Source organism: Phaeodactylibacter xiamenensis (genome assembly GCF_000759025.1).
In the GTDB taxonomy this organism is placed as follows: Bacteria; Bacteroidota; Bacteroidia; order Chitinophagales; family Saprospiraceae; genus Phaeodactylibacter; species Phaeodactylibacter xiamenensis.
Genome location: NZ_JPOS01000090.1, coordinates 346029 through 403699, shown reverse-complemented (window position 1 = coordinate 403699; position 57671 = coordinate 346029). Strand labels below are relative to the sequence as shown.

The window sequence follows — 57671 nt, the reverse complement described above, 5'->3', positions numbered from 1 at the left end:
GGCGTTCCCTTAAAAGATCCTTCAACCGGATAAGCAGGAATGGAAAAAAAGCGGTCAGAAGTTTAAGTAAAGGTGAGATAGGTGATGCCTTAAATAGTTTAGGTCAGGCAGGGATCGATTTATCACTCGCCAATTTGAAGGCATCCAATGTTGCGGGTCAAACCGTCTTTGGGAAAGAAACATGGAACCAGATTGTCGTTACTGCGGCTTCGATCGGGGTAAGCATAGTAACGGCACCGGCTGGTCCCGTTGTATCCGGTGCAGCCTCTGGGTTTACCAGTTCCTCTCTCTCTGTTATGTTGGCTGGAGGAAGTACCAACGATGCATTTCATGCTGGATTGAGGGGTGCAGCTATCGGAGCTGTTACCGCTGCACTGACACATAGTATTGGGGAAGCTTGGGACCATAAAACTACCTGGGGTAATGTTGCACAAAAATCTATTGCCCACGGGGTGGTGCAAGGTGCTGCCACGGAGGCACAAGGGGGTAAATTTGAACACGGTTTTCTGTCTGGTAGCTTTTCTTCTGCGTCGCAGATAGGGATAACCTATATAGACGACCCAATCGTCAGAGTAGCATCGTCCGCAGTGGTCGGAGGTACTTCTGCCGAACTGGGGGGGGGTAAGTTTTCCAACGGAGCCATTTCTGGGGCATTTGTCAGTTTGTATAATGAAGAAGGAAATCTATGGGAAAAATGGACGGGCGGAGAAGATGTTGTTAACGTTAGTTTCTCTTATACAACAGAAAATTTTCAATCCAATTACGGAATTTCAGGAAGCATTAGTGTCTCGGACAATGGAAGTTTTGAGGCTTCGGTTGGCAATCCCTACTTCAAACTCTGTACAAGTGGAAAAATCTCTGGATCTCTTCCGGTTGGCCCTGGAAAAGTTGGAGCACATATGAATATTAAGGCTGGAACGGTCGGTGTGCATGGAGACGTTGGTCCTGCCTCCGTCAGTATTGATGTGAAACCACGCGTGATCATTAAAGGTATGGAAGGTTTTTATAATGATCTCGAACGAAATATTGAGTATAAGATCATGAACGGTTACTCATTTTAAAAATAAGTCATGAAAAAATTGATTTTATTCCTTTTGACAGGCATTCCCTGTTTATTATTTTGTCAGTCTTACAATTTTTCATATAGCACAAAGGGGCATGTGAAATCCAAACAGTTCATTGGCTCCCTCCCTTCCGCAGGTGTAGAAGGCCCAAATAACATTTGCCTGGGCGATACGGTCAATCTTATAGCCAATGGAGGAGTGAATTATGAGTGGAACGATGGTTCTCAAGATGCAGTGATCCAGGTGGTTCCATTACCGGGCGAACAATATGTCGTCACCGTCACTGGCAGTAATGGCTGTACCCGAGCCATCCCGCACCAATACACTTTGCATCCGCTGCCGGTTACCAGCAATATTTCCGGGAATGAGGAGCCAGCCATTGGGGCCAGTGGACTGAACTATTCAGTCGCGAATTCCCCCGGCTACTTTTACCACTGGATCATTGAAGGTGGGCTGTTTCAGTCGGGCTATGGTACTTCGGAGGTGGAAGTGGTGTGGACTTCAGAGGAGGAAGGCTGGATTGGGGTATTTGCCACCGATGAAAACGGCTGTACGGGGGATACTACTTTTTTGGCGGTCGATATTCAATCCTCTTTTCAACAATCCACCCCGCTCGAAACGGAATGGAACCTGATTTCCACCTACCTGGCATTGGACGACTATTCCGCAGCGGCGGTGTTTGACCATCTCAATCCCTTGCTGAACCAGGTAAAAGATCAGTCTACTACTTTTTACCCTGATTTTCCCCAATTCAGTACCCTTACCAGCCTGGAAGACGGAAAGGGGTATTGGGTAAATATGGCAGCCAGTCAGCCCGTCATTTTCAATGGCATTCCGTTAGACCCGACCACTACGGTCATCCAGCTGGAAGAAGGCTGGAACCTGATTGGCTATACGGCCAGTGAACCTCAGGGGGTGGAAGAGGCATTTGCATCGATCATTTCCATCCTTGAAAAAGTAAAGGACATCAACGAAAGCTATGACCCCAACATTGATCCCGCGTTCAATACACTCGAAACCATCCAGCCCGGCAAAGGGTACTGGGTCAGGGTTTCGCAGGCAGTTGATTTTACTTATCCCGATCCCGGTGGCATGCTAGCGGGCGGCCAGGTTGAAAAAAGCAAAGAAACGCCCCCACAAACCAGCCCGGCCATGCAGCAGCTTTCTCACCAATCGAAATGGACCGTCAAATCCTATCCAAACAGCACCATCGCTTACGGCAACGTAACATTGAACGGCATGCCGGTAACAGATGGAGGGATCATTGGTGCTTTCGTAAATGGAGAATGCAGGGCGCTCGGTGAAGTCCGGTTGACGGATGAAATGAGCCACACCTCGCTGGTCATCAATGGCCTGCCCCCCGAAGAGGTAACATTTCGGCTTCTTAAAAATGGAAAAACGTGGACTAGTCAATATCAGGCCATGACCCGTCCAGGCAATCCTTTTAAAGAGCTGCTCCCACTGGATTTTGGTTCGCCCAGCAATATTTCGGAAAAAACCCATGAGCTGGCCGTGGAAGTGTTTCCAAACCCATTTTCCAATGAATTGTCCGTTGCCATGGAGCTTTCGCTCGCTTCCACAGTTGAACTGACTTTTTCCAATGCGGCGGGCAAAGTACTCTTTCAAAAGCTAATGCCAATTCAACCAAGTGGACTTTTCAGGTACACCTGTAATCCTGAAAATATTCCCCTGCCCATCGGTTTAATCAACATAAACATCAAAACAGATTATGGCGAGACCACTCAGCGAGTGGTTCGGCACTAACTATTTAAAACATCAATACCAATGAAAAGAATTTACCTAATAGCAAGCCTTTTGCTTGGTTGTTCCTTGTCACTGACCGCACAATACCTGCCTTTTCAGGGTAAACTGTACTTCGACGGAAACCCGGTCAATGAAGCAAAAAACTTCACTTTTATTATCAACAACGGAGGTGTGAGCTGGAATAAAACTTACCAGGGAGTGCAGGTCAACAATGGCCTTTATGCGGTCGAACTGGGCCCACTTCCGGATAATATTTTTAAAGACCAACCCAGCCATCAACTGGACATCTTAGTGGATGGAAACCCCTTGCCCTCAGTCACTATTTATGCCCCCATCGAAAATGACCCTTCGGTGGCGGAAGAGGTCAAGGACGGGGTTGAATGGGATGAGGTGACCAACAAGCCGACCGTCGACCAGAGCAATACCAATGAGCTGCAATTGCTTTCGCTCAGTGACGATACGCTCTTTCTTTCGAACGGCAACTTTGTTTTGCTGAATCCGGAGACCGAAGACCTTATCGTCGGCAATTCACTGCAAGTCGGGGGTGGTGATACAACAGAATACGCGGTGGAACATTTGGGCAGCACTTCCGATTTTAGTATTGGTTTGACCAGTGTTTGGCAAGGCTTTACGCCCAACGAAGGCGGGCAGTTAAAAAATGTTTCCTTAAAATTCGCCAATAACAACTCAACCAGTATTGAGTTTAAAATCACCAAAGGTACGCCCAATGGCCAGGCCATATTGAACCAAAACTCCCCCGCCAGTCAGTTTTCAGGAATATTGGATTTTCAGGTTTTTGACTTTTCGAACTTGCCCACTCCGGTGATTCTCAATAAAAACGAGGATTACTTTTTTCGTGTAGCCGGAGTCACCAACACCGTCACCTTTGCCTACAGCACCGCCAATCCTTACTTCTGGGGGACGTCCGAGATCGGACCGGATGCTGACCTCAGTTTTTCTGTGAAACTGGAAGTCATCACTGCCTCCAGCCTGGAAGTCGATGCGGACGGTCTCCAGGTGGATGGCCGCATCAAGGATAAGACGGGCCTGGTGATGCCGGTCGGCTCCATCATCCCGTTTGCCGGGCAAACAGTGCCGGAAGGCTGGCTGTTGTGCAACGGAGCTGTTGTCCGTTCGGATATTTATCCCGACCTGTTTGCAGTTCTGGGAACCCATTGGGGCTCTGGGAACGGCCAGGGGACTTTCAATCTTCCTGATTTGCGCGGGCATTTTCTCAGGGGCCGTGATGCTGGCAAAGGAAAAGATCCCGATGCAGCTTCCCGCACCAACTTAAGCGGTGACGTGGTTGGCGACAAAGTCGGTAGTTATCAAAACTATGAGTTTCGAAGACATACACATGGTGCTACGGCGACTACCAGTTTCCCCCGGGTAGCTGGTGGGGCCGGGGATAACTCGGGTATTCCCTTTGACAACAGCTATGCCTGTGGATGTGAAACGAATTCCACGAATATTACTACTTCGGTCAGTCTTTCGGAAGAAGGGGGAGAAGAATCCCGACCGATCAATGCCTATGTAGATTACATCATTAAATATTAACCATGTGAAAAATATAATCTTATTAATCATAGCAATGATTGCCCCACTGATTTTGACCGGGCAATTCTCCCAACCTGCCTCAACTACCTCTACCGGAGGGGGACATGGTACAAATGGCAATTTTGAGCATTTTGGAATTGCCGGGCAAACTGCAGCTTCAGCCAGCCCCGTTGCCACCAACGGCTACAGTGGTCATTACGGATTATTGACTATGGACAGTGATGTAAACACTGCCCCAATAGCCAATGCCGGCGATGATACAAGTGTGAATGAAAACAGCTCTGTGCAGTTGGATGGAACCGGTTCATTTGATAGTGATGATGACCAATTGAGCTATATTTGGGTGTCACTGGATGGTCTAAACCTTATGAATGAAAATACTGCGACTCCTTCATTTATGGCCCCCGATGTGATGGCCCAAAAAGCATACAGGTTTGAACTTACTGTAAATGACGGTACTCAAAGTTCCATGCCAGATACCGTTACCATCACGATACGCGACCCGGACTGGATTCCGGTTGTTTATACCAACAGTGCTTCGGCCATCTGCCTGGTTACCGTTGATGGGAACAATGCATCCATCGGTGATTTGGTTGGCGCTTATGTAAACGGTGAAAACCGCGGCACTGGCGGCATCACTATTATCAGTGGACAGACCTACTCCATTTTTAACATCCAGACATCCACTATAGAGACAGTTACTTTTAAAGTTTATGACGAAAGTGAAGACAAAGTATGTGATGTGGCATATATGGTACAATCTATTCCAGGGGGTGACATGGGAACACCAATAGATCCATTGCCTATTGCCGCGACTTGTGGTAATTCCAGTCCATTTTTAAGTGTAAATAATACTTCGATTAGTGTCCCTTTCGAACAAGGAGACACTTCATTTAGCCTTAGCTCGAATACTGATTGGTCCATCACAGAAAACATCAGCTGGTTGAGCATTACCTCCCCCCTCTCCGGAAACGGAAATGAAATAGTCAATATCGATTATGAAGAAAACCCGGATGTCAGTGACAGATCGGGCATGATTGTTTTATCAGGTACTGGTGTTAGTGATGTCGTTGTTGCAATAACCCAATCGGGTTCAGGGCAAGGCATGCCACCGTGGGGCAGTCCCAATGCAAATAATTTGTCAGGTGTACTGGTAGGACAGGCACGGATTGACGGTATCCCTGCTGCGGGCAATGATTGGATAGCGGCATTTGATGAGAATGGAAATTTAGCCGGCTCTGGTCAATTAGTACTCAATGCTGGCATTACTTTTATCAATCTGACTATTTATGGGGACGACCCAACCACACCTGGCCTTGACGAAGGTATGAGCGGAAATGAAAAGTTCGAATTGAGATTGTACGACACCAGTGAAGACTTGGTGCTCACTTATCCGAATTCCGGCAGCCCAGTCCTTTTCGCAGGGTGGTCTAACACAAATGGAACTCCTATGCCTGGGTATAATAACCCCAACGATGTTTATGATTTTTTAAATATCACAACGGATAAAATTCCCTTGCGTCCAGGATGGAACTTGATTTCTACCGATGTAGCGCCGGTCGATAGCTCCGTATCCTCTATTTTTAGTGCATTGATTCCCAACAACCTCGAATACGCCACAGGTTTTGACAATGGGGCATCTTTTTACGATCCCAATGGACTCCCTTTTTTGAATACCCTCAATTCTTTTGAAAGAGGTTTTGGCTATTGGATCAAAGTAGGCCAAGATGATACGTTATGCATCGAGGGGGAACGCCTTTCCGAAACTTTTAGAAAAGGTCTGGATGCCAGCTGGAATTTGTTGGCTTATCCTCCTCAGATAGAACAGAGTCCGGACAACTATTTCAGTGACATCATTGCCGCTAACAACTTGTTATATGTTACTGGATTTGATGGAAGTTCAACTTTTTTTGACCCAGCAGGGCTCCCTTTTCTAAATACTCTCACTATGTTGGAAAATGGATTAGGATACTGGGTGAAGGTTAGTACGCCTGTCCCTGGACAGGGAATTACAGGAGTAGTGGTTGAGAGGGCAAGCAATTCTTTTTCCAATAAATACAATTTCGTCGGAGGAAAAACAAATCTGCCTAGAGGGGAAATGATTTCAATTCTCAAAGAATCAGGAAATCCTTTAGGGCAGATAGAAGTATTGAATGGCGGTATACTGAGGACAATTCCCATTTACTTGCCGGAAGAAGATGCCGCACAGGGTACGAAAATATTGTTCCAACACACTAGGGGTACTCTAGACCTTGGCCTCCAGATATACGGAGACTACGAACCGCTGAATGTGAATTTGGAATTTAAAGAACCGAATGAAACCAGTTCCTCTATCCACCGTTGCTACCCTAATCCATTTGATCAAAGTTTAACGATTGATTACTCCATTTCCGAAAGAGGCAGGGTTAAATTGGAGATATGTAATGTTGCTGGAAAGCTAGTGTGGCAAAAAGAGGAAGGCAGACTTGATCCAGGTTTTTATCAGGAAATGCTACAGACAGAGAATTTTCTGTCTGGGTCATATCTCGTGAAGCTGTATATAGATCAACAGCTTATACAAGCTACCAAAGTAACCGCACATAAATAATTTTAATCACCAAAGTTTTGAGCCTATGATATGGCCTTAGCTTAAAACCTAACTAATCCCAATATGAAAGTTATATCTACTCTTTTACTCTCTTTTTTAGCCATTGCTATGGCTATTGGACAGCCATCTGCTTTTGAATTTACTGCGACCAGTACCTCCGGTGTTTTCACAGGGCAAGTACAGATCAATGGGGTTTATGCAGCCTCCGAAGACTGGATTGCAGCATTCGACTCACAAGGTAACTGTGCAGGTGCAAATGCCGTTGTTGTAAATGCTGGCATCTCATATATTGGTCTCGCTATTTACGGTGACGATCCAAATACCTCTGAAGATGAAGGTATTGGTGCGAATGAACCATTCACTATCCGAGTTTGGGATGCTTCTGAGGACCGTATTATTTTCTATCCGAATGACACCTCTCCCACTGAATTCACAGAATGGATCAATAATAATGGAGCACCGATGCCAGCTTATAATGATCCAGCGATGGTTTATAATTTCGAGTTTTTTTTGCCTGTAACCTTCAATTCTACTGTAAATAATCTGTTGTGTTTCGGTGATAGCGATGGGTCTATTTCTGTTGATATTGCTGGTGGGTCTGGAGACTTTAGTGTCGAATGGAGCAATGGTGTTACAGGTACTTCTGTTTCCGACCTCACTGTTGGTATCTACTCAGCTATTATAACTGACAATATTTTAGGGATCGTCATTTCCACTGGTGATATCGAAATTACCTCACCTTCCTCAATCAGCCTTTCGACTTCTTCCACACCAGAGGTAGATAACAATTCTAATGGTAGTGCCACAGTCGTTGCCAGCGGCGGTACTCCCAGCTATTTGTATTTATGGGACGATCCTCTTGCACAGACATCTGCTACAGCAACTGATTTGGCAGCTGGCCCATATTCGGTTATCGTAACAGATGGAAATATGTGTTCAGAATCAATAAGCGTTACCGTAGAAACAGAAATTACAGACAATGTCAACAATATAATTCCAGAGGAAGATATTTATATATATCCAAATCCAATGTCTAAAGGTGGGAATATCACAATTGAATTGAATGGAGCAGCTATAGTGATGAAGTGGACGGTCAATTTAGTCAATTCATTTGGCCAAAAAATATCCTCATTAACTATTCAACCTGGAACGACTGCGTTAATTTTTGAGATAGATGATTTGAGTTCGGGGTTGTATTTTATAGACTTTTTATCTCCAGAAGTTCGTGTGGCAAGAAAAATAGTGGTAGAGTAACCACGTTACGGTTGACTGCTTCCTATATAAAGCAGTCAACCGTAACATGAGTGTCAATTCTTGCCTTGCATATATCTTACCACATCCAATTCTCCACATTGGGATTCAAGTTTATTGCGTAATCCGGTCCTATTCCTATTGGTTCTTCGACAATTTAGGTGGAGTTATGGGAAAAGCCCCAAAATCTATGGGTATATTTAGCATATGTTAGCCGATTTTACAGCGATTCTCGGTTTAAAATAAAAGTGCATATTGCTCCCTTACTAATGCTCTTTGTAGTGGTTCCAGGTATCCACCACCCAAAGCGTTTCAATGACTACCTGCACAAAGTTTTGGCTGTAGGTTTTAATTGGCGCATACATCATTGCGCCCCGGAGCCAGGCCAAAGCGTATTTGACCATCGTTTCCCGGGTGGAAATGGTACCGTTCATTTGGTTCAGGTGGGTACGCCACCGTTGTAAAAGGAGTTGTTCTTCTATGGACATAATTGAGAAAGTTACTAAGGAGCTTCCGGCTTGAGAGCGTAAGTTCTCCTTAAAGGTTTAGGGCTCAATGTGCCCTTAGTAAATTCATGGTTTTTCTTTCAAAAAACGGGATGTGGATCCTCACTCCTTAAAGAAATTATGATCCGCCGCCTGAGTAGCAGAGACCAACTGACTGGCGCGTAAATACACCTGCAATGTGGTGAACTTTTTCCAACCCCCAACATCAGCAATGATCTTTAAGGAAAGCCCGGAAAGATAGGCGTTGGTGGCTCCGCTGCGGCGGGCGGTGTGGAAGGTGACGAACTGGCTTTTGGGGGCAGATTTGCCGTCTTGCTCCACAATTTGATTGATGCCAGCCATGCTTACAATGCGCTTTATTTCGCGGTTGGCTTGCTGATTGCTGGTGAAGTCAAGTTTCCAATCATATTTTTCGAGGAGCTTAAAGGCGTTTTCGCCAATGGGCACCGTCGCCTTGATTTTGGTCTTTACGCTGATGTATACCAGGAAGCGTTTGCCCTTAGTGGCCACCATCATTTCCCGGTTGACGCTTGCGATATCGGAATAGCGCATCATAAATTTGTATGCCAGCCAGAAACGGTCGCGTTCTTTTTCAACCGCAGGGTTGTGGCTTAAGTCCAAATGGTACAGCGCGTCCATTTCTGCCTGGGTGAGATAAATTTTATTGGTAGTGGGCTCTTTGGGCATCTTAATCTCTTTCCAGGCATCGGCATCGTGTATGCCTTGGGTATGCCCAAGCCTTAGTACCTTCTTGATCTTTTTAAGGATCTGCAGTTGTCCGGCATCCTTGCAACCCAGATCGTAAAGGTAATTCCGGAATTCATGGATAAAAGCGGGGGTGAAATCGTACGGAGTGAGCATTTCTTTCCCGAGTTCAACGCGATAGTTACTAAGGTGGCGGTGGGCGGATTTGTATATCCTCAAAGTTCCTTCGGAAAGGGATTGCTCTCGTTTGATATACTGAGCCATGTAGGCCAAAAAGTCATTGTCGATGGTTGACTTGTTTAACTGCCTGACCGAACTGCCTTTAAGGAGGCCCGATTCAATCTCATGCTTTATAGCGTTGAGCTTCCGATTGTAGGCTTTACTAAGCGGGTGGGTTTTCTTCACCTCCCCTCTTCTGGCATTCCAATCCTTTTCCAGAATATTCAAATCTGTCGGTACGTACGATTTTTGCCCGTTGTGGTAGACATAGATCCGGATCGCCTTAGTACCATCCTGTCGTTTCCGGTAGGCTAAAACTGCTTTTATAGTCATGATGATTTTTTGTTTTTTGAGTTAAGAGCCCCCTTTCCTTTAAGACTGGGGGCTCCTTAGTAATTTTACTAAGGACATTCGTGCCAAAATGCCCTGGTATTTTACTAAGGGCAGCTGTACTAAAAACTGCCCTTTGTGATTTTCAAAAGACAACCATACCCAGAATCACCCTTAGTAATTTTACTAAGGACGTTTACACACAAATGTCCCCTTCTGCCACCTTTAAGGCGACAGCCCTGAGTTCATCTTTCCAGTAGTAGGGCGTTTTTCCAGCCCGGACTTTCTTTAAGATGCCACGGTCTACTAAGCGCGCTAAACGGCGGCGGTGAAATTTCCCCTTAGTACGGGGAATGCCCAGCAGATCGGCAGCATCTTCGGGGTTCGCCCAGGGGGAGCGTTCACGGCGAAGGGTCTCCACGGCTTCCTTAAAGGCTTCCGTGCTTTCCTGGATCGCCTTAGTAAATTGTTGTAGTTCTGTAGCATTCATAGTGTTTAGTGTTTAATGTTGTCGATTAATTGCTGATAGTAGCTGACCCAGTCTTTGTTGTTGGACAGGGCATTGAGCGTTCGTTTGGGTACGGGTTTGCCTGCTTTTTCAGCAGCCCGCTTTTTGGCTTCATGCTTTCCGACCCGCTTTTTGTACATTTTCAACCGCTGAAGGAGGTCAGCAAGCGATAAATCGGCATGATCGGACGGTGTTCTGTTTACTGCACACGAATCGTCTGGTGCTGGTGCTTTTTCGTTGGTGTTTGAAGCGGGCGAATCCACCGCCTCACGTTGATTTTCAACGTCTGGAGCGGTACGGAAGTGTACGCCGTTCACGTTGGGCGGTTGTTTGGGCACACCGCCGGTAGGGTCTGGGCTGGACGTTTGAAATCCGATGGGCCGGCGTTTGGGTGTCAGGTAAATGACCCGTTCGTCCGGATCCGCTGCCTGTTCCACTTTCAGGTTGATGGTAATGTTGGCCAACTGCGTAGGGTCGTACAGCTCCGTTGGGCGCGTAGGCAATGGCGCGGGCGGTGTCTGATCGGCAAAAGCTTTGATCCGGTTGCGCACCGTAAAGTGGAGCCGTTCGCGTACCGCATGCCAACCCTCCGCTATCATATTCGGAGCGATATCGTACTGGCTTAGTTCAACGGTTTCCCGTATGCCGCTGCCCTTACGGTGAATCCGGTCTAAAATCACAGAAGCCAGGAATACCAACAGCGCAACGATGGTGAACCACGCCAATCCACTGCCATAGTTGCGTACGGTTTCTGTACGGTGTACAGTGGCTTCATTGTTTAATTGTTTGAGGCTGTCTACACTGGCTTCGTATGCTGTTTGGGAATGGCTCAATGCCATCAGCAGGCGTTCCTTTGCCGTTTGGATGGCGTTGGCTTCCTGCGTACGCAATGCAGCTACCTGAGCCAGGTGATCGGCTTCCAGGTCTGCCAGTTCTTGACGTACGCGATCTTTGGCGGTTGCGTAGCTATTGCCCGTACGGATTTCCCGATTGTACCAGTTGGAAAGCGTCCGGCGGAGGGCTTTGTACTGTCCTTCGTACGCCTGTTTTTGAGCGGCGATTTGACTAGCAAACTGCTTAGTAAGGGCTGTACTGTCCGCTTTCCACTCCGCATACAGCCGGTCTTTTCTTCTTAGTAAAGTACTGTCGAACGGGGTGCTTTCCCGGGTCTCCGCTGCTGGTGTAAACTCCTCCACAATGATGAAGGAGTTGTTGAAGCTCAGCCATCCTGAGGTCGCAATCAAAAAGACAGTCAGGGTCATCGTCGCGATAGTCATAGCAAGGTGCAGCCCATGGTACCTTTTGTTGAGCACCGCATCAACGCTGTACGGTGCCAGTTCGCGTAGCCCCACCTCAATCAGCGCAGTGCCCAATACCGCAATAACCCCTGCTGCGGTGGTTGCCAGATAGGGGAAGATGGGCAGCAGAGCTGCATACGCAGCCGCGTAGATCCCGCCGATTTCGGTCAGCCCGCTGATGACCTGGGCGATCCAGCCGCTTCTGCGGATGGTGGCGGCCAGACGGGCGTAGGTCGCGAAAAAGACCGTATCGCTTGGGGTGCTCTTTATCTGTTTCACTTGCGTAGGTTTTTGTGCCTGTCCAGCCGCGTAAGCCGGACAGGCAGGTGGTTAATGTTATTCCTCCCAGGGCACTGTTTCCTCCGCTCCGGCAGGGGCTTTTTCGGCACTTTTGGCTTTAGCAGGCTCAGCGGTTTCAGCCTGCGGCTCAGGGTTTTCCTGAACGTTCCCAGCCGTAGCCGCACCGCCCAGCAGCTGAAGCTGTTTGACGTTGAGCTGAAAATCCGGGAGCACTTCTCCAGTCGTCTTGCTGACGTAGGTCTTGACATTGGGTGTGCCTTCGACGTAGATGAGCTGGCCTTTACGCAGGTAGTTAGGCAGTTTGGTGTCTCCTTCCCGCCACAGGGTGCAATTGACCCAGGTCGTGGTTTCGTGTTTGGTGCCGTTGCTGTCCGTGTAGGACTCGTTGTATGCAACGGTGAAACTGATAGCGCGTTTGCCATTCCAGTGGCGTACAATCGCGTCCTGGCCTAAATGGCCGATTAATTGTGTTTTAAGCATGATTGATTATATTTAGAATGATAAAATCGATAAGGCCCTACGCCCCATTTCCCGGTCATCTGATCCATCTTCTTCGTCCTGAAAGCCGACAGGGCAGCATTCTTCTGCATGTACTTGATTGCAGCAAGAGCAGTGGGTGCAATAGAGCGGTGTAAATACTTTTTCCGCCGGGGCGTGGTGATACTGATCCGGAAATGATCGTCAGGATTGACAAAAACGCGCGACATGCTGATTGTGAAGTATTCGTACTCAGTGCGTTCAGCAGGCGCACCGGTTTCCGGATTCTGAATGTCTTGTCCAACTTCTTCAAGGGTCTGCTTGATTTCGGCTTCATCCTCTTCCGGCTTGCTCTTGATATTGAGCATTTTAGCATCTGGATGAGCGTTCTTAGTACCGCTGTGGAAGGCACCGAATTTCCGGTAAAGAGGCTGTCCCTTGATCGATGGCAAGATTTCAACCACTAAATCCATATCCAGAGAACCGTCTTTTTTGAGGGCCAGGGGCTCAAAGTGGTACTTCAGGCATTCCAATATCCCGTTCAGGAAGAATTCCCCATCACTGGGATGAACCCGTTTTTTCCAAAGGCCACTATGCTCGCAGTACCGGTAGCCTTTTTTGGGTGTTTTACTGGAGATGTAAAGGGTTTCAAGCCCTATAAAGGTAGCTCCACTTGGGTCAAGTTGAGCTACATCCTTCTCGGTCAGCAGTGCATTTCCTTTCCGGATCGCGAGCTGTTCTTCTTCGTTTAGAATCTGCCGCGTTCCTGCCCCGGCAGTAATCCGATTCCAGGCGAGAAGGATATTCCGGTGAAGGACATTGCGGTTTTGTGTGCCCTTTTCTACCAACAGTAAAGCATGGATATGAATATGTAAGCCCGAATCATTACGGGTCACCTCCACCGAAAACTCCCCAGCGTACACCTGCTTTTTCCAGAAAGACCGCTTGCGCATCAGGTTGAAATCCTTCATCAACTGGGAAGCGTAAAACCGGGGGTACCGGCTACTCTCATGATGATGGGGAACCGTCAGGGTGAGGTGCATGTGGTCATACCGCTTTATCATTTCTGGGTTCTTTTCATAGAATGCTCGGAACTTCCTTCTTCGGTTCTTCGATCGCTGCGCATTGCAGGGCGGGCAGAGCTTGTGCCCGCACATGAAGGAGGTGATGTATTCCTTAGAACCGTTGCTTTTGTGCTCTCTGAATAATGACTTATTGCAACAAGAGGAAAGGCAATGCCGATAGTCTAGCAAGTGCTTTACTTGATCTGGGGTGAGCGAATCTCCGTGGTATTCCAGATACTCGTGGATATCATCCCGGTACCGGTCTGCTTCTTTTTTCGCTCTGACTATCTTGAAACACCTGCGCCGGTTTCCCTTCACCCGATCGTACTCGGCTTTTGAACTTGGCTTCCGCTGTTTTTTGGCTCCAATATCCAGATAGCCAATTATTCCCACTTCGGGTTCCTTTGGATAGCTTCCGACCGTTCCTAACGTATCTAGGAAGGGTTCTACCTGTATATTATACGTGCACATTTTCCTGGCTTTTGTCGCTCCCAATCTTCAGATCAGCAGCTTGGGTTAGAAAATCGAGTTTTGCGCACTGTGACCGGTAGAAACGGCTGTTAGGATGAGATAGCAGCTTTTCTGCCTCGGGCAAGAGCAAGTGGAGGTATTCCTGAGCTTTCTCCAGCTTATTGTTCCTGCGTATTTTACGCAGCAGGTCATAAGACTGCTCCAGAGCGTTTGCCAACTCGGGCTTGAGGTAATTGCCTCTTGACTTTTTCGCCAATGCCAAATAGCGGTGGGCAATGTCCTTTGAACGAAGGATGAGCTGTCGCCGCAGCTCTTTCTCAGCTGCGTAGCGATCTGCTCCTACAGCGATAATGGTCGGATCCAATGCCGCATGTGGCAGCAGGATTTCGGTCTCTCCCAAAAGGGATGTTTGATAATGTAGTTTCATAGCAAATAGGTTTATCGTCCATAGGGGACTTTTGCCAGCCTGCCAGCAAGACATAGTTGGGCCAGGGGAGCAGCGGCTAACGCCGCCACTCCCAACTTGCTGTATAGGCCCACTGGCCCAAAGTCCCCACAAAGGACAAGTGGTTCTTATTTACGCTTGTTAATGCGCTTGATGAGCTGGTCCATTTGATCGATACCCTTTTCTATGCTATTCTCAGGCTTGAAATACTTCTCACCCATAGAAAGAGACTTCCTCAGACGACGGATATGATCATTGTAATCTGAATCATCTCGTATAGCCTTAATTGTTTTGAGAACGGAACTAGCGAAGTCATCAAATTGAGTACGTGAACTTGCACCTAACTCATTGACGTCAACACTAAGCACTTTGAGTATACGTGCTCTGGTTTCACGATCTAATTTTTGAAAAGGGATCTCCTCAAACATATTGTTCAGGAGCGGAAGGATGGACTTTGCCATAATTCAATTATTTTGTTTGAATAATGGCGCTGCGTTACTAAGGAAGGAGTACTTGTTTTTGTACGAACAAATCCGTACATTTGTCTTGGATAAATTATAATAAGCGTTGTTGCCTTCCTGGTTGCAGCGCTTTTTTTATGCGGTTTCCTTACAGCTTTCGATGTAAGCTTCTACGTCTTTTAGCTTAAACATGACCCTACCTCTGATTTTAAAAAACGGAATGTCCATATCCTGCCTTATCCGATAAAGCGTCCTAGGGGAGCACTTTAGAATATTGCAGACCTCGGAGGGCTTAAGCAATACACTTGATGGTTTAATTTTCATTTTTAACCCAGTTTAAAAGTCAAAAAAAATGCCTTTCCTGGTCAAATATAGCCAATAAACTGGGTTAAAAAAATAAATTAACCAATCATTTTTCGATGTTTATCCTTCATAGACTTCAAAAATTGCTCTAACTTATTGTAATACAAATCTTTGTGGAAAGTTGGGGGATTTAAAGAGAGAAACCTACTAAAACGATTTTTTAATTCCACCTTTAGAAGAACCTCAGGATCAAATAAAGAATCTTGATTCATGAATCTTTTAAAACTGGCTAGACCAGAATCCATTTGAAGGTATCGATAACTTGGTCCATATTCATGGTTTGCAAAAGCAGCAACCAAAAAATAATACTCGATTTCAAACTTGATGTTTTCTGGCAAGCGAAGAAAGTGAGAATATATTGGATCTTCTATTCGATAAAAATTCTGCAAAAAAGTATGATCAGGCCTTATATAGAAACCAAAACTACCATCGTCCCAATTATCCAAATAATCCTTTATTTCACTTACCAATTGTTTAGACTGGCTCTCCAGTGCAGCTTCATTAAATAGCTTTAAGCGCTTTCCTAACCCACGAAGAGAATATCTATTTGGTTTTAGCCTTGTTTCATATTCAACAACCTTCTGAAGGAATTCCATAAACTCTCTTATCTCCCAAGTAATTGCTGATACTCCCTCATTGATATCAGCAAGCAATTCATCTAAGTTTTCCAGTTCGTAAATGAAAGAATCAAAATCGTCCTCACTATAATAGAAAGTGTATTTATCATATCCCCAATCTTCATAGTCTATCGGAATATGGGTGTTCTTTGACTCATAAATTACACGGATGTAAAGAGGATATCCCTTAGAACCATCATCGAAAATAATAGGCTTCAGCCTTTTGTTTAAAAACGGAACACAAGTAATGGTCTTTTCTGAAGTAGCCATTTTCTCAAATTTATTTCCAGATCCGGCATTTTAGAAAATGGAGAGAAAGCAAATACCTTTTTCTCCTGGTTTATACACTAAAACACCTAATCCAGTATAGTCTGTTATCAAGCTAAAAAGCCCTGTATTCAGCTGAATACAGGGCTTTGCTAGTGTCTTAGAGGGTACTTTAGATGTACCCTATCGTGCCCAGAACAGGATTCGAACCTGCACATCCATAAGGACACTACCCCCTCAAGGTAGCGCGTCTACCAATTTCGCCATCTGGGCATGGATTAGTAGTGCTTATTTTAAAAGCGATGCAAATATACACTTCTGGTCTTTACAAAAGCAAAGTTTTACGGCATTTTTTTGATCGCTTTTTTAAAAACCAATCCTTTGACCGTTTAGCCGTTAAACACAGGAATTGCACTGTATCGTTCCACAAAGGCTTTCATCTCGTCAACCATGCCAGGTGACCCAATTGCAATTGTAGCCCTTTGGTGAAGGTGATTGACCTCGAGTTCAAGGATGCGCTCCAGCTGACAGGTGATGGCTTTGCCACCGGCCTGCTCCACAATATAAGCCAGCGGGTTGCACTCGTATACCAGCCTGAGCTTTCCCTGTGGGTATTTACGGGTGTTAGGGTAGAGGAAAATGCCGCCCTGGAAGAGTATACGGTGAATGTCAGAGACCATAGACCCGATATAGCGCAACCGCAGGTTCAGGTCAGAACAGTGGTCTATATACCGGCGCATTTCCACATCAAACTTAAGGTAGTAGCCCTGATTGACGGAGTAGTAGTTTCCGCGGTCCGGTATCTGAATATCGGTATGGCTCAGACAAAACTCTCCGATTGTGGGGTCCAGGGTAAAACCGTTGACTCCCCGCCCCGTGGTGTAAACCAAGAGGGTAGAGGTACCATAAAGCACATAGCCGGCAGCCACAAGGTCTATACCCCTCTGCAGGAAATCTTCTACTTCAACGGTAGACTCAGCATCGCTAAGGCGGCGGTAGATCCCGAAAATAGTCCCTACAGAGACGTTGACGTCGATGTTGGAAGACCCGTCCAGCGGATCAAAGACCACGACATACTTGGATGCTTTGGAAGCCACAGAGTTAATGGGAATAATATCTTCCAGTTCCTCCGAAGCCACCCCACAGCACTCTCCGCTGTTTTTCAGGCAGTCGATCAGTTTCTCATTGGCATAAAGGTCGAGTTTCTGTACGGTGTCGCCGGAGGCATTCTCTTCCCGGGCCTCGCCAAGGATGTTGACCAGCCCGGCTTTGTTGACTTCGCGGTTGACAATTTTGGCAGCTACGCCAATATCGCGCAGCAGGCCGGTCAGTTCTCCGGAAGCATAGGGGAAATCTTTTTGCCGTCGGATGATAAATTCATCTAAAGTGACGATTCGGCTCATAATTTGGATATTTGTGGTTAGGAAGGGTAAATATAAAAACTGAGCCGGAGTAAAGGGGTGACAAATGGCATTAAAAGCTCCCTGACCGATACCGTTGTACCAGGAAAGGGAGCCGCAAACACTATTTAGAAATGCAATTTTAATTTTTGCAATCCGGGTCAATTGCACAAGCTATCTCCCGCAAGAAATTAGCGATTGCCTTTTTCACATGATACCAAAGTCTCTTTCCCCATTTTCGTAAAAGACCGGGCGATTTCTGCGAGATTACCATGTCTGCGGCATAGCTTAACAGTTCACTTGCCTGTTTCATCTCTGTGGCTACGGTGCGGTCATCTACCTCGTCAGCGTTAGGTGTGTCATAGACTAAATTTGCTGATTGGTCAATCAGCTTTGACAGGATTTGCTTTTCTTCAGCAGTCATAATGATTTGGTTTTTGAGGCTTACTCTGTTTAAGGCTTTTCGGCATCCGCCTATTCGTTTTTTGGGTTGTACAGATTTGAAATACACCAGTCTATTGCAGCTTAGGGTATAACCTTACCGTCTTGGAGAATTTTTTTTCAAAAAAAACAGGAAAGTTGACTTTGACAGGGGAACAGTAACAAGTTGAAAGGCCCAGAGCGCATTATTTTTTATTCATTGCCGTACACTTTTAGCTCGGCAAAAAGTTCATTGAAAGTTTGGAAAGAGAGACAGAAAAAATAAGGGTTTTCTGAGATTTTAAAAATCTTTGCAGAAAACCCTTTCAAAATGTCGTTCTGCAAAGATCTAAAAAATGGTTGATAAAGCATCAATCTGAGGTTCCACAAGGCAACGCCTTGCGTCGATTAACCGTCTTATCTGGTTTATTAGGTGCCTTAATCAAAGGTGGCCGGGCATCTCTATCAGAGTTGGGCCGCCATATGGAAGACCCCACTGACCTGGAAAGTCGGGTCAAGAAGGCCAAGCGTTGGTTGCAAAATAAGTGGACCGATGTCACGGTACACTTTATACCCTACCTTCTTCCGATTCTCCACTCTCTGAGCAAGGCTGGAGAGTTAGTTCTGGCCATCGATGGCTCCTGTGTGGGCAAAGACTGCATGGCGCTGATGGTCAGTGTAATCTGGCGCAGGCGAGCCATTCCCATTTGTTGGGTAGTTCGTAAAGCTCCCAAAGGCCATTTCCCGGAACACATGCACGTGGCCATTATCGGTCAAGTGGCGATGCTTATGGACAGTATCCTGGAACAGGATTGCCGGATTTTCCTGCTGGGAGATGCCGAATTCGACGGCTGCGAGTTGCAACAGTCTTGTTTGGCTCACGGTTGGGAGTACGTGCTAAAAACGGCGAAGGATACTTTGGTAGCCGATCATCCGGACATGGAGAATGCTTCGGCTTTTGGCCATTTGGCCGCAAGTATCGGTCAAAAAAGCTTGTTCCTGCCCCAAATGTATGTGACTAAGCAAGGGTTTGGGCCAGTCAATGTCTTGTTCTGGCATGACCGGACCCGATATGACCGACCTTTGTATCTGTTGACCAGCTTGGAATATGGCCCGCAAGCCGAAACATATTACCGAAAGAGGTATCACATTGAAACCTTTTTCGGCGATATCAAATCTCGCGGATTCCACATTCATAAAACCAGGATTGAAGAGCCTCAAACCTTGTTCAATCTCTTGATCGTGGCTAGCCTGGCTTTCATCATCTGTATCTTGTTCGAGTTTGATGCCCGAACCTCAGCCCAGTTGGGTAAATTCTGCCGTAAAGACCGAATCGATAGCTTGTCCGTGTTTCAGATTGGACTGAGGGCTGTCCGATTTTATGCTAGGCATGCTTTAAATCTTTCTTTCCAATTTTCAAAGAACTTCCCGTAAAATAAAAGTGTACGGCAATGAAATTTTTTAAGCGGGTGCAAAAAAAGCCAAAGAATCTCTTATAATTGTACAGCGATGGAACAACACCCAGATCATAAGCACATACTGGCTTTGCGCCAGGGCGATTTCTCCACCCTGGATTATATATAGAGGGAGCATGCTCCGACTATTACTCAATGGGTAGTACGCAATAGCGGCTCAGTGTCTGATGCTCAGGATGTTTTCCAGGAGGGGATTATCGCACTGCACCAGAAAGCGCAAGACTCAACTTTTTTGCTCACCTGCCCCCTTGGGGCATTGCTCTTCCAAATTTGCCGGAATAAGTGGTTTTCCCAGCTCCGCAAAAAAAATCGGGAAACGGAGGTAAGAAATGCAGAAGCCGAACGATATGAATCTGAAGGCATCGTTCAGAACACCCTGGAACAAATTGAAGAAGAAGAAATCAGGCAGCGCAAGCTCGACCAGGCATTTGGCCAGTTGAGTGAGCTCTGCCAGCAGCTACTACAACTTTTGGCTTCCGGAATGGCCTCCGCCGAAGTCGCCGAACAACTTGGTATGAATAATGCCAATACGGTGTACCGTCGGAAGAACGCTTGTGCAGAGCGGTGGCGCAATTTGTTTAATGCTCAAACCGCCTGACGTATGGAAGCATCAGACTATTTACTCATCGACCGGTACCTGCAGGGAGAGCTGCCCGAACAAGAGCAGCCTGCTTTCGAGCAACGCCTGCAGGATGACCGTGCATTTGCGGAAGCGCTCAGGGAGCGGCAGCAGATGCAAAACTACTTGAAGCATCAAGTGCAAAAGCCTGCGCTGGAAAAACGCATGGCTGATCTGTGGGCACGGTACTTTCAAGACGAAGCAAACACGGATTCCGCTGACCCGAAAGAGGGAATAGTGGTGCCGCTTTGGCGACGAAAGCCGATATGGCTCGTAGCGGCTGCCGCAGCCATCGCCTTGATATTATTGGTTTGGAACCCGTTCCAGACTTCTGAAAACTTGTACGAACAGTACGCCCTGCACCCCACGCTTGCCCTGCAAGAACGAAGCGTGGACGGCAGCAGCCTGGAGACGGCAGAACAAGCCTTCAACCAAGGGCAGTACGAAGCTGCCTACACCCAGCTATCTGCTTTGGAAGAGCAACTACCGGAAAATCCACAGTTGAAGCTGTCTTTAGGCATCGCTGCATTGGAAACCGATCGGGTTCAGGAAGGCAGGGCTCAATTTGAGGCACTAGCTGAAGGCGATACTGCCCTGCAGGAATACGGCCGCTGGTATTTGGCGCTAAGCTATGTCAAAACGGGCGACAACGAAGCAGCCCGGCCCCTACTGCAAGCACTGGCCGAACAGCCCTCTGCTTTCCAGCAACAGGCACAAGATTTACTCCAGCAACTTTAATCCCTAGCTGAAAAAGCAATAATCCCAACACACCCTGTCAGCACCAGCCATTTGCCTGCTCAAAGCCAGGCCTGGGCTTATTTTCTAAACCTCAAAACAACGCATTATGGAGACTCTACGCTTTTGCATACTCACAACCTGTTTATCCCTGCTCGCTACGTTTTCCTTCGCCCAATCCCCTATTGTCGCTTTTCCTTTTGACAGCGAAGATGATTTCATGGAATGGGATACCCCAGATGGCAACTGGCAATGGGTAGACGATGGTAAGGCTGAAGTGTTTAATACAACGCTATGGGACGGCAGAGACTCCATCCTTTCCCGGTCCCAGGGGGGAGCAGCGGCGATTGCCGGCACACCAGGAGTGCTGGTTAGCCCTCCTATCGACCTCAGCGGGGAGAGCCAGGTGTTTCTCCGCTTTAATCAGTACTACCGCGCGCTGGAGGGGTCGACTGTTGTAAGAGTACGGAACCTTTCAGGTGGCGGTCAGGAATTCTTTACCATCAACCAGAATGTACTGCCACAGGTAGAAACGGGCCCCAGGGCAGTAGAAGTTATCGACATCACCAGTATAGCGGCAGACGCTACCGTTGAGATCTCTTTCTTTTTTGAAACCAGCCAGTATTTCTGGATCATCGACGATGTGGAGCTCTACAATACGTTCCCCTACCCTGAGACTCGGCCAGCCCAATATCGAGACACCTTTCCCGCTTTGGGCTACGCCTACACACCAGATGACGCCGGTTGGCCCTACATCCCTAATGAAATTGTGGTACAGATCGTACCTGGAACCGATCCCGATAGTGTGGTAGCCCTGCGGGACACGCTCGGGGCAAAACTTATAGACTCTTGCGTCTGCAACGCCCTCCAACTTTGGGAATTGGGCGACAGTGTCATCACCAATCAAAATGGAATGCTGTTCCCTGTAGGGCCGACTCTTGATATCTTAGAACGCGTTAAAGGCACCAGCTCTTCAGTCATCATCCAGGAAGCAGACCCCAACTATTACACCGTAGCACAGTTGCAGCCTGAGATGATTACGGACAACCCCTCGCTTACGCAAAATGATCTAGCAGGCATTCCTGACGCCATTAACGATGCAGTGCGTATTGCCGTGTTGGATACTGGCGTAGATTATAAACACGAAAGGCTCAGTGACTACATCTACAAAAAGCCGGATGCCCTCAACAACGCCACAGACGATGATAACAATTGCGCTGAGGACGACCCTATCGGCTGGGATTTCGTTTCTGAAGTGGACATCAGCAACAACCCGATGGACGACCACAGTCATGGCAAACATGTGGCGGGTATCATCGCTCAGACACTCGATCAGGCTTGTACTGAAGGTTGCCGCTTTCATATTATCCCGTACAAAACACACGATGCTCAAGGGGTCTCCAGCTTATACCAAGTGGCCTGCGCAACTTACCAGGCAATAGAAGACAGTGTGGCCGTCATTAATGACAGCTAGGGTTTTTACGGTAGCGGCGAAGGTAGCGATGGCAGCAACGATATTCTGAAAAATGCCATCGACTCAGCAGAACTTAACAACATATTGGTCGTTTCCGCAGCGGGGAATGACTCCCTGATGCTTGATACCCTATTGCAATACCCGGCCTGCTATAATGCGCCTAACGAAATCACTGTAGGGTCTATACTTCAAGATGGAGACCAAGTACTAGGCCGGGCCGTATTCTCTAATTTTAGCGATACCTGGGTGGATATTTTAGCGCCGGGTGTGAATATCGACAGCTATTTACCTCAGGATAGCTCCGGCCTAAAATCCGGCACTTCCATGAGCGCGCCGGCGGTGAGCGCAGCGGCGGCAATCGTCTATTGTAAGCTAGGAAGGCAAACACCCTACGCGGATGTCAAATCACTCCTGCTCAATACGGCAGACAAGACACCATCGTTGGACACCGTCGCTGTTGACGGCAACTTACTTAATATACTGACCTTGTGTACGACCCCTACGCAGGCTGCCCCGCTAACTGAGTTCATACATTTCTACCCCAATCCGGCGCGTGACGCCGTACAGCTGGAATTACCACCAATTCCAGATGCAGCCGAGTTAGAAGTCTTCCACCTCAGCGGCCAGCGTATGGGGCAATGGCAAGTCTCCTCTTCCGCTTACCCCCAGACGATGGATATTGATGTACAGTATTTGCCAGCAGGCACCTATATGCTACGCCTCCGGTACAAGGGACAGCTTTGGGTAGGCCGGCTGATTAAACTATAACAGTCAAATACCCTATATTACGGATAACAAACCCTCTTGCCCCAGTTCGCATTTCGTGAGCTGGGGCATCAACTCTTCAAGTCTATGCCTGCACACCGCCTTCCATACCTTCTGCTTTACCTTATTTTCAGCTTTTCTGCTTTCGCAAAATGCCCGAAAAAACCTATTCTACCCATAGTGAAGGCTGGAGACCGGGCGGAACTGCAATTATTGGCTGAAGCGCTGAAAGACTGCCCAGAGTTGGTGGATTCGCTTGGCTTGGTCTACCATACGCTTGGTGTATTATCCCATCAAAATGGAGACATACCCCAGGCTGCTCAAGAGATGCAACAAGCCGTGGATTATCGTAATAAAGCATTTGCCGGCAAAGCACACGAAGACCTCGGCCGTTCCTACTTCAATCTTGGGTTTTTCCACGAAAGATTGAAAGCCTACGGAAAAGCGTCGACTTGCTACCAAGCGGCGGCGGCCATTCAGCAGGAACTCAACAACAGGGTATTGCACCGAGCTGCTGCGCTCCGGGTGGCAAAGATGGATAGCTATGCCGGCGATTTCGACAAAGCAGAACGCCTGCTGAGATGGGTAATCGAAGACACATAGGAAGGGGAAGCACTCAACCTGGCGAAAGCAAGATCAGATTTAGGGCTTTTGTACACAGAACGAAAGGCTTCTCAAAAGGCCATCCAACAGCTTCAACTTGCCCTGCCCTACTTCAGTCAACAGGATATGCTTCAAGACGAAGCCGCTGCTTTGCTGAATTTAGCGAAAGCCCACTATCACTTTAGGCCATTTTACAGAGACGAAGCAATTTGGTTCACAAGCGCTGGCCAGTTACCAAGCCCTTGAAGATATCGGCTACCAAGCCAGAGTAAAAAACCTTTTGGGGCTTGCCGCAATGAAAAGCCAGCAGCATGACTCCGCAGCGCAGCTATTAAAAGAGGCGTTGGAACTCGCCCGCAAAGCAGAGGCAAAAGAGGATGCTGCTGCCATCATGGATAACATTGGGGAGCTTGCCTTGCAGCAGGGCAAACCGGATCAAGCCGCCGATTGGTTCCTGAAGGCTATGCAGACTTTGAAAGCTGATTTCTACCCTGACAGCCCCTTGCAAAAAGCCGAAAGGCAATATTTGGAGAAGACACCATACAAGGTAGATTTATCTATTTACCTCAATGACCTGCTCCGGGCATTGCTTGCCCAACATGAGCAATCTGGTGAGGAACAGTACCTACAGGCCGCTGCACCCTGGCTAAAGGCTGGCGATTATCTCATCGACCAGTTGAGAAGTGCCCATAGTGATGCCGGCACAAAACTGTTTTGGCGGGAAGAAGCCCTGCCTTTTTATGAGCGGGCCGTCCGTATTTGCACGGCGCAGCAAGCCACAGCCGATGCCTTTTACTTTTTGGAAAAAAGCCAGTCCGTTTTATTGCTGGAAGCTCTGGCGGAGGCAGATGCCCTTTCCACTATACCAGACTCGCTGCAGCAGCAGGAGCGAGCCCTGCGGAGGCAGTTGAACCGTCTGCAACTGGAGCTGGATCAAGCCGGTTCTGAAAGCGTGGCCGTAGTGCTCGATCAGGCACTTGGCGTAGAACAAGAACTGGAACGCCTTACAGACTACCTGAGCCAGTCATTCCCCGTGTACCAAAGACAAACAGCTGGTGCAGCTGTGATCGGTTGGGAGCCCTTCCAACGCAACTACCTCAAAGGGCAGAGCCGGGCACTGATCCACTATCTATTCGGTGAAGAACGAGCCTATCTGCTTTATGCCAATGGCCAGGAATCGCAACTCCTTGATTTGGGTAGTAGTGATACGCTAGCCAGGCAAGTGGAAAGTTTCCTGCATTGGTTTAGCGCTCCCACTCTCATTGAGCAGGCACCAGCAGCTTATAAGGAACAGGCGTATGCCTTGTTTCAAAAGCTATTACCCATCTCCGGTCCGCTTAAGGCAAAGGCACTGCTTGTTATCCCCGGCGGGCCACTTGCTTATGTGCCTTTTGAAGCCTTGCTCTCTGCCTCTTACCCTGGTACCGACCTCAGCACAGCCCCTTACCTGGTGAACAGCCATGTAGTGAGCTACAGCTTTTCTGCAACTTTGTACGATCAGCTCGAAAATAACACAGGCAGTCCAGTCATGCAGGCTTATGCCATGGCTCCCTTCGCTCAGCAGGCAAAGGGTAGTCATGGCACCCTGGAATACAGTCCTGTCGAGCTGGAAGCTATAGCTGCCCATTTCCAGGTGCACTCCTTCCGTGATGGTGCTGCTACCCGGCAAGCTTTCATAGCAGCCATGGGGCAGGCAGGTATTTTGCATCTGTCTACCCATGCCTACGGTGCCTACGATGGCAAACAGCCGTATATCGCACTGGCAGACTCTTCCATCTTCCTGACCGACCTGTACCATTGGGATATTCCTGCAGAACTCGTTGTACTGAGTGCCTGCCAAAGCAATATAGGGCGCCTGGCGCTGGGAGAAGGCGTGCTTGGCCTGGGTAGGGGCTTCTTTTACGCTGGCGCAAATAGTATTGTGGCTAGCCTATGGAACCTCAATGATCAAAGTGCCAGCCAAATCATTTCGGCCTTCTACGCAAGCCTTGCGGAAGGGCAACCCAAAGCTGCAGCCCTACAGTCTGCCAAGGCAAAATACCTGCAAGATACCAAAGTGGCTGCTTTCCGAAAATCTCCTTACTACTGGGCGGGCCTCACGTATTATGGTGACAGTAAGCCATTGAAAGCCGAAGGGGCAGGCTCCCCCCTGTGGTGGGCCTTTGGATTGATTGGGTTCCTGGTCATAGCAGCTTACTTTTTTGGGCGGCGCAGAGCCTGAAGATGCCTGGCCAACTCAACCAATCCGACAATCAATGGTTTACAAAGGGTACCAGAAAGAAGCCAGACCACACGTGAAGCAATTAGCCTATCTAAATAAGTTTTTCCTCCGTTACAAAAAGCACCTTCTTTTAGGGATCCTTTTTGTGTCCCTGTCCAACTATTTCCGGGTGCTGCAGCCGCAGATGATCCGCCAGGCACTGGACCTGGTAGTGGAAAATATTGGTTTGTTCGGGCTGTTAAATGGCTTCGAGCTACAGCCCAAACTGTACAGTATGCTGGGCAAGTCGCTGCTTTATTTCGGCGTGCTGGTGCTGTTGTTCGCCTTGCTGATGGGGGTTTTTATGTACTTCATGCGCCAGACGATCATCGTCATGTCCCGGCTCATTGAGTATGATATGCGCAAAGAGATTTTTCAGAAGTACGAAGACCTCAGCATGGCTTTTTACAAGCGCAACAAGACCGGCGATATGATGTCGCGTATCACCGAAGACGTTTCGAAAGTGAGGATGTACCTTGGGCCCGCGGTTTTGTATGGCATCAACCTGGTTTCGCTTTTTGTGCTTGTGATTTACTCTATGCTGAGCGTAAATGTCGAGCTGACACTTTATGCCCTTGCCCCCTTGCCCATATTATCTGTATCAATATACTATGTTAGCAATCTGATCAACAAAAAAAGTGAGATCATTCAGCGGCAGCTGGCTCACCTGAATACGAATGCGCAGGAGATTTACTCTGGTATACGGGTTGTCAAGTCCTATGTACAGGAGAAACCAATGCTATCTTTTTTTCGAAAGGAGAGCGATATATACCGGGAAAAAGCACTGGACCTGGCTAAGGTTGATGCTTTCTTTTATCCGTTGATGGTCCTGCTAATTGGTGCAAGTACGGTAATCACAGTTTATATCGGGGGGCTGCAGGTTGTGCGGGGTTCGATTAGCACGGGCAATATTGCTGAGTTTGTTATTTACGTCAATATGCTGACCTGGCCGGTAACTGCTATAGGCTGGATTGCTTCTATCGTTCAGCAGGCAGCAGCATCCCAGAAGCGGATCAATGAGTTTTTGAGCCTTGAACCGGAGATAACGAACCATACGGAGACCACAACGGAGGAGATCCGCGGAGCAATCGCCTTTGAAAAGGTCTCTTTTGTTTATCCCGATACCGGGACACAAGCCCTTAAAGATGTTAGCTTCGAGCTGAAGGCAGGGCAAAAGATGGCCATTATAGGTAAAACGGGGTCGGGTAAGTCTACCATTGCAGATCTGCTGGTCCGTATGTACGACGTTGAGCAGGGTCGGGTCACGGTGGATGGTAAGGACGTCCGGGACCACAACCTCTTTCAACTGCGCCGCGCAGTGGGGTATGTACCTCAGGATGTCTTTCTGTTCTCTGACACCATCGCGCATAATATAGCATTTGGTAAGCGGGACGCCAGCCGGGAAACAGTGGAGGAATATGCTCGCTATGCGGCTGTATATGACGACATCATGGAGCTGTCTAACGGCTTTGATACCTTCGTAGGCGAAAGAGGGGTGACCCTTTCCGGGGGGCAAAAACAAAGGGTGTCTATTGCCAGGGCTTTTCTTAAACAGCCTGATATTGTCTTGTTGGATGATTGTCTGTCTGCGGTGGACACGAAAACCGAGCAGCAAATCCTCGGCTACCTCTCCGGCGCTCTGTCCAATAAAACCGCAATCATTATTACCCACCGGATTTACTCGCTACTGGAGTTCGATAAAATTCTGGTCCTTGAGGATGGCCGTATTGCAGAATCCGGTACGCATGAAGAACTCATGAAACTGGGTGGCTACTACGCGGAAATAGTCGAAAAGCAGCGCTTGGAGGAAGTTGATGAAGGCGCGCCTGCCCGATGATTAAAATCACTCGTTTCGTTGATTATTTACAGTGCTTTTTGAGTCTGATACCTTTAGGATTGGGATGTAAAGAGTGTTATGATTCCTGGCTTAAATATTGCTTCAGGATAGCCTCATTCAACTCACCTCGCTGAATACCAGTTTGATACCAATATTGGTTCACCAAATATACGAGCCATGAAAGCTTACCAGGTTATTTTTACAGCGGGCTTTTCCATTCTCCTTTTCCTAATCATGGGCTGCCAGAAAGAAGAAACGGTACTGGCGGAGTCAATTGATCGCAACCCCACGCTGATCAGCCGTTATGTGCCTGGTCCGGGTACTTCAGACTGCCTGCTTATTGATTGTGAAACAGCTATTGAAAACGCACGGGAGGCACTTATGGAAAAAGCGGAAAGTGAATGTGGGGTGTTCATGTCTGCCATCCGGTGCTGTGAAGCTAATCAGGAAGTCTATCTGATGTACCGGTACAGTTCGGACTGTGAGCGTGGCGTGCCATCAGAAGCTCCGCTGAGCAGCGGTGATGGCGCATATGCTTTACTGGCACCCAGTCCTGTAGGGATTGAGCTTTTAGAAAGCCATTGTATCAACGGGGGCACCTCCCTGCGCATCATGCTGAAGGGTGGGGCGCTGCCGCTTCCACTGGGCCCGTTTGAAGTTCATTGGTGGGTAGATTATGAATATCAGGGGAACGATACCCAAATTGATTGCGTATCCGGGGAAGAAGCTCAGTTGCTGATCATCGATCACTGGAACGAGGGCGCAAAACAGTGGTACAGGTTTGATTTGCACGAAACCGACCCTGTATTTACGCATTAATGGGTGCTTTGAAATCTCCTGCAATTATTTACTTTTGTAAGGCACGTTTTCATTTACGTAACTAAACCTTCACAAGTAGTGGATAACGGGAGTAACCAAAGAAGAATTGATAGCGAGTACTCGCTTAAAATGCGTGCTGGCAAACGAAGAACCTACTTCTTTGATGTGCGGCGAACGAAAGGTGACGATTTTTACATTACCCTCACCGAAAGCACCAAAAAGTTTAATGGCGACGGGTACGAGCGGCATAAGATTTTTCTGTACAAGGAGGATTTTAACCGATTCCTGAGTCACCTTGAGGAAACAATAGACCACGTTAAGGAAAACCTGATGCCGGAGTATGACTATGACGAGTTCACCCGTCGGCATGAGGAGTACGAAGATGAACAAGCCGATAATGGTAGCTTTTCCGATAACGGCAGTGATCAGTTGGAGACAGACGAGGATATCAGCTGGTAAAAAGAAGAACAGGCTTTGCTTGTCAGGGCTTGGTTGATACAATGCCTGCGTTTATGCCATTCCACATCCGGTTGGCAAGGGCAAAAAGCCTGTTCTTCTTTATTTACCCCGTACTTTTGCGGGTTCATAAATCCTTGGTTTGGAATAGGGCCAGGCTCCAAACATAGTCTGATATAACCGGTTTAATACCTTATTCCTTAACCGGGTGGCATTGCGGTGCTGTCTGATTGCCAATGACAGTCAGTCTTTTAGAGGGTGTTGCCGACAGGGTAGAGGCATACCTTGTCATGTTTTGCCTCGTGCTTTTCCCCATCGGTAATGCAACTGTGCCGGAGCTTAAAGCCTGACGCTAATGCCAATTGTGGCAATAGAAACCCCAAATCCGACTTCCCCAAACAGGCCTGCTCTTTGGCCCAGGCAATACCGGGACCCAAGGAAAGCGGTGTAAAGAAAGTTGCTGCCGGTACGGCCAATGCCTCTTTCTGCTTTTATTTTTTTTTCTTCTCCCTGCATCATCTCGATAGCAGAGTTGGTGTAGCCTACATTCAGGCCGCCGTAAATATTTAAGCAATCATTGATAAGCCTGCTGTGAGCAGCAGCACGAAGCGTCACCGTTGAGAATTTGTTGCGCCACTGAGCGGTAGTGCCGTCCCGGAACTGGTATATTCCTGACTCCGTGATTGAATAAGAACCGGCAAGCCCAAGACTGAAGTTTTCGGTGAACTTATAATCAGCAGTAAGGCTCATTGGCAGCATTTTGGCTTTGCCGTGGTCCTTTACAAATGTTGGAAGGACACCAATACCAAGGTTGAGGTCAACATGTGGCTTAAAACGCTGGGCTTGTACAAACTGAATGGCCAGGCAGAGTACAGTAAGGCTGAGGAATAGCTTTTTCATGGTTCCAAAGTTTAGGTGTTCTAAAACTATTATCACCGTCCAGCTGCAAAAAAGCTTAACGGTACAAAGTATTGTGATTACTACATAGAGTGGAGCGATGCTGTCCGTAAGCTCGGGATGAGCATAGCACTCCTGCTGCAACGCACTTTATGTGTTGCACTAATTTTTAGAAACAGCCAGGCTAATGACATCTGACATAAGATTGCCATGCAGCTCATTGCCGTTTCAAAGTTCCAACCTTGTACCCCAATTATTCAGAATAGCATTATTGCTATTGTATCCAGAATTTGAGCGCTCTTTAATCCCTGTTTGCTTATTAATTGCGCCTTCAAGTTATTACCATTGACGTAAAAAATCCAGGACTCGTTGGGTGCTTAATCAAAAATTAACATCTTTTTTCAAAATTTTTAACCAAGCTTCTCATTTTGTTTGGATAATGTTAAAACGGATTTTAGTTTATTTTGGTGTATGGATGGAATGTTTTAATAGTTTAAAATCACCAAAATGCCGCCGCTTTTACATTCGTCAAAACTTTATTTGCTCTCAAGATAAGTGATTGCCTGCAAAAGGTCAATCCTTGAATTTCCTATAAGTCAGCTTTCAGACTGAAATTTCGGGAAGCGTCTAAATCATGCTCGTATGTTCTTACATATACTCTAAACATCAAACAGCCGTTGCGTTGCATGGCTACAACGTTTTTTTTCTAGATCGTCAGAAAAGTAAAGCCAACAGAAAAAAATAATAAGGCTTATCCACCCCTAATAAGATCCAAAGTAACGCCGCAGCGCCCATTCAGAAGCCAACAATAGCAAAAGGATCGCAAACAACCATTTAAAATTAATGATAGGCTGCGTTTGAGCTGTTTCATAAATCACAGGTTTAACCGTGTCCCGGCTACGGATAGCAGCGGCAATTTCTGAAATGGACTCCGGGGAGTAAACGGCCCCACCGTACTGCTCGCTCAGCAGGCGCATGGTGTTGTGATCGGCCGTTGTTTCATATTGCTCAAGCTGTATAGGCTGAATGCTGAACTGGCCATCATAGGTGAGCCGTTCGCCGCCAAAGAACACGCTGCCGGTGAACTGATAGTTGCCAACTGGCAGGATGCCCGCGTTGAGCCGGTAGGCATTTCCGGCTTTATTGAAGGTGAAATTGTATTCTTTCCCTGCGGCATCTTTTACGGTCAGACTGGCGTCAGGGTCGTTAACGAGTTCAAAGCTCTGGTTATACAGTTCGGCATCGAAGTAAACGGGCTCATTTTCATCGAAGATGTTTTTGCTGAGGCTGATCCGGAACCGGCGTTTGTCTTCTTTCAGGCTGAGGTATTGTACTATTTTTCCGATGAGCTCATTGAACCGCTCGTGGTCCTGGTTCTGAAGATAGTCAAACAACCGCCAGCGCCAGACGCCCTCCCCGCCCAGCACACCTACCTTAGTGCCACTCCCTTCACCCAGCACCAGCAAGGGGTAATCTGTTTCCACTTTGCCAATACGCTGATAGAGTAGGGCAGAGGCGCTGCTCTCGATATTGTAATCACCAAACACAGCGGTGAGTGGGGTGTACCCCGGGAGTTGTTCCTTGAGGTCCTCGCTAAGTTGGAAAAGGTTGAAGCCCGGCTTGAAATAGGCTTGCACCTGATTGGTCGAGCTGCCACGGCGCTGAATGCTGAGTACCCGCTGTGCCTGATTGAATTGCGGTAAGTCCGTTTGATTGCCCACTACAAATAAATGCGGTATTTGCTGACTGGCAATGGCGTTTAGCACGGAGGTGGCTGCCTTGCTCCGGCTGGGCAGGTTATGCAGGATAATAAAATCAAACTCGCTGGGAGATTCCTCCAGGTTATCTACAGTAGCGGTGGTGACCTGGTAGTTCTGATTGTTGGAAAGGGCCTGCCGGAAGGCGGTTAGGTCAGGATGAGGCGCATTGCCCAAAACAAGGATTTTCTGACGGGCATCCAGCACATCAATAAAAATATCCTTGCTGTTGTTGACCAGAGTAGCTTCCTCCGGGATTTCACCAAGGGTAATCCGGAAGCGCTGTACCCCCGCCTGATCTGCATCAAGAATGAACTCGCGGGTTTCAAACCAGTTATTCTGGTCAATCGTGACGGCTTCCTGCTGCAGGAGCGATGCTTTGCCGTTCACGATCTTATAAACATTCACCCGGCTGTTGCTCCCAGCGGCATTATCGCCTGCCAGGTCTACCTGTATGCTGAACTTGTCGCCCAGGTAAACAATGCGATTGTGAAAAACCCGCTTGACCAGCAAGTCACGCTGAGCAGTAGTGTCCCCCAGCGGAATGGAGAACAACGGTGCATCCAGGGCGGCATTTGCGTACAGCGGATTGCTGCCTTCGTTGTAAATGCCATCGGAGGCTAATACTACCGCACCAAGGTTCTGCCCGCTGTAAAGATCGTAAAGGGAAGAAAGGGCCTCCGCAATATTACTTTGCTTGTCCGTAAAAGCGGAGTCAATGCCCTCCCGGACTTCACTACCGAACCCGTACGTTTTGACTTCGTATTCGCCTTCCAGTTCAGCCTGTAATGCATTCAGAGACGACAAATAGGCGGCTTTTTGTGCGCCCAGGGCGGCCCCGACAGATTCAGACTGGTCCTGTGCAATCAGGATAATTGGGTTTTTGACCTCCCGCACTACCCGGCGCAGGAGAGGGGTCAGCAGCAAAATGGCAATCAGGCTGACCGCCGCGAACCGAAGGAGCCCCAGCAGCGTATTCAGGGTGCTGCTCTGGGAGCGGAATGCTGTAGACCGATAGTAGAGTATTCCTGCAAAGAGGCCACCCAATGCAAAGCAAAGGAATAAATACCATACCGGATACTGAAAGCTAATATTGTCCATCAATTCTTTTATTTTGCTGCGCTCATCGTCAGAGCACACAATAATAACGGATTTTTCAGGAGACCACCTGAACCTCCTGTTAGTATTTTGTTAAAACACTAACTGAGAGATACATTTGGGAGTCTGTTCGTTTAATATCTTATATTACGAGTTTAGTATACAATTGTGTGTCGTAAAATGTTGGACCGGGCGGCTTGCCCGCGGCAAAAGAAATTTGAAGTATTCATGAAGAAATTAGTGCAGATCGCGTTTTTCCTACTCCTCGCCGTTCAGGTACAGGCTTCCTACATCCTGTTGCCTATGGACCATGAGACCCAAAAGGACCACCTTAAGGCCTACGGCATTACCTACTGGGTGCTGTCCAGCAATGTGGAAGCCTGGTGGTTGCTTAATTACCGGGGGGGCAGTTTTGCTTTCCCCTACAACCGGACTTTTGAAAAGGAATGCCTGACCCGGGGCGTATCCTATGAAGTGGTGGCTGATGGACAGTTCAACAATATCCTGAACGAAATCGCCGACCCGGAAGTCAATATGGAGGCGATCAAGCTTGAAAAAGCGCCCAAAATTGCCGTTTACACGCCCGATTTCAATGCCCGGGGCGAAAAAATACAACCATGGGACGATGCCGTGACGCTGGTACTGACTTACGCGGAGATCCCCTACGAAACCATCTACGATCGCGAGGTGCTCAACGACGAGCTAACCGAATACGACTGGCTCCACCTCCATCACGAAGATTTCACGGGGCAGTACGGCCGTTTCTACCGCACCTACCACAATCAGACCTGGTACCGGGAAAATCAGCGTAAGATGGAAGAACTGGCTTATGATCTGGGTTTCACCAAAGTCTCCCAGCTCAAGCTGGCGGTGGTGAAGCGCATCAAAGAGTATGTTGTGGGCGGGGGCTTTATGTTTGCCATGTGCTCCGCCACTGATACCTATGATATTGCCCTGGCAGCTGAAGGGGTGGATATTTGCGCTGAAATGTACGATGGGGACCCTGTGGATCCCAACGCCCAATCCAAGCTGGACTACTCCAAGACTTTTGCCTTTGAGGACTTCCAACTGGAGCGGAACCCTCTGGAGTACGAATATTCGGATATTGACCACTCCCGTGGGCGGCGGATCAACCCTGAACAGGACTACTTTACTTTATTTGACTTTTCTGCAAAATGGGACCCTGTCCCTACCATGCTTACCCAGAATCATACCCGCACGGTAAAAGGATTTATGGGGCAAACGACCGCCTTCCGTAACCAAAATATCAAATCGAATATTTTGGTGCTGGGAGAGAACAAACCTGCTAAAGAAGCGCGTTACCTGCATAGTGAATATGGTCAGGGATTCTTCTCTTTTTACGGCGGGCACGATCCGGAAGACTACCGCCATTATGTACAGGACCCGGAGACAGACCTTAGCTTGCACCCTAAATCGCCGGGCTATCGCCTGATTCTGAATAATATCCTGTTCCCGGCAGCAAAGAAGAAGAAACGTAAAACTTAATGGATATGAACAATCGATTTAGCCTATTCATCTGGCTGGCTTTACTTGGCTGCGGTTTTTTTGCCGGTGCTGCGTGGACTTCCCGGGCAGATGCTGACTTGCCAGGTGGAACACCATCGGAGGAATTAGCCGAAACTTCTGACCCTAAGGCTTCGGAAACGGACGCGACGGCCAACTTGCCCTCCACTCGTGAACCTGCCGCCTCTAATGGGCTCAATCCCCAGGAGCGCGCCAATATCCGGTTGTTTGAAGAAGCAGCACCTTCGGTATGCTACATTACCACCACCAATGTGCGGCGGGATTACTTCAGCCGGAATATTACTGAAATCCCGAGAGGCAGTGGCTCGGGTTTCGTTTGGGACTACAAAGGGCATATCATTACCAATTACCATGTGATACAAGGTGCAGACCGGGCTACGGTTACCCTTGCTGACCGTAGTACCTGGGAAGCAGTGCCGGTTGGCGTCGCTCCGGAGAAGGACCTGGCCGTATTGCGTATCGAAGCGCCTCGGAACACCCTGCGGCCAATGCCGGTTGGCACTTCCGATAATTTGCAGGTTGGGCAGTCGGTTTATGCCATTGGCAACCCCTTCGGACTGGACCAAACCCTAACCACAGGTATTGTGAGTGCGCTGGGCCGGGAAATAGAATCCGTAGCAGGAATTCCGATCCGTGATGTCATACAAACGGACGCTGCCATCAACCCTGGCAACTCCGGAGGACCGCTCCTGGACAGCTCTGGCCGCCTTATAGGAGTGAATACCGCGATTTACAGCCCTTCCGGTGCTTCAGCCGGGATTGGCTTCTCCATTCCAGTCGACGTAGTCAGCTGGGTGGTGCCGGAGCTCATTGAGTTTGGACGGCTCAAGCGGCCCTCTCTGGGCGTGGAGCTGGCCAGGCCGCAGATTGTGGAGCGTCTGGGATTGGACGGCGCACTCGTTATTGACGTGATCAAAGGCAGTGGTGCAGAAAAAGCCGGTATCCGCCCAACGACGCGCGACCGTTATGGGAGTATTGTCCTGGGAGATATTATCACTGGGATTGATGGTGAAGCCGTTAAATCTACTAACGACCTGATCCTGATTCTTGAAAAGTATGAACCGGGAGATTTGGTGGAGGTGGAGTTGATACGGGATGAGAAAAGGCTGAAAGCACCGCTTCGTCTCGACCCCGCACGCTAAGCAGCGGCCTGCAAGCGGTAATCTCCTGGTCTATCGAAAAAAAGAATGAGCCTCAGGGAGCCACCCAACTTCCAGCCCATGCGCCATCCTGATAGCTAAACTTAGCCCTTTGGTGCCCCTCGTGGTGCAAGTGCAAAAGGTCTGCTCTGTAAACCTGAGACCTGATGACCATAAAGTGCTCAAAGGCGTAGGCCGTTTCCTGCAGGTCCATCTCATCGTGCCAATGATCGGGCAGGGGGACATTATCTGTTTTCTGTGGCGTGCCAGGGGCTGAAAGTGCCGCATAGCTGGACCGCCCCTGCACCGGAAGCCGGTCCCAGTACTGACGGCAACTTTCCGAACCTTGTTCCAGAATGGTCTTTCCGTTCATTCGGATTTGGACCTTTTTGCGTTCATCCCAAAAGAGACAAGACAAATAGGGGTGATTTCTAAGATCCCCCACTTTTGGGGAGCGGGCATCCGTGAAAAAGGTAAGCTGCCGGTTTTGCAAGTCCACTTCGCGCAATACGATCACGCGCTGACGGGCAAAACCATCAGTGTCAATAGTGGCTACGCTGGGTTTCTGGTAATCGCCTTTCCGCTTAATCGCTGCTTTAATCAGCAGGTGCCAGGCATCGTGGAGGAATTTATCTGGATTGTCAAATCTTTCCATTGAAAAAACTGTTTTGGAGACGGCATTGTAAAAATTCGTGATTGATATCACTGCAAATAAGGTAGACTTGTTTTACTTTTACGGTTGCGTAAAAAAAATAAAAAAATAAAAAAATAAAAAAATGTGTGACTTTGTTGTTTCCTTCAGTCTAAAGGGTTGTAACTAAAACGGTGATCTTTCTCTGAACGCAGAGCAAAAAAAACCGTTCAATTACAAGGGGAATGACGTTGAAGCCAATTAGCAGGAAAACTGCAATTGGCTCAACATTCCGCAACAAATTAAAATATGGCATGAAATTTTTCATGTAAAGAATATGGGTTTTAGGTGTTTTTCTGGGGAGCAGTCTTTTCTGCTCCCCTTTTTGTTGTTTATGAACATTGTTTCAGGTGAAAAAACTCAAAAATTTAACGCTGCCGGGGAAACTTTAAGAAGGCAACAGGTGTATATGAAAACTCAAGTACGGCTTAACCGGCAATTATTTTGATTTTCGGACTTATCTTGCTTGATTCGGAATTAAATTTTAAACAAGAGTGGTTTTTGCCACCCAAAAAGTATACACAATCATGTTAGAGCTGTTTTTAGCAGTGCTGGCGTCCTTATTTTCCATGGTAAATCCGCTTGGAGCGATTCCGGTATTTCTGGGGATGACTCCGCATTACACCAAACAGGAACGGACGCAGACGGCTTTGCATACCAGCCTTTATTTTACATTGATCCTGCTGACTTTTTTCCTGGCCGGGTCGCTTATTCTAAGCTTCTTTGGCATCAGCATCAATGCAATGCGTATTGCCGGAGGATTGGTCATTCTCCTGTCCGGTTACTCCCTCATGAGCGGAAAGTTTGCCGAAGGGCGGGCGGTCGACAAAAAAGTGAAACAGGAAGCGCTGACCAAAGACGATATCTCCTTCTCCCCAATGGCGATGCCGCTGCTTTCAGGGCCGGGGTCTATTTCTTACCTGATCAGCATTCAGGCTGAGCATACGACCTGGGAGCCAAGACTGGTTATTTCAGCTGTAGTGGTAGCTATGGGCGCTATTGTGTATAGTGTACTCCGGTATTCCCCTTATTTGCAAAAGGTACTGGGTGTCGCCGGATTAAACGCACTAAGCCGCATCATGGGCTTCCTGGTCATGGCCATCGGTATTCAGAACATCATCACCGGCATCGTTGAGCTGGTGAAAGTGCTGGCTTAAACCTACCGTAAAAGGAGGACATCACCTGAAATAATGGTGGTGCCTCCACCCGAGAGGTTGACTTCCGCATAGAAGGTAAAGACATCACTATCCATCTCGCTTCCTCTGAACGTTCCGTCCCACCCACAAGCTTCATCATTAAGCGGGCAATCTTTGGCTTGATGCACGAGGTTGCCCCATCGGTCAAAAATCCGGAATACTTCGAGCGTACCGAGCCCATCCCGGCTGTAGAGCAGGAAACGGTCATTGATGTTGTCGCCATTGGGTGAGAACACCGTTGGCGCATAAACGGGTGTTTCCTTAAGTACCTTCACGGTGACAGCAGCCTGGTCCACGCACCCATTCACATCTACTGCCCAAACCTGATAAATAGTAGTTAGCATTGGTGCTACCGTGTAAGACAAGCCTTCCTGAATGCCCGGGGCAGGCCACCACCAGACAGAGTCCGGCGTCCCGGTTTCCACAACCGCAGCAAGGCTGATTTGCTGCCCAAGCTGTATGGTGGTATCTGGCCCAAGTTCAATATCGATGCCACTCGAGGCCATAATCGTCACCGTTGAGTCCCACTGACAGCCATTAGCATCCTCAAGCAGGATAGGGTAGGTGCCTGCTGCCAGATTGACGAAGGCGTTATCGGCGGACAGCGCTCCTCCGTTGATACCCGATAGGAAAGGTGGCGTACCCCCTGCTACCGAATCCAGCAGGATGTTGCCATCGCGGTCCCCGGGGCAGGATGGGCTTTGTGCCAGCCAGTCGACATCAGTGATAAGGGGAGAGGAGGCGGTGACCTCTATCGTATCCACCACTGTACACCCATTGCTTTGATCCGTAAGGCTTAATACGTACGAGCCTTCGGCGGTAGCTGTTGCAGTGGGCTGTCCGGTAGGCCCTGTCAGTATGCCGCCCGCTTCCGCAGCCCAGTTGAAGAGCAAGGGGCCGTTGCCGGTGGAAGCACTGCCATTTAGCGTGACGTTGGTCCGGCTACAGCTGAGCTGTTCCGGTACTGCGATATTGATTTCCGGGAAGTCTGCATCACTTTCCACTTCCACTGTTTCAAAGGATGAGCAGCCATTGGACTCATTAGTGACTTGCAGGGTGTATGCGCCTGGCGTGCTCACGGTCAGCCTCAGCGTATCCTGAGCAAGCACGAGGTCATTGCTGTCCAGCCAGGTATACACCAGGTTAGGACCACTTTCTGACCCGCTACCGTCCAGCATAATGGATGTGACGGTACAGTTGAGCCGGTTTGGGGTGGTCAGGTCAGCGACAGGCGGTTCGAAATCTCCGTCGACTTGAAACAGCAGTGTGTCCCGGCAACCGGAGCCTTCATCCTGAACGAGCAGCCGGTAGTTTCCGACTTCCGCTACCCATTGCTGAGCGGTACTGCCAATAGTATTGAAAGCGCCGCGCCGCCATTCGTAAGAAAAGCCAGCGCCTGTGCCGCCAGTGGTGGCAGTAGCATCAAGCAAAAGGCTGTCTGCATCGCAATTGAGCGTAAGCAATCCCGGGTTGGTTAGAGCTGCTTCTGGGGCGATGCGGCCATCGGCAACCCAGGTGGAGTCTGTTGCGCTACAGCCGCTTTCCGGGTCCGTAACGGATATAAAATACCAACCGGGCTCACTTATTTGTGGAGTAGCGGTTTGGGGCCCGGATAAGATTTGCCCGTTAGGAGTTGTCCATTGCAGGTCGCTCTGCCCACTATCCGTATTAAGGTCCACACTGAGCCGTACAGGGTCGTTGTTGCAGGTGATTATCGTATCTGCCCCGGCAGTAACTTCAGGGACCCGGTCGTCAGCGTTCACCCAGACCAGCTGTGCAGTGGAGCAGCCATTGTCTACCCGTTCAATCTGCACCTGATAAACGCCAGGCTGAAAAACAGTAGCAGTAGCCTGATTCGGCTGCTGTACCGGCAGGCCGCCCGGGCTGCTCCATTGATACGTCACCAATGCTGCCGGCGTAGCGGTTGCGGTAATACTAATGCTGTCATTATTGCAGGGGAACAATAAGGTGTCTGCTACCTCCAATGCCGGAGCGAGGGTGTCGAGGTCTACAATCACTGTTGCCATACTGGTGCATCCTGAGGTGTCGTTTTGGACTTCAAACCCATATTGCCCTGGCAGGCTGACATCAATATCAAGCGTTGGTACGCAAGGGCCGGTGGGCACCCCGCTGGCATTCAGGCGGTACCAGCAGGAACTATAACCTGTATTATTTGGAATACTGCCCTGTAGCAATACAGAAGGCGACGCACAAGTCAGCACTGTATCCGGAATGGAAGGTACTGCTGGCAGGTCCGTATTTTGGCTCACGAAAACACTGTCCAAATTAGTGCAGCCAGTCGTGGTATCCGTAACCATAAGCTCATACCAGCCTGGCGTATTGACGGAAGGGTTGAAGGTCGTTCCGCCAGGGATGTTTACCGGAGGGCCACTCCAAGCATATTGTATGGCATTGCCAAAGGCAGAGCCGCTGCCATCGAGGGTGACAGTAGGTTGCTCACAAGTCAGGGCCTGTGCAGGCCCGGCATCAGCTAAAGGGGGAACGGTATCGGCTACAACCTCGATCTCTCCAGTATTTTCACAGCCTGTCGATAAATCGGTAACCAGTACGGAGAAAAGCCCGGGGTGAGTGACCACAATGGAAGGGAGGGTGTCTGCTTCAGGCAGTGGTGCGTTTTCACTTGACCATTGGTAGGTGAATGAAGTGCCGGGCATCCCGGAGACAGCCAGAGTGGCCAGGGTGTCTTTGCAGTTTAGTTCCTGGTTCGGGCTCAGGGTTAGCTCAGGCGGACTGGAAAACTCAGCTACATTAACGGTAACTTTTGCAGAAAAACCCAGGGTATCGGTCGCATTCAGGGTATACAGCCCCGGCTGGTCCACCACAATGGAGAGGCTGTCGGGGGCGCTGAGTATATTCCCGTTCATGGTAGTCCATTCAACGGTACAACCAATACAAGGCTCGCAAAAGCTACCGCTGAGGGTGACTTGCGGAGCGGCACAGGTCAGGGTATCTGCCGGGATACTGTCCAGGCAGGGCACGCACTCCTGCTGTATAACAGTCACGTCCCGGAAGCTGGAACAGTTATTGGCAGGGTTGGTGACTGTCAAACGCACTACGCCCGCCGTGTCCAGTAATACCGCAACACTATCCGCACTATCCAGAATGATCCCGCCTTCCCATTCATAAACGTACTGTGGCCCCTGTGGTACAACAAAAGCCTGCAACCAAAAAGAGTCCTGCATACAGGGAATGATCGTAGAGCTGAAATTGATATCCGGCAGATTATTGCTGCGCTGTACGACAACGATGTCTTCTGCGAAACAGCCGTTTGTACTGTCGATCACGGTCAGGAAATAAGTACTGGCATCATTCACGAAGATGCTGAAGCTGTCTTTGACAAAAGTTTCATCGTCCAGCTTGGTCCAGGTATAGCCAATGCCTGGCCCAAGGGTTGACCCGGTAGCGCTTAGAATCGTTGTAGGTTCCGGGCAGGTCAGGGTGTCACCCGGCCCTGCTTCCGCTATGGGGGGCAGGGTGTTGGAAGGCACAATAACAGCTAGAGTATCGCTGAGGCTGAAGGTGGTATTGGTGGCAATAAGCTGATAAATGCCTGGGCAGCGTACGATTGGCTGTAGGGTGGCTGCTCCGGATTCTATACAATCAGGGGCCGGGGCAAGCCAGGTGTAGGTGATGTTGGGCCCGGACTCCGTACCGCTTGCATCCAGCGTAATGGTGGTAATAGCACAAGTCAGTGTATCGGGCGCCGCAATCTGGAGGGCAGGGCTGCAGTCCAGGGTAGCCACCACGGAAGCGGTATCCGGGCAGTCGCCGGCGGCGTTATTGGCGATTAAGGTATAAATACCTGCACTATCAATCGTGAAGCTAAGCCCTCCGGGCGATATCGGCACCCCATTGAAAAACCAGCTAAATGTGTCGCCTTCCGAGGCTGTGGCATCAAGCAGGGCTGTCCCTTCCAGGCAAGACAGTGCAATGCTGTCCGGTAGAATGGCATTAGGGCTCAGTGGGTCCCGGGTTACGAGGGCCGTATCTCTTTCGGTACAGCCGTTGAGGGTATCGGTAACAGACAGGATGTAAAGCCCGTCGCAGGTAGCAGAAATGTCCTGAGCGGTAGCATCACCAGACAGGCATGGGCCTGTCCATTCGAAAATAGTGTTGAGGGTGGTACTGCCTGTACCGTTTAGCGTTACTTCGGGAATGGCACAGCCTAATTCCTGGTCCGGGCCTGCGCTGGCAACCGGGAAGCTGAAGTCTGCTGCCACAAAAACGGTATCTGCTGCCTCACAGCCCGTAGTCGTGTTGCGTACGTTAATGATGTAGGTGCCCTGGGCAGTAACTTCAGCGAATTGTCCATTTGCAGGGCCAGAGATGCCTCCCGTTGGCCCGGACCAACTATAAAGTATATCTGCGCCCCCACTGCTGCTGTTGCTGCCGATTAACACAGTGGGTTGGTAGCAGTTAATGAGCGTATCAGCTCCGGCATCAGCCACTGGAGGGAGGGTGTCCTGCAATACTTCCACCTCAGCAATCCGGGTGCAGCCGGTACTGTCATTTTCAATCTCAAGCTGATAGAGGCCTGGGGCATTGACTGTAGGCATCAGTGTATTTATGCCGCTGACAAAGTTGCTGATGTCGGCTGAGCTCCATTCAAAGCTAAATCCGGTGCCCTCGTCAGAATTGGTGCCGTCGAGCATAACTTCCGGCAAGATGCAATTGAGCCGCAGGGGCGTTGCAATAGCTGCGGTTGGGGATAGGGTGTCTATATTGACAATAGCAAAGGAGGTGTCAAAGCAGCTATTCCGGGTATCGGTAACTACCAGCATGTACACACCCGCGCTGGCAACGGTAGCCTGAAGCGTGCTCGTATCCACCAGGCCCGTACCAAAGATTTCCACCCAGTCGTAGTCGTACTGAGGGCCTGTGCTCGAACCTGTGCCATCGAGTGTGACCAAAGTGCTGTCGCAAGTAAGGGTGCGGTCCGGTCCGGCAGTTGATAGTGGTTGGAGTGTATCCAGCGCAACATTGACCATGGCCGTATCGGCACAGGCATTTGCGGTATTGGTTACAATAAGCTGATAGGTGCCGGGGGCGTCTATGGTTGCATTAAAGCCATTAGTACTGACCGGTGGTTGAGGATTGCCGGACCAGGTGTACAGGATGTCCGGCCCGGAAGAAGAACCCGTACCATCCAGGGTAATACTCGGTTGGGAACAGTCCAGCGTATCGGGCGTGGCCAAAACGGCGTTGGTAACAGTAACATCTTCCTGCACCGCTACAGTAGCGGTATCCCGGCAGCCATTTAGCGTGTTTTCTGCAGTCAGGGAGTAAAGAGCCCCTACATCTACAGTAATATTCAGAATAGCCGGATCAGTCAGTATATTGCCACCTAACGACGTCCAGTTGTATGTGGGAGCTGCCCCGGCACCCGTCACAGTTGCTGCAATACCCACAGTAGGCTGGGTACAGGTAATGGTGTCCGGGAGCGGGAGTGTGATCCGTGGTGCAATGGTGTCGTAGTTCACTTCTACCGTAGCCGAATCCCGGCAATTGGTCAGGGTGTTCTCTACCATCAATTGATAGGTGCCGCCTTGACTGACTGTTGGGAAAAGGGTTGTACCATTTTGTATAAGATTGCCGGCTGCGTCCCGCCACTCATAGGCGAATTCATCTCCGGTGGAAGAGCCACTCCCATCCAAAAGGATTTCGGGGTTCAGGCAGGATAATACCGTGTCGGAGCCGGGGCTCACAACCGGGAGGGACTGGTCTTCCAGAACAATAGTCATAGACGTGTCACTGCAGCGATTGTCTATGTCGGTGACCACTAGAAAATAATCACCAGGTTCATTGGCAACAGCGGTAGGCTGGAAAATATCGCTGGTAATATTGCCACCTGGTGTGAACCAGAAGTACGTGTGGTCCGGATTAGGCACTGCCAATGTTCCGAGACTGACCTGGCCTTGTGTACAGTTCAGGGTGTCCGGGGGGCCGGCATCTGCAGTGGGAGGGATGGTGTCAATTTGAACGGTCAGGGTGTCAAAGTCCGTGCAAACAGTCATATCGGTGGACATTTGACTCACTTCCAGCACATAATCTCCTGCCAGGTTTACGGTTTGGGTGGCGTTCGTACTAAGAGGAGTGCCGTCTGTTGCATACCATTGGTAAGTGAGTTGCTCGGACGGTGTGGAGGCAGTTCCGTCAAGGTTGACCTCAGTGGTGATGCAGGTCAGATCAAAGGCAGGGGCGATACTGGCATTTGGTGCCAGCACTTCCACTATTATATTCAGCGTGCTGTCGCAGTTCTGAGTGGAGGTCAGGAAAAAGCTATAGCTTCCCGCCTCGGTAAGGAGGCTGTCTCCAACCGAAAAGCCTTCCCCCTGACAAATGGTGACTGTAGTGTCCACAATATTGGGCGGCAGTACAGTCAGGTCAAGGATGATGATGCTGTCGCACCCGGCAGTGGAGGGGAGGGTATCGCGGAAGATCCCTGTTGTATTATAAATGTTGGGCCCAATCGCAATAAACTGTCCCGGGCAAAGGGTATCGGTCAGATTCGTCTCAACTGGGGGGAGTACCGTCAGGTCTATTTGTACCAGGCTGTCGCACCCGGCAAAGCTGAGCAGTTCGATTTCGTAAAAGCCGGTACTGGTCAGTGTAGTATCTCCGACTACCAGGCTGTCGCCAAGGCAGATGGTATCCTCGATCAGCTCGGTAGTTGGAAGCGGTACAATAGTGACCTGAACACAGCTGTCGCTCAATTCTCCGCAAAAGCGGGGCTCCAGGCCGGTGAGGTTGTTTCGGATACTATCGAGCGTTAGCATTCCATCAGGTTCAGGAAGGCTGTCGAGGTCTTCCAATTGATAGCTTAGCCCGCAGATTTGATAACTGCCCGGTGCAAAGCCAGTCAGGTCAGGGTGATCAGTAGTGTCAATGAAGATGCCATCCTGCCCCAGGAGGTACGTATAGCCATAGATTGCGGTGTCAGGGGTTTGCCCGTTATCGAATGCCAGTAGCGGGTCGATATCGAGGATGGTATCCCCTTCGCAGGTGAGGAGGTCATCTGCAAATAAGTTGCCCCCTTCAGCAAAGCAACAGTCCAGGCCACGGGCATCACAGAACTGGATTTGGAAATAGGTGATTTCTCCGATGTAATCCGAGGGGGTGTTTTCAATACTAATGGTCCAGATGCCATTGGCAGGGCCCGTATTGAAATCTTCCAGGCAGCCCTGGAAGGGATAATAAGACCCATTGTAAAAGTTCAGATTGGAAAAATTGCCGGTTTGGTTGTTGTCCCAGCCAAAAAGGGAGCCGGGGTCGGGGTCAGGGACTTCCAAACAGGGCACAAAGCTGATGTCCCAAATCGATCCAAAGGTGAATTCAAATTGCTGGTCGGTATCCGGTCCGATCAGAGTGACAGATTGGCCGTTGGGAGAGGTGAGCGTGAGTACAAGGTTGTCTACGTACTGATGGGCAAAGCGAATGTCTATACCGCAAATGCCCTGATCGACGGCATTTAAGTCATCGTTAAAAATATCGAAAACCTCATAAGTGTAAGTGGGGCTGGAGTTGACGGCAATACCCAGGGTGTCAGTAAGCCCACAGGGCTGCGCGAAAAGAAGAGGTGTGCCACTCAACAGGGCCAAGCAAAACAGGAAACAGGTCCGCCGCATATTTCTAATGTCCTTGGGATTAATGGAACATTCTTCAAAGTTACTATTATTTAGGAGAAAGCGGAAACTCCTTAACGTTTGAAGGGATCAGGCCGGCGACAGAATAGTGATTTGCTCCAGCTCTTCGATAAGCCAGTCGTCCAGGCCGCGGTACCAGTCGAGGTGGGGGCTAATAGCGCCACAACCACCGCCATCGTTTGGGCATTGGGTCTCCTCCCATTGCTTTCTGCAGGCAGGGCAGCGCCCTCCGGTTTCAAAAGTATTCCAGAGGTGCCCGCAGGTACACATCCACCAGGCGCGTCCATCGGGTTTCCAGTCACATTTTGGGCAGAGAATTTCTACAGATTTAGGCATGGGCCTGAGTTTTAGGTTCAAAAATACGAACAGGGTCTCCCTGTTGAATCGTTCCGCCGTGGACTACTCGTGCTGTCACCCCACCGTGCCCTCTCATGGCGGCATAGCCTCCATCGCCCAGGTTTTCTTCCATCCGGGAGCAGGGGTGGCAATTGCCGGTAATTTCGAGGATGACTTCAGCACCGATCTGCACTTGCTGTTTTATAAGGGAGAGCAGATTGATACCGGATACGACGAGATTGCGGCGGGCAAGCCCGGGGTCAATGGGTTCCCGGTTCAAAATAGCCCCGATAGTATGCAGGTGTTCTGCCTGAATGAGAGTGACTTGCCGTTTTCCACCTTTGCGGCTGTAGTGGTCGCCTACAATACCTTCATCCAGAGTAATGGTGGCGGAAAGGCAAGGCACCAAAGGGCTTTTCTTTTCGGGCCGTTTGCCGATCCAGTCCAAACGACCGGTCTGTGGAACGTACTGCTGAAGGTCTTTAAGCGTCGGAAACTTCACGGATACTGGCTTTTGCTTCTGTTTGAACCAACGCGGCATCCATAAAGTTTCGGAGCCGGTGCATTTCGTCTTTACCAAGGCGCTCACCAGCTTTCGCAAAAAGGTACAATATCAAAGCGATTCCTGCGGCTACTGGTAAAGCCCAAAGTGCAGGGGCAGACATGCCCAGGCTCAATTGTGAAAAACCGGTGATCCCGATGAAGAGGCTGATTGCTCCAAGAGAAGAGTAAAGAAAAACAAACATGAGCCAAACAGAAGGGCGTGGTCCGTAGAGCCCGCGGATTAGTGCCCCCCCCTCCATGTTGTCCTCGATCGTGAGGCTTAACTGAGGGGACCAGTAATGCTGTTGCTCCACAGGCATGCGCAGCACAATGTGGTGGTCCATGACGGAGCCCTTAATGCTGCCGTCGCTGTTTTTTAAAGCCTCGCTAAGGCGATGTATCACCTGTTCGGCGGTGGCGGGATACTGCCGCTGGAACCTCGGCCTGATTTCAACTGTCGTCATAAAATTGCTGTTGTAGTTGGCTTGGCGCTGCGACGACCTGGCTTCGCTTAATTCATTATTGCTAGACCAGACGATCAAAAATAGGTAAAAAAATGTAAAGGCTGGATAAAAATTCGGAGCTACTGCAAATGGTGCCTAAGAAGTTATGAAGTGGAAAAGCAGGTGCTTTGCCGCAGCGGCCAGCTTGTTATCCGTGCAGGGGGGCATAACGATGTGGGAAGAGGAGAAGGTGATCAATCAAAACAAAAAACTCCCGGGTCCATTACCCGGGAGGCCAATCAAAAAACAGCAGGATATTATTCTTGATAAACATAGACCGATTGCTCTGCTACCCACCAAATGGGGCACAGTTCCGAACCAAACTTGGTTGGTGCTGAGCAAATTCTATGTAATCTTGACTTGCCTAAACAAACGGACGCGCCTGGAAAAGACCGTCCTGTCCTGTTTACGCACCTCAGAAAAATCAAGGTGCGGGTGGTTGGCAGGGGGAAAGCCTCTGTGCGGGCCTAAAGATCGCTAATCCGGCGGACCACTTCATACAAGCGAGTGTATGGTCCAACGTCCTCCACGAAAGGATCATGCTCCAGGTGATTAGCGGAAATAAGCTTCAGATGCGTAACCCGGCCCCGGCTATCGGTTACACGCTGTACGTACTTTACCCAAAGCTGCCCATTGTTCTTAACGGCATAGATTTTGTTGTCACGTATCTCGTGCAGCCCACTGATCTCTCTGCAGATCACCATGTCCCCGTCGAGAATGACCGGTTCCATACTGTTACCGTTGATTGGAAAAGCGACAAGGCTGGCACCGGAAAGCCCGGGTATACTGAAAAAGGTATTTTCTTCTTTGGTAAAGCTTTCTGCGCTTACCGTGGAACCCGCGAAGGCTTCTGTGGTGGTGAACATAATATTACCAGCCATCCTCGGCGCTTCCTCCATTACCTGATCGTACTTAGGGGCTTCAAGCCCAAAAGGCTCGCCCTCTCCATCGATCATGTAAGACTCATTTACCCCATACTCCCGGCACAGGGCGCGGGCGTGGCGGTAATCAATGCAACGCTTGTCATCCGGGTTGAGGAAAGCACGAATAATATGACCATAGGCACGGTTGCCGAGAATGCGTTCTGCAAAATCGCCCATCCCTTTGCCATTTCGGTCATTTTTGACGATCTCGCCACGTTCTTCCAACATATTGAAAACCGTAATAAATCTTTCATTCAATTGCCGCCTGTCTTCTCGGATCATAATTTTGAGGATTTAATTCGCGCTTATCTTTATACGGACCAATGCATGCAGCCCGGCGGAAAAGCGGGTTGTAATAAACAAAAACAATCAACTTGGCTGCAAGTTAAAACAAATTTTTGTTGCAAACAAATCAATTCAGGGAAAAATTAGAAATTTTTCATTTTCCACTCCCGGCGCAGGATACTGAATAGTTGAAGGTGTTGGTAAGCCTCTTCTTTGAGGAGGGCTTCCCGGAGCCGGCCTTCGGCGGTAAAGCCTAATCGGTTGGCTAAAGCTATAGAGCGCTGATTGTCTTGTGTTGACCGCAGCGAAATGCGGTTGAGGCAGAGTTCTTCAAAGGCATAGTTGATCAGGCAATGGCAGGATTTTGTAGCCAGTCCCCGGCCCTGAAAACTACTGCCGAGCCAATAGCCTAATTCAGCCCGGTGGTGCTCCCATTCGATGCGGACCAGGCTGACAAGACCAGCTATCTGTCCTTCCGCACGTACCAAAAAAGTGCAACGTTGCTGACCTTCATTGAAACGTATGGCGTCAAATAAAAAACGGTGGACGTCTTTTTCCGTATGGATTTGTTTTACCCAGGCCATCCAGGGTTCAAGTTCAGCCCGGCTTCGGTCGATTAGCTGGTACAACGCACCGCTGTGGGGCAGTTCCGGGCGTAGCAGGTCAAGTTGTGGGCCTCCGGGCAGGGTTTTGGGTAGCATAGGCAGCAGGTTATTGAGTAGGCAATTGCTTTAAGGCTTCCACCGCCCGGTCCAGCTCTGCAGTCGTGTTGTAATAGTGGGGAGAGAATCGCAGCGCCCAGTCCACGCCTTTCTTTTCAAAGTCGATAACCGCTCCTCCTTTCCCGGAAACAGAAGCATTGACGCCTTTTTGGTTCAGGGCAGAGATAACCCCCCTGGCACTCAGCCCCTCAATGGAAAGGGTGACGATGCCGCATAGCTGTTGCCCCTGATCGAGCACCCGGATATGCTCAAGCTGACTGAGCCTTTGCCTGAGGTGGGCTGCCAGCATACTGACCTGCTCTGCAATAGCCGTCAGCCCCAGTTCGATTGCGTAATTGGTGGCAGCCCGGGCGGCAAGCACCAGGGCATAGGAGCGCTCCCATGTTTCAAAACGCACAGCACTTTCCCTTGGGCGGTAAGCATCCGGAGCTGTCCAGGCAGCGCTGTGGAGGTCCATGAATTTAGGCTCCAGCCCCGCTTCCAGCACCCGTTCTGAGACATACAAAAATCCGCCACCGCGTGGGCCCCGGAGGAATTTCCGGAAGGTGGCCGTCAGGAAATCGCACGCAATGGCTTGCACATCCAATGGCAGTTGTCCGGCAGACTGACAGGCATCAACGAGGTAATACGCACCATTGGCCCTGCAGACTTCGCCTATGCCCATGATGTTTTGCACCAGGCCGGAATTGGTGGGCACGTGAGTGACCGCTACGAGCCTGGGGCGATGTTGCCGGATCAGCGCTTTCAGGTGGCTGGTATCCACGCCGCCTTCGGGCAGGGTCCGGGCGCGGATGAGTTGGAGGTGATGCCGTTTGACCAGTTGCAGAAAGGCGATCTGATTGGACACATAGTCGTCTTCGGTAGTCAGAATGGTGTCTCCTGCCTGAAAAGGGATAGCAGATAGGGCCGTATTGTACGCCTGCGTAGCGCTGCCGGACCAGGCGATTTGGTCTGGTTTGGCATTCAGCAGTTGGGCAACGGACTCGTAAAAGCCGATACTTTGCTCCCGGACAAGGGCGGCAGCCTCATATCCACCGATTTCAGACTCCAGTTGAAGGTGTTGCTGTGCCGCTTCCAGGACCGGTCGCGGCATGAGGCTGGCGCCAGCGTTGTTGAGGTGGATACGGTGCTGCACGCCGGGGGTATCTGCCCGAAGTTGGTCAATATTGAGCATAGTTTTCAGATGATTTTGGTTAAGAAAAGAGCCAGAAAGAGCAGCAGGCTGAGGATCAGCCCGGCATTAGCCAGCCAGCCGTTTCGGGCATTGCCCAGCCAGGAGGAGCGGTTGTTCATGTAGATGAGAATGGCCGCCAGGAAGGGCATGAAAAAGGCGCCCGTCACGGCGTATAGAATGCCAATCCAGGCAGGTTTGCTCCACCAAACGATGATCAGGGGCGGGATCGCCAGGTAGCCCAGGAACAGCCGGTAGGGCAGGGTAGGGCGGAGGAGCTCCTGGGTAGTGGGGCGTTTTCGGACATTCCGGACGAAGTCTGCAAAAAGATAAGGCACTCCATCCCATACGCCCAGCATGGAAGAAAATACCGCACCCCAAAAGCCAATGAGGAACCCCCATCGGCCTACCGGGCCGGTCACGGTGCCCAGTTGCTCGGCCAGGCTAAGGATCATCCCGTAGCCATTGACCTGTTCCGGGCTGACTCCTGCGGCAATAATCACCAGCGCAACCCCAAACAGGCTGCTCAGCGTGTAGGCGATCCCCAGATCAATACGGGCGTGCTTCATGAAACCCGATTGGCTCCATCCTTTTTCGGAAATCCAGTAGGCATAGCTTAGCAGCGTCACACTGCCGCCTACGCCGCCGATCAGCCCAAGGGTGAGCATCACAGCTTTGGGATCATTGGGCAGGCGCGGGTAAAGCAGAGCCATTCCGATATCTCCCCAGTCCGGTGCCAGTCCCCAGGCACTACTAATGACTACTGCAAACATGAGCCCAATGAATAATTTCATCAACCGCTCCAGCAGCTGATAGCTGCCGCCCAGGACGAGAAGTACAGCCAGGCCCGATTGGAGGGGGCCCCAGATCAATGTGCCGGTGCTTTCATTTTCATGAATAGGCAGAAGGGTCTGCGCGGCAAGCCCGCAGAAGGAAATCAGAGCGCCAGCCACCACGAAAGACCACAGCAGCAGATAAGCCAGAAAATAATAGGAGACCCACTTAGGCAGGTGTTTGATCCAGCCCTCCAGTAGGGTCTCCCCGGTGGCCAGTTGCCAGCGAGCAATGCCTTCGTTGAGCACAAACTTCAGCAGCCCGCCCAGCACCACCGCCCAAAGGATGACCGCGCCATACCTGGCGCCAGCCACCGAAGCGGCAATCAGGTCGCCCGCGCCCACGCCGGTCGCTGCCACGATAAAGCCTGGCCCCAGGTAGCGCAACCATGTCTTGTTTTGGGGTATACTCATTCACCCAAGATACAAAAACAGCAGAGTGGTCTTAATTTTTACTGCCCAAATGCAGCACTTTCATCACCATCACAGTGGTCTGCTCTTCGGTGAAGGCTTGCTTCATGGCCGTTTGCAGCCTTGGCATGACCGTATCGAATGCCCCGAAGATTTGGGTGCTCATGTCGTTGACTTGTACACGCAGCCCGTCCTCCTCTTTCAGCAACCCGATAAAATTCAGGATAGGTTGCTCATAATCGGGGCGGAAGGGGTACATGGAGATTTCTACGGCGATTTGCATGGTGGTTTTGTTTAATTTAACGATGAAGCATTATCATAACACAAAATGACTGAATACGAAAGGAATAAGAAGAGATTGCTTCGTTTTGAGGGATATGGGGGGTAAAAACGGGCGGGCCATTTCTTACTAAAAAATTAGCGGAGCTGTACCAGGCGCAGGAAAATTACAGCTAAAGCTAAAGTCTTTTTCGATCAGGCCATAGCAGTTTGGGAAAAGTTGTACAAGCGAACGCAGTGGGGGCAGATCGGGGTGGGATGGAAACACATAGGGACATAGGGCATATAGTTTTCATGCCTATGCGCACTATGTGGCTATGTTTTTAACCCTCCATGAGAGTGCGTGCGTTTTTGGGGTGGGATGGAAACACATAGGGACATAGGGCATATAGTTTTCATGCCTATGCGCACTATGTGGCTATGTTTTTAACCCTCCATGAGAGTGCGTGCGTTTTGGGGTGGGATGGAAACACATAGGGACATAGTGAACATAGGGTTAAATTGTCTGGCTATGTGCTCTATGTGCCTATGTGTTAAAAAAAAAACTATGGAGAGTGTTTAGAAATGTGTGTCTCGTAAAAAATGCGAGATTTACGACATGAAAAAGAACAACCAAGAAGAAGAACAGACAGAGCCTTTCGACTTCAGCAGCTTTGAAGAGTCAGCGATAGCGGGGCTACAATCAGGCCAGCCGCTATTTGGAGAAGGTGGTGTCCTCAAACGTTTAGTCAAGCACCTGATAGAGGCCTCTTTGGAAGGGGAACTGGACGCGCACTTGGCTAGCCAAAGAGCCTCTGAAATAGCCAACAAGCGCAACGGCAGAGGGCGGTCGAAGAAACTGCGCACCGATGTTGGGGAGATAGAGATTGAAACGAGCCGTGACCGCCTGGGGAATTTTACCCCTCAGACGGTAGGCAAATGGGAACGCGAGGTAGGAGCAGGCTTTCAAGACCAGATTCTAGAGTTGTATGCGATGGGCAATAGCGTTGAGGACATAAGGCTGCATTTAGCAAAGATGTTTGGTGCCCGGCTGAGTACCGGTGCAATCAGTGCTGTTACCGACCGGGTGTGGGGGGAGATAAAGACGTGGCAGGAGCGGCCTTTATTGACGTTGTACACGCTTATTTACTTGGATGCTATACACTACAAAATCCGTGAAGAAGGGCAGGTGGTGACAAAGGCGATCTACACTATTTATGGCGTGGACGCGCAAGGACAGCGTGATATTCTTTCCATCCATATAGGTGCCAGTGAGGGCGCCCACCAATGGTCGCTGTACCTGGAGCAGCTCAAGCGCCGTGGCGTCGAGGATGTCCTGTTCTTTGCCGTCGACGGGCTTGCTGGCTTTGGGGAAGCCATCAACCGGATATACCCACAAGCCACGGTGCAGCGCTGTATCGTGCACATGATACGCACTAGCCTGATTGGCGTACAGGACAAAGACCGCAGGGCGGTTGTCAGGGACCTCAAGGGTATTTACCAAGCCGCCGGGGAAAAGGAGGCGCTCCAGGCCCTGGAAGCCTTTGAGCTTAAGTGGGGCAAACGGTACCGCCATGTAAGCGACAAGTGGCGGGAAAGCTGGTTGGAGCTTACTGCCTTTCTTGACTTTGGCCCTGAAATACGGCGTATGATCTACACGACAAATGCTGTGGAGAACGTGCACCGTCAGATGCGGAAAGTGACCAAGACAAAAGGTGCTTGGTGTACGGAGAATGCCTTGCTGAAACAACTATATCTTAGCCTTCAGCGCAAGCGCAAGAGCTGGAGCCGGAATGTCTTCAAATGGTCGACTATCCAGCAGGAGCTTATCGAGCTGTACGGCGACCGTTATCTGCAGCATGTGACGGTGGAATGAGCCGCGGCGCACGCTGTTCCAGCCGTATTCTTTCGGCCTACGGCCTACAGAATACGGCTGGAACAGCGTGACAGAATAACTAGTTTTTAACCCAGAGACACACATTATTGAACATTACCAAACTATGGCGTAGACACCGAAACCGGCAACACCTTCCCATTAAAAAAGTGGTGCCCCTGTAGGGCAAAGTAGCTCAAAAAGCCACCCATTTGCGCACTGCTCACTGGCGCCTGCATGCCCGGGAAAGCCGCAGCCAGCATTTCGGTTTGCACCGCACCCAGCGCCAGGCAATTGACGCATACGCCGGAGTCTTTCCATTCTTCCGCCAGGCACTCCGTGAGGGTGGCGATGGCGGCCTTGCTGACGCTGTAGGCGAGCAAGCCCGGGAACTTGGAGCTGCCCTGATAGCCGCCCATGCTGCCGATATTGAGCACGTGGGCTTTTTCGGCGGCCTGCAGGAAGGGGCGCAGCATTTGCAGCAGGTGGACGGGTCCGTGGAAGTTGACGCCCATGACGTTTTCCCAGTCGGTGCCGGTGGTCTCGTGGAAGGGCTTATTGAGCAGGTAGCCGGCGTTGTTGATTAGTACGTCTACGTTGCCCCAGGGCTCTACGATTTCGAGCAGGGGGCGGGCATCCGGGGAGGTGATGTCGTAGGCGAGGTAGTGCAGGTTGTCTCCGGCTTCCTGTTGGAGTTCCTTCAGGGCGGCTTCGTTTCGGGACAGGGCGAGGACGCGGTGACCGTCTTTGGCGAGTTGCAGGGCGGTATCGCGCCCGATGCCCCGGCTGGCCCCGGTGATGATGATGTTTTTCATATTGTCAGTATTTTATAAATCGCCCAGTTGGGGGCGGATGGTGATCTCTTCAATAACGGCATTGGGCGGCAGCTGCCAGGCGCTCCAAATGGCTTCGGCCACTTCGGAGGCTTGCAGCAGGCGGTCTGCCGGCAGGTCAGCTCCTGCCCAAGAATCGGACCAGGTCGGCCCGGGAAGTATGGCCGTGGCCCGTATACCTTTATCTTTAAGCTCATGCCGAAGGCTGTGGTGGAAGGACAGCAGGGCGGCTTTGGTGATGCCGTAGGAACCTTTCCCAATATACCCTTCCCGGCTGGCCACGGAGGCGGTGTTGAAAATATGGCTGCCCCGGGGCATTTGGGGCCATACAGCCCGGCTCAGGTGGTAGGGCGCGTAGAGATTGACCGCCATCATGTGTTCCAGGGTACCGTTGGGTTCCTCCAAAAGGGCGCCGGGCAGGTAGGCGCCGGCGTTATTGATAAGGATATCAACGGTTTCGTAGCCGGCTTTCAGGGTTTGGCAGAGATTCTGTACGGCTTCTGCATCTGCAAGGTCACAAGGGAATACTTCAATGCGGCATTCCGGGGCGATGGTTTGGAGTTCCTGCCGAACTGTTTGCAGGTCAGCTGCAGTACGGGCAATGAGCGCCATACGGGCACAATGCGGTGCAAAGCGATCTGCAATAGCCCGGCCGATGCCTTTGGTGGCGCCGGTCAGAAGGAGTGTGGGGCGTTGGTCCATAATGGGAGCAACGAATGGGAGCAACGTATTGTTTGTACGGGTATGCAAAAAGCGCGGTTTGCCTAATTAAAGGCGGGAAGCTGCCCATTTTTGGGATAAAGCTTCTACATTTGCGCGGTGAAGTTGCGCAAGACTTAGTAGTTTGACGGCAATAAGCCAGACGGTTTTCTCTTTAGGTTTTGCGAAATTTTAACGCAACTTCCAGGTTTTCAGTCACTTATAAAATTTCGCAAAACCGCAAACGGTCTAACTTATTTTGTTTCCGTCTATTATAATAAGGCTCATGTTTTTAAAAAATATACTCTACCATTTTGGCCGCTATGTGATGATGCTCGGCACGGCGATCTCCCGGCCCGAGAAAGTTTCCATGTATTACAGGGAGACGATGCGGCAGATGAATGACATCGGTATTGGTTCTCTGTTTATCGTTGGTCTGATTGCCATCTTTATTGGTGCGGTAACGGCGGTGCAGTTTTCCTATCAGCTGGATGGCACCCTCGTGCCGGTCTACTACATCGGCTATGTGGTACGGGATATGACGATTATTGAGCTGGCACCGACTTTTACCTGCCTGGTGCTGGCGGGCAAGGTGGGCTCCAACATCGCTTCTGAGATTGGTGGGATGCGCCAAAAGGAGCACATCGATGCGATGGAAATCATGGGGGTCAATACCGCAGCTTACCTCATCATGCCTAAAGTAATTGCCGCGCTGGTAGTGATTCCCATGCTGGTGGCGGTGGGTGCATTTATCAGCATTATTGGGGGGTATCTGGCCTCCGTGCCTACGGGCGTTATGGCAGATGCCGATTACATAAAAGGGCTGCGTTCCTTTTTTGACCCCTTTAATGTGACGATGATGTTCATCAAGGCGGTCGTGTTCTCTTTTATCCTTACAACGGTGTCCTGCTATCAGGGGTACCACGTGCGGGGCGGCAGTATTGAGCTGGGGCAGGCCAGTACTAACGCTGTGGTCTTTAGCGACATTTTGATTTTGGTGGCCGACTATCTGCTGGCCGTAATCCTGACGAGTTAAGCAAGGCTTATGATCCGGACGAAAGATATCTTCAAGTCCTTTGACGAAAAGGAAGTACTGAAAGGGATTACCACTGAGTTTTACCAGGGTAAGACCAACCTGATTATTGGGCGCAGTGGTGCGGGTAAAACGGTATTGCTCAAGCTATTGGTCGGCTTGCTGCAACCTACTTCCGGTGAGGTTTGGTACGGAGATACCAATTTTTTCAACTTGAATAAAAAGGAGGTGCGTGCCATCCGTATGCAGGTGGGCATGCTTTTTCAGGCTTCGGCCCTCTTTGACTCTATGACGGTGGAGGAGAATATCCGTTTCCCGCTCGATATGTTTACCAATATGACCTACAAGGAGAAACGCAAACAGGTGGACTCCTGCCTGGAGCGGGTCAGCCTCTCCGGGGTCAACGATAGCTTCCCTTCTGAAATCAGTGGGGGGATGCAAAAGCGGGTGGGCATTGCCAGGGCCATCGTGCTCAATCCGCGCTACCTCTTTTGTGATGAGCCCAACTCCGGGCTTGACCCGAAAACGTCTATTGTCATTGACGAGCTGATCCTGGACATTACCAAAGAGAAGAACATCACCACAGTGATCAACACCCACGACATGAACTCGGTGATGGAAATTGGCGAGAATATCATTCTGCTCTATCAGGGTGAGATAGCCTGGCGGGGGCACAGGGGCGAGGTCCTGGAAAGTGATAATGAGACGCTGCAAGACTTTATTTTTGCCTCACCTTTCCTGCAGCGGTTGCGGGAATCGGCTTTAGGGAAGTAAGGCGTCTTCACGCAACGAGTGCAAAGAGGAGCGCAAAGTTCGGTAAGCGGGGGTGTCTGCTCTGGCTTTGCGTATTTTGCGAAAACTTATGCGCCCTCTGCGTGGACCCCACTCCCCCTGCGCAAACCCCTGCAGCACATTTGTCACCGGAAATCCTTATCTTTCAGGGCACAACGCTAAAACCCAAAAACCATGGGCAACCGAGGGCTAGACCTGGAATCCGCCATACCTGCTTTTGATCCCGCCAAAGGGAAAAACCACCTTTTAGTAGTTGGCATCGATAACTACGCGCACTGGCCGGCGCTGCACAATGCTGTGCGTGATGCCCGCACCTTCGCCAACGTCCTTTGCCAGCAGTATCAGTTTGACGAGGGCGATGTCCGCAAGCTCTTCAATGAGGACGCCTCCGAAGGTGGTATCTACAATGTACTTCGGGAGCTGAAGCGCGGGATGGGCCCTCACGACAGTCTGATTATTTACTACTCCGGGCACGGCTACTTCGATCAGGATTTCGACGAAGGTTACTGGGTGCCCCAAGATGCCCGCAAGGGTGCTGAAGAAACCTATATTTCCAATGCCAATATCCTGAAGCGGGTCAATGCGTTGGAAGGGCAGCACATCCTGCTGATTGTGGATTCCTGCTTTTCAGGTTCGCTGCTAACCAGTACACGCAACGCCTCTGTGGATGAGCACTTCCCATCGCGCCGGGTCATTTGCTCCGGCCGTTTGGAGGTGGTGTCAGATGGTGCGCCGGGGCAGCACAGCCCCTTTGCAGACCTGCTGATCAGCCGGCTACGTGATAATACGGCCCCTGCTCTGAATACGACCGCTTTGGTGCAGTACGTCAAGGAACATATTCCAAAGTTATCCCAACAAGCACCAATTGACGGGCGGTTGCAGAATTCCAGCGACCGGGGCGGAGAGTTCATCTTTCACCTCAAAGTGAGTGAGGAGGAGCTGTGGGGCAAAGTGGAGCAGGAAGGGACCGTTTCCGCTTACGAGGCCTATCTCAATGATTATCCGGGCGGGAAATTTGCCCGGCGTGCCAGTCAGCAACTCCTGGTTTTAAGGGAGGACACCATCTGGGGAAATGCCCGGCAAAAAGATAATGAGCTGGCCTACCGCAATTACCTCAAACAGTATGCCGGTAAGGGCAAATACCTGGAAGCCGCCCAAAAACGCCTGGATGCTCTGGAGGCGCAGCAGGAAGACCGCCGTAAGGTGCTGGAGCAGCTTGCGCAAAAAGATGCAGAGCGCGAAGGTATTCAGGAACAGTATCAGGCACTCGTTGATGAAGCGGAACGCCTTTTTCAAAAAGAGGAGATGGAGGGCGCCCGGGAAAAATACCGGGAAAGCCTGCAGTATTTCAT

Annotated in this window: 46 protein-coding genes, 1 tRNA gene and 2 pseudogenes (2 of these 49 cut by a window edge); 22 read left to right on the top strand and 27 right to left on the bottom strand. The window is 49.9% G+C overall.

The window, feature by feature from the left end:
- The 5 genes from IX84_RS27640 to IX84_RS27620 form a co-directional block, all read left to right on the top strand.
- On the top strand, window positions 1-1061 hold the 3' portion of the coding sequence (locus IX84_RS27640) for an FG-GAP-like repeat-containing protein (RefSeq protein WP_160213964.1). It extends 5224 nt beyond the left edge of the window; 1061 of the gene's 6285 nt are visible here — the last part of the coding sequence; its start codon lies off the left edge, out of view; the stop codon is at window positions 1059-1061.
- Window positions 1062-1160: 99 nt separating this feature from the next.
- Window positions 1161-2828 carry a hypothetical protein gene (locus IX84_RS27635; protein WP_152605273.1) on the top strand — a complete coding sequence of 556 codons (1668 nt, stop codon included), beginning with the start codon at window positions 1161-1163 and terminating at the stop codon, window positions 2826-2828.
- Between the two features lie 21 nt (window positions 2829-2849).
- Entirely contained in the window at window positions 2850-4385 is a 1536-nt protein-coding gene (locus IX84_RS34030) for a tail fiber protein (protein WP_052516458.1), read from the top strand.
- 4 nt (window positions 4386-4389) lie between these two features.
- Window positions 4390-6972 (top strand): PKD domain-containing protein, encoded by a 2583-nt coding sequence (locus IX84_RS27625; protein ID WP_152605272.1) that lies wholly within the window; start codon window positions 4390-4392, stop codon window positions 6970-6972.
- A 63-nt stretch (window positions 6973-7035) separates the two neighbouring features.
- Window positions 7036-8226, top strand: coding sequence for a T9SS type A sorting domain-containing protein (locus IX84_RS27620; RefSeq protein ID WP_044228850.1), 1191 nt, complete (start codon window positions 7036-7038; stop codon window positions 8224-8226).
- 263 nt (window positions 8227-8489) lie between these two features.
- Here the strand turns inward: IX84_RS27620 and IX84_RS27615 are convergent, their stop codons facing one another.
- The 13 genes from IX84_RS27615 to IX84_RS27555 all read right to left on the bottom strand — a co-directional run bounded on the left by IX84_RS27615 (window position 8490) and on the right by IX84_RS27555 (window position 18078).
- Window positions 8490-8711 (bottom strand): hypothetical protein, encoded by a 222-nt coding sequence (locus IX84_RS27615; protein ID WP_044228846.1) that lies wholly within the window; start codon window positions 8709-8711, stop codon window positions 8490-8492.
- A gap of 120 nt (window positions 8712-8831) precedes the next feature.
- A complete protein-coding gene (locus tag IX84_RS27610; RefSeq protein WP_044228844.1) occupies window positions 8832-9986 on the bottom strand; it encodes a tyrosine-type recombinase/integrase in 1155 nt (384 codons plus the stop codon).
- Window positions 9987-10179: 193 nt separating this feature from the next.
- On the bottom strand, window positions 10180-10473 hold the full coding sequence (locus tag IX84_RS27605; protein ID WP_044228841.1) for a hypothetical protein: 294 nt from the start codon (window positions 10471-10473) through the stop codon (window positions 10180-10182).
- 5 nt (window positions 10474-10478) lie between these two features.
- A complete protein-coding gene (locus tag IX84_RS27600) occupies window positions 10479-12068 on the bottom strand; it encodes a hypothetical protein (protein ID WP_044228839.1) in 1590 nt (529 codons plus the stop codon).
- Between the two features lie 57 nt (window positions 12069-12125).
- Window positions 12126-12569 (bottom strand): single-stranded DNA-binding protein, encoded by a 444-nt coding sequence (locus tag IX84_RS27595; RefSeq protein WP_052516457.1) that lies wholly within the window; start codon window positions 12567-12569, stop codon window positions 12126-12128.
- Complete coding sequence (locus IX84_RS27590) at window positions 12551-14101, bottom strand: protein rep (protein ID WP_044228836.1); 1551 nt, start codon at window positions 14099-14101, stop codon at window positions 12551-12553. Before IX84_RS27590 ends, IX84_RS27595 begins: the two co-directional genes overlap by 19 nt.
- Entirely contained in the window at window positions 14088-14528 is a 441-nt protein-coding gene (locus IX84_RS27585) for a hypothetical protein (RefSeq protein ID WP_044228833.1), read from the bottom strand. Before IX84_RS27585 ends, IX84_RS27590 begins: the two co-directional genes overlap by 14 nt.
- A gap of 146 nt (window positions 14529-14674) precedes the next feature.
- Window positions 14675-15007: a hypothetical protein gene (locus IX84_RS27580; RefSeq protein ID WP_044228831.1), complete on the bottom strand. Its 333-nt coding sequence runs from the start codon at window positions 15005-15007 to the stop codon at window positions 14675-14677.
- Between the two features lie 135 nt (window positions 15008-15142).
- Entirely contained in the window at window positions 15143-15331 is a 189-nt protein-coding gene (locus IX84_RS34735) for a helix-turn-helix domain-containing protein (RefSeq protein ID WP_044228828.1), read from the bottom strand.
- Between the two features lie 77 nt (window positions 15332-15408).
- A complete protein-coding gene (locus tag IX84_RS27570) occupies window positions 15409-16257 on the bottom strand; it encodes a hypothetical protein (protein ID WP_044228825.1) in 849 nt (282 codons plus the stop codon).
- 186 nt (window positions 16258-16443) lie between these two features.
- Window positions 16444-16527, bottom strand: a tRNA-Leu gene (locus IX84_RS27565).
- A gap of 116 nt (window positions 16528-16643) precedes the next feature.
- Complete coding sequence (gene fbp / locus IX84_RS27560) at window positions 16644-17657, bottom strand: class 1 fructose-bisphosphatase (protein ID WP_044228821.1); 1014 nt, start codon at window positions 17655-17657, stop codon at window positions 16644-16646.
- A gap of 139 nt (window positions 17658-17796) precedes the next feature.
- Window positions 17797-18078 carry a hypothetical protein gene (locus IX84_RS27555; RefSeq protein ID WP_044228818.1) on the bottom strand — a complete coding sequence of 94 codons (282 nt, stop codon included), beginning with the start codon at window positions 18076-18078 and terminating at the stop codon, window positions 17797-17799.
- Between the two features lie 356 nt (window positions 18079-18434).
- Here IX84_RS27555 and IX84_RS27550 point away from each other — a divergent pair, with 356 nt between their 5' ends.
- From IX84_RS27550 to IX84_RS27500, 10 genes and pseudogenes are all read left to right on the top strand, one after another.
- On the top strand, window positions 18435-19508 hold the full coding sequence (locus IX84_RS27550) for a transposase (RefSeq protein WP_044216496.1): 1074 nt from the start codon (window positions 18435-18437) through the stop codon (window positions 19506-19508).
- 162 nt (window positions 19509-19670) lie between these two features.
- Window positions 19671-20147 (top strand): annotated as a pseudogene (locus IX84_RS27545) (RNA polymerase sigma factor); the annotation flags it as partial.
- Window positions 20148-20150: 3 nt separating this feature from the next.
- Window positions 20151-20906, top strand: a complete 756-nt coding sequence (locus tag IX84_RS27540; RefSeq protein WP_044228814.1) for a hypothetical protein — start codon at window positions 20151-20153, stop codon at window positions 20904-20906.
- A gap of 106 nt (window positions 20907-21012) precedes the next feature.
- Window positions 21013-22800: pseudogene (locus tag IX84_RS34450) on the top strand (S8 family serine peptidase); the annotation flags it as partial.
- Window positions 22801-22818: 18 nt separating this feature from the next.
- Window positions 22819-23145: a T9SS type A sorting domain-containing protein gene (locus tag IX84_RS34235; protein WP_238578353.1), complete on the top strand. Its 327-nt coding sequence runs from the start codon at window positions 22819-22821 to the stop codon at window positions 23143-23145.
- A 177-nt stretch (window positions 23146-23322) separates the two neighbouring features.
- Window positions 23323-23745 (top strand): tetratricopeptide repeat protein, encoded by a 423-nt coding sequence (locus IX84_RS27525; RefSeq protein WP_152605270.1) that lies wholly within the window; start codon window positions 23323-23325, stop codon window positions 23743-23745.
- 175 nt (window positions 23746-23920) lie between these two features.
- Window positions 23921-25966 carry a CHAT domain-containing protein gene (locus IX84_RS27515; RefSeq protein WP_316931701.1) on the top strand — a complete coding sequence of 682 codons (2046 nt, stop codon included), beginning with the start codon at window positions 23921-23923 and terminating at the stop codon, window positions 25964-25966.
- A gap of 73 nt (window positions 25967-26039) precedes the next feature.
- Window positions 26040-27842, top strand: a complete 1803-nt coding sequence (locus IX84_RS27510) for an ABC transporter ATP-binding protein (protein ID WP_044229015.1) — start codon at window positions 26040-26042, stop codon at window positions 27840-27842.
- A 177-nt stretch (window positions 27843-28019) separates the two neighbouring features.
- Window positions 28020-28661, top strand: a complete 642-nt coding sequence (locus tag IX84_RS27505) for a hypothetical protein (protein WP_044228797.1) — start codon at window positions 28020-28022, stop codon at window positions 28659-28661.
- Between the two features lie 78 nt (window positions 28662-28739).
- Window positions 28740-29120 carry a DUF3276 family protein gene (locus IX84_RS27500; protein ID WP_052516456.1) on the top strand — a complete coding sequence of 127 codons (381 nt, stop codon included), beginning with the start codon at window positions 28740-28742 and terminating at the stop codon, window positions 29118-29120.
- Between the two features lie 336 nt (window positions 29121-29456).
- Here the strand turns inward: IX84_RS27500 and IX84_RS27495 are convergent, their stop codons facing one another.
- Window positions 29457-30017 carry an outer membrane beta-barrel protein gene (locus IX84_RS27495; RefSeq protein WP_044228792.1) on the bottom strand — a complete coding sequence of 187 codons (561 nt, stop codon included), beginning with the start codon at window positions 30015-30017 and terminating at the stop codon, window positions 29457-29459.
- A 758-nt stretch (window positions 30018-30775) separates the two neighbouring features.
- On the bottom strand, window positions 30776-32872 hold the full coding sequence (locus IX84_RS27490) for a hypothetical protein (protein WP_044228790.1): 2097 nt from the start codon (window positions 32870-32872) through the stop codon (window positions 30776-30778).
- Window positions 32873-33097: 225 nt separating this feature from the next.
- Between IX84_RS27490 and IX84_RS27485 the strand changes: the two genes are divergently transcribed.
- The gene (locus IX84_RS27485) at window positions 33098-34375 is read left to right on the top strand and encodes a hypothetical protein (RefSeq protein ID WP_044229012.1); all 1278 of its coding nucleotides are present in this window, start codon (window positions 33098-33100) and stop codon (window positions 34373-34375) included.
- A 5-nt stretch (window positions 34376-34380) separates the two neighbouring features.
- Window positions 34381-35556 carry a S1C family serine protease gene (locus IX84_RS27480; protein WP_044229009.1) on the top strand — a complete coding sequence of 392 codons (1176 nt, stop codon included), beginning with the start codon at window positions 34381-34383 and terminating at the stop codon, window positions 35554-35556.
- Between the two features lie 52 nt (window positions 35557-35608).
- Here IX84_RS27480 and IX84_RS27475 read toward each other — a convergent pair whose 3' ends face one another.
- Window positions 35609-36208, bottom strand: a complete 600-nt coding sequence (locus IX84_RS27475) for a pyridoxamine 5'-phosphate oxidase family protein (RefSeq protein ID WP_044228787.1) — start codon at window positions 36206-36208, stop codon at window positions 35609-35611.
- Between the two features lie 563 nt (window positions 36209-36771).
- On the opposite strand from IX84_RS27475, the gene IX84_RS27470 reads away from it, so the two are divergent.
- Window positions 36772-37401, top strand: a complete 630-nt coding sequence (locus tag IX84_RS27470) for a MarC family NAAT transporter (RefSeq protein ID WP_044228784.1) — start codon at window positions 36772-36774, stop codon at window positions 37399-37401.
- 2 nt (window positions 37402-37403) lie between these two features.
- Here the strand turns inward: IX84_RS27470 and IX84_RS27465 are convergent, their stop codons facing one another.
- The 9 genes from IX84_RS27465 to IX84_RS27415 all read right to left on the bottom strand — a co-directional run bounded on the left by IX84_RS27465 (window position 37404) and on the right by IX84_RS27415 (window position 51114).
- Window positions 37404-45086: a T9SS type B sorting domain-containing protein gene (locus tag IX84_RS27465; RefSeq protein ID WP_044228780.1), complete on the bottom strand. Its 7683-nt coding sequence runs from the start codon at window positions 45084-45086 to the stop codon at window positions 37404-37406.
- Between the two features lie 87 nt (window positions 45087-45173).
- Complete coding sequence (locus IX84_RS27460; RefSeq protein ID WP_044228778.1) at window positions 45174-45440, bottom strand: hypothetical protein; 267 nt, start codon at window positions 45438-45440, stop codon at window positions 45174-45176.
- Window positions 45433-45942, bottom strand: coding sequence for an MOSC domain-containing protein (locus IX84_RS27455; protein WP_238578350.1), 510 nt, complete (start codon window positions 45940-45942; stop codon window positions 45433-45435). Before IX84_RS27455 ends, IX84_RS27460 begins: the two co-directional genes overlap by 8 nt.
- Window positions 45923-46447, bottom strand: coding sequence for a hypothetical protein (locus IX84_RS27450; RefSeq protein ID WP_044228772.1), 525 nt, complete (start codon window positions 46445-46447; stop codon window positions 45923-45925). Before IX84_RS27450 ends, IX84_RS27455 begins: the two co-directional genes overlap by 20 nt.
- Window positions 46448-46953: 506 nt before the next feature.
- The gene (locus tag IX84_RS27440; RefSeq protein ID WP_044228767.1) at window positions 46954-47691 is read right to left on the bottom strand and encodes a S24 family peptidase; all 738 of its coding nucleotides are present in this window, start codon (window positions 47689-47691) and stop codon (window positions 46954-46956) included.
- Between the two features lie 146 nt (window positions 47692-47837).
- A complete protein-coding gene (locus tag IX84_RS31635) occupies window positions 47838-48395 on the bottom strand; it encodes a GNAT family N-acetyltransferase (protein WP_052516455.1) in 558 nt (185 codons plus the stop codon).
- Between the two features lie 10 nt (window positions 48396-48405).
- A complete protein-coding gene (locus IX84_RS27425; protein WP_044228761.1) occupies window positions 48406-49590 on the bottom strand; it encodes an aminotransferase class V-fold PLP-dependent enzyme in 1185 nt (394 codons plus the stop codon).
- Between the two features lie 5 nt (window positions 49591-49595).
- Window positions 49596-50807 carry an Nramp family divalent metal transporter gene (locus IX84_RS27420; protein ID WP_202965305.1) on the bottom strand — a complete coding sequence of 404 codons (1212 nt, stop codon included), beginning with the start codon at window positions 50805-50807 and terminating at the stop codon, window positions 49596-49598.
- A 58-nt stretch (window positions 50808-50865) separates the two neighbouring features.
- On the bottom strand, window positions 50866-51114 hold the full coding sequence (locus IX84_RS27415) for a YkoF family thiamine/hydroxymethylpyrimidine-binding protein (protein WP_044228755.1): 249 nt from the start codon (window positions 51112-51114) through the stop codon (window positions 50866-50868).
- Window positions 51115-51708: 594 nt separating this feature from the next.
- On the opposite strand from IX84_RS27415, the gene IX84_RS27410 reads away from it, so the two are divergent.
- Complete coding sequence (locus IX84_RS27410; protein WP_044224525.1) at window positions 51709-52965, top strand: IS256 family transposase; 1257 nt, start codon at window positions 51709-51711, stop codon at window positions 52963-52965.
- Window positions 52966-53087: 122 nt separating this feature from the next.
- On the opposite strand, the gene IX84_RS27405 is transcribed toward IX84_RS27410, so the two are convergent.
- Both IX84_RS27405 and IX84_RS27400 read right to left on the bottom strand, forming a co-directional pair.
- On the bottom strand, window positions 53088-53777 hold the full coding sequence (locus IX84_RS27405; protein WP_044228752.1) for an SDR family NAD(P)-dependent oxidoreductase: 690 nt from the start codon (window positions 53775-53777) through the stop codon (window positions 53088-53090).
- 12 nt (window positions 53778-53789) lie between these two features.
- Window positions 53790-54545, bottom strand: a complete 756-nt coding sequence (locus tag IX84_RS27400; protein WP_152605269.1) for an SDR family oxidoreductase — start codon at window positions 54543-54545, stop codon at window positions 53790-53792.
- Between the two features lie 235 nt (window positions 54546-54780).
- On the opposite strand from IX84_RS27400, the gene IX84_RS27395 reads away from it, so the two are divergent.
- From IX84_RS27395 to IX84_RS27385, 3 genes are all read left to right on the top strand, one after another.
- Window positions 54781-55530, top strand: coding sequence for an MlaE family ABC transporter permease (locus IX84_RS27395; RefSeq protein WP_193789879.1), 750 nt, complete (start codon window positions 54781-54783; stop codon window positions 55528-55530).
- Window positions 55531-55539: 9 nt separating this feature from the next.
- A complete protein-coding gene (locus IX84_RS27390; RefSeq protein ID WP_044228746.1) occupies window positions 55540-56301 on the top strand; it encodes an ABC transporter ATP-binding protein in 762 nt (253 codons plus the stop codon).
- A 192-nt stretch (window positions 56302-56493) separates the two neighbouring features.
- Window positions 56494-57671 carry the 5' portion of a caspase family protein gene (locus IX84_RS27385; protein WP_044228743.1) on the top strand. 844 nt of this gene lie beyond the right edge of the window, so the window shows 1178 of its 2022 coding nt (coding positions 1-1178); the start codon lies at window positions 56494-56496; its stop codon lies beyond the right edge, outside the window.

Coding starts and splice junctions, on each gene's coding strand:
- IX84_RS31635 (WP_052516455.1), bottom strand. CDS start 48,395: ATGCTACCCAAAACCCTGCCCGGAGGCCCACAACTTGACCTGCTACGC.
- IX84_RS27460 (WP_044228778.1), bottom strand. CDS start 45,440: ATGCCTAAATCTGTAGAAATTCTCTGCCCAAAATGTGACTGGAAACCC.
- IX84_RS27465 (WP_044228780.1), bottom strand. CDS start 45,086: ATGCGGCGGACCTGTTTCCTGTTTTGCTTGGCCCTGTTGAGTGGCACA.
- IX84_RS27390 (WP_044228746.1), top strand. CDS start 55,540: ATGATCCGGACGAAAGATATCTTCAAGTCCTTTGACGAAAAGGAAGTA.
- fbp (WP_044228821.1), bottom strand. CDS start 17,657: ATGAGCCGAATCGTCACTTTAGATGAATTTATCATCCGACGGCAAAAA.
- IX84_RS27585 (WP_044228833.1), bottom strand. CDS start 14,528: ATGAAACTACATTATCAAACATCCCTTTTGGGAGAGACCGAAATCCTG.
- IX84_RS27505 (WP_044228797.1), top strand. CDS start 28,020: ATGAAAGCTTACCAGGTTATTTTTACAGCGGGCTTTTCCATTCTCCTT.
- IX84_RS27405 (WP_044228752.1), bottom strand. CDS start 53,777: ATGAAAAACATCATCATCACCGGGGCCAGCCGGGGCATCGGGCGCGAT.
- IX84_RS27425 (WP_044228761.1), bottom strand. CDS start 49,590: ATGCTCAATATTGACCAACTTCGGGCAGATACCCCCGGCGTGCAGCAC.
- IX84_RS27440 (WP_044228767.1), bottom strand. CDS start 47,691: ATGATCCGAGAAGACAGGCGGCAATTGAATGAAAGATTTATTACGGTT.
- IX84_RS27490 (WP_044228790.1), bottom strand. CDS start 32,872: ATGGACAATATTAGCTTTCAGTATCCGGTATGGTATTTATTCCTTTGC.
- IX84_RS27620 (WP_044228850.1), top strand. CDS start 7,036: ATGAAAGTTATATCTACTCTTTTACTCTCTTTTTTAGCCATTGCTATG.
- IX84_RS27410 (WP_044224525.1), top strand. CDS start 51,709: ATGAAAAAGAACAACCAAGAAGAAGAACAGACAGAGCCTTTCGACTTC.
- IX84_RS34735 (WP_044228828.1), bottom strand. CDS start 15,331: ATGAAAATTAAACCATCAAGTGTATTGCTTAAGCCCTCCGAGGTCTGC.
- IX84_RS27590 (WP_044228836.1), bottom strand. CDS start 14,101: ATGTGCACGTATAATATACAGGTAGAACCCTTCCTAGATACGTTAGGA.
- IX84_RS27570 (WP_044228825.1), bottom strand. CDS start 16,257: ATGGCTACTTCAGAAAAGACCATTACTTGTGTTCCGTTTTTAAACAAA.
- IX84_RS27540 (WP_044228814.1), top strand. CDS start 20,151: ATGGAAGCATCAGACTATTTACTCATCGACCGGTACCTGCAGGGAGAG.
- IX84_RS27605 (WP_044228841.1), bottom strand. CDS start 10,473: ATGAATGCTACAGAACTACAACAATTTACTAAGGCGATCCAGGAAAGC.
- IX84_RS27555 (WP_044228818.1), bottom strand. CDS start 18,078: ATGACTGCTGAAGAAAAGCAAATCCTGTCAAAGCTGATTGACCAATCA.
- IX84_RS27480 (WP_044229009.1), top strand. CDS start 34,381: ATGAACAATCGATTTAGCCTATTCATCTGGCTGGCTTTACTTGGCTGC.
- IX84_RS27610 (WP_044228844.1), bottom strand. CDS start 9,986: ATGACTATAAAAGCAGTTTTAGCCTACCGGAAACGACAGGATGGTACT.
- IX84_RS27470 (WP_044228784.1), top strand. CDS start 36,772: ATGTTAGAGCTGTTTTTAGCAGTGCTGGCGTCCTTATTTTCCATGGTA.
- IX84_RS34030 (WP_052516458.1), top strand. CDS start 2,850: ATGAAAAGAATTTACCTAATAGCAAGCCTTTTGCTTGGTTGTTCCTTG.
- IX84_RS27450 (WP_044228772.1), bottom strand. CDS start 46,447: ATGACGACAGTTGAAATCAGGCCGAGGTTCCAGCGGCAGTATCCCGCC.
- IX84_RS27485 (WP_044229012.1), top strand. CDS start 33,098: ATGAAGAAATTAGTGCAGATCGCGTTTTTCCTACTCCTCGCCGTTCAG.
- IX84_RS27595 (WP_052516457.1), bottom strand. CDS start 12,569: ATGCTTAAAACACAATTAATCGGCCATTTAGGCCAGGACGCGATTGTA.
- IX84_RS27475 (WP_044228787.1), bottom strand. CDS start 36,208: ATGGAAAGATTTGACAATCCAGATAAATTCCTCCACGATGCCTGGCAC.
- IX84_RS27395 (WP_193789879.1), top strand. CDS start 54,781: ATGTTTTTAAAAAATATACTCTACCATTTTGGCCGCTATGTGATGATG.
- IX84_RS27580 (WP_044228831.1), bottom strand. CDS start 15,007: ATGGCAAAGTCCATCCTTCCGCTCCTGAACAATATGTTTGAGGAGATC.
- IX84_RS27415 (WP_044228755.1), bottom strand. CDS start 51,114: ATGCAAATCGCCGTAGAAATCTCCATGTACCCCTTCCGCCCCGATTAT.
- IX84_RS27495 (WP_044228792.1), bottom strand. CDS start 30,017: ATGAAAAAGCTATTCCTCAGCCTTACTGTACTCTGCCTGGCCATTCAG.
- IX84_RS27615 (WP_044228846.1), bottom strand. CDS start 8,711: ATGTCCATAGAAGAACAACTCCTTTTACAACGGTGGCGTACCCACCTG.